The sequence below is a fragment of the Micromonospora sp. NPDC049903 genome, assembly GCF_044460945.1.
GTDB lineage: Bacteria > Actinomycetota > Actinomycetes > Mycobacteriales > Micromonosporaceae > Micromonospora.
Genome location: NZ_JBITKL010000039.1, coordinates 1 through 40,872 on the forward strand (window position 1 = coordinate 1; position 40,872 = coordinate 40,872).

Annotated in this window: 33 protein-coding genes, 1 tRNA gene, 1 rRNA gene, 2 pseudogenes and 1 riboswitch; of the genes and pseudogenes, 33 read left to right on the top strand and 4 right to left on the bottom strand. The window is 73.0% G+C overall.

Annotated features, from left to right (window positions below):
• The 3 genes and pseudogenes from rrf to ACIBO1_RS30510 all read left to right on the top strand — a co-directional run.
• Positions 1 to 94: ribosomal RNA gene (gene rrf / locus ACIBO1_RS30500) — 5S ribosomal RNA — on the top strand; the annotation flags it as partial.
• Between the two features lie 1,851 nt (positions 95 to 1,945).
• Positions 1,946 to 2,806: pseudogene (locus ACIBO1_RS30505) on the top strand (tetratricopeptide repeat protein); the annotation flags it as partial.
• 230 nt (positions 2,807 to 3,036) lie between these two features.
• Positions 3,037 to 4,056 (top strand): HAD-IIA family hydrolase, encoded by a 1,020-nt coding sequence (locus ACIBO1_RS30510; RefSeq protein ID WP_396752506.1) that lies wholly within the window; start codon positions 3,037 to 3,039, stop codon positions 4,054 to 4,056.
• Positions 4,057 to 4,099: 43 nt separating this feature from the next.
• Here ACIBO1_RS30510 and ACIBO1_RS30515 read toward each other — a convergent pair whose 3' ends face one another.
• Positions 4,100 to 4,438 (bottom strand): SCP2 sterol-binding domain-containing protein, encoded by a 339-nt coding sequence (locus ACIBO1_RS30515; protein WP_396752508.1) that lies wholly within the window; start codon positions 4,436 to 4,438, stop codon positions 4,100 to 4,102.
• A 113-nt stretch (positions 4,439 to 4,551) separates the two neighbouring features.
• Here ACIBO1_RS30515 and ACIBO1_RS30520 point away from each other — a divergent pair, with 113 nt between their 5' ends.
• The 13 genes from ACIBO1_RS30520 (at position 4,552) to ACIBO1_RS30580 (ending at position 20,121) form a co-directional block, all read left to right on the top strand.
• Positions 4,552 to 5,190, top strand: coding sequence for a hypothetical protein (locus ACIBO1_RS30520; RefSeq protein ID WP_396752510.1), 639 nt, complete (start codon positions 4,552 to 4,554; stop codon positions 5,188 to 5,190).
• A gap of 103 nt (positions 5,191 to 5,293) precedes the next feature.
• Positions 5,294 to 5,518: a hypothetical protein gene (locus ACIBO1_RS30525; protein ID WP_396752512.1), complete on the top strand. Its 225-nt coding sequence runs from the start codon at positions 5,294 to 5,296 to the stop codon at positions 5,516 to 5,518.
• A 15-nt stretch (positions 5,519 to 5,533) separates the two neighbouring features.
• Positions 5,534 to 6,394, top strand: a complete 861-nt coding sequence (locus tag ACIBO1_RS30530) for a TlyA family RNA methyltransferase (protein ID WP_396752514.1) — start codon at positions 5,534 to 5,536, stop codon at positions 6,392 to 6,394.
• A gap of 82 nt (positions 6,395 to 6,476) precedes the next feature.
• Positions 6,477 to 7,361 carry an NAD kinase gene (locus ACIBO1_RS30535; protein WP_350700385.1) on the top strand — a complete coding sequence of 295 codons (885 nt, stop codon included), beginning with the start codon at positions 6,477 to 6,479 and terminating at the stop codon, positions 7,359 to 7,361.
• Positions 7,362 to 7,418: 57 nt separating this feature from the next.
• A complete protein-coding gene (gene recN, locus ACIBO1_RS30540) occupies positions 7,419 to 9,176 on the top strand; it encodes a DNA repair protein RecN (RefSeq protein WP_350700386.1) in 1,758 nt (585 codons plus the stop codon).
• Between the two features lie 119 nt (positions 9,177 to 9,295).
• Positions 9,296 to 10,474, top strand: a complete 1,179-nt coding sequence (gene steA, locus ACIBO1_RS30545) for a putative cytokinetic ring protein SteA (protein WP_131054654.1) — start codon at positions 9,296 to 9,298, stop codon at positions 10,472 to 10,474.
• Positions 10,475 to 10,501: 27 nt separating this feature from the next.
• Complete coding sequence (locus tag ACIBO1_RS30550) at positions 10,502 to 11,443, top strand: copper transporter (protein ID WP_396752516.1); 942 nt, start codon at positions 10,502 to 10,504, stop codon at positions 11,441 to 11,443.
• A 90-nt stretch (positions 11,444 to 11,533) separates the two neighbouring features.
• Positions 11,534 to 12,400: a hypothetical protein gene (locus tag ACIBO1_RS30555; RefSeq protein WP_396752566.1), complete on the top strand. Its 867-nt coding sequence runs from the start codon at positions 11,534 to 11,536 to the stop codon at positions 12,398 to 12,400.
• A 1-nt stretch (position 12,401) separates the two neighbouring features.
• Positions 12,402 to 14,054 carry a murein biosynthesis integral membrane protein MurJ gene (gene murJ / locus ACIBO1_RS30560; protein ID WP_396752568.1) on the top strand — a complete coding sequence of 551 codons (1,653 nt, stop codon included), beginning with the start codon at positions 12,402 to 12,404 and terminating at the stop codon, positions 14,052 to 14,054.
• 108 nt (positions 14,055 to 14,162) lie between these two features.
• Positions 14,163 to 15,326: a glycosyltransferase family 4 protein gene (locus ACIBO1_RS30565; RefSeq protein WP_396752518.1), complete on the top strand. Its 1,164-nt coding sequence runs from the start codon at positions 14,163 to 14,165 to the stop codon at positions 15,324 to 15,326.
• Positions 15,326 to 17,635 (top strand): hypothetical protein, encoded by a 2,310-nt coding sequence (locus ACIBO1_RS30570; protein ID WP_396752520.1) that lies wholly within the window; start codon positions 15,326 to 15,328, stop codon positions 17,633 to 17,635. The genes ACIBO1_RS30565 and ACIBO1_RS30570 overlap by 1 nt, the downstream gene beginning before the upstream one ends.
• Before the next feature lie 138 nt (positions 17,636 to 17,773).
• Positions 17,774 to 19,507 carry a CTP synthase gene (locus tag ACIBO1_RS30575; protein ID WP_396752522.1) on the top strand — a complete coding sequence of 578 codons (1,734 nt, stop codon included), beginning with the start codon at positions 17,774 to 17,776 and terminating at the stop codon, positions 19,505 to 19,507.
• A complete protein-coding gene (locus ACIBO1_RS30580) occupies positions 19,504 to 20,121 on the top strand; it encodes an NUDIX domain-containing protein (protein WP_396752524.1) in 618 nt (205 codons plus the stop codon). The genes ACIBO1_RS30575 and ACIBO1_RS30580 overlap by 4 nt, the downstream gene beginning before the upstream one ends.
• Positions 20,122 to 20,181: 60 nt before the next feature.
• Here ACIBO1_RS30580 and ACIBO1_RS30585 read toward each other — a convergent pair whose 3' ends face one another.
• Complete coding sequence (locus tag ACIBO1_RS30585; RefSeq protein ID WP_396752526.1) at positions 20,182 to 20,511, bottom strand: TM2 domain-containing protein; 330 nt, start codon at positions 20,509 to 20,511, stop codon at positions 20,182 to 20,184.
• 218 nt (positions 20,512 to 20,729) lie between these two features.
• On the opposite strand from ACIBO1_RS30585, the gene ald reads away from it, so the two are divergent.
• From ald to ACIBO1_RS30630, 9 genes are all read left to right on the top strand, one after another.
• Entirely contained in the window at positions 20,730 to 21,848 is a 1,119-nt protein-coding gene (gene ald, locus ACIBO1_RS30590; RefSeq protein WP_396752528.1) for an alanine dehydrogenase, read from the top strand.
• Positions 21,849 to 21,850: 2 nt separating this feature from the next.
• Positions 21,851 to 22,840, top strand: a complete 990-nt coding sequence (locus ACIBO1_RS30595; RefSeq protein ID WP_396752570.1) for a tyrosine recombinase — start codon at positions 21,851 to 21,853, stop codon at positions 22,838 to 22,840.
• Positions 22,841 to 23,091: 251 nt separating this feature from the next.
• Positions 23,092 to 24,015: a ParA family protein gene (locus ACIBO1_RS30600; RefSeq protein ID WP_117230487.1), complete on the top strand. Its 924-nt coding sequence runs from the start codon at positions 23,092 to 23,094 to the stop codon at positions 24,013 to 24,015.
• A gap of 44 nt (positions 24,016 to 24,059) precedes the next feature.
• Complete coding sequence (locus tag ACIBO1_RS30605) at positions 24,060 to 25,196, top strand: segregation and condensation protein A (RefSeq protein WP_396752530.1); 1,137 nt, start codon at positions 24,060 to 24,062, stop codon at positions 25,194 to 25,196.
• Positions 25,193 to 26,104 (top strand): SMC-Scp complex subunit ScpB, encoded by a 912-nt coding sequence (gene scpB / locus ACIBO1_RS30610; protein WP_396752532.1) that lies wholly within the window; start codon positions 25,193 to 25,195, stop codon positions 26,102 to 26,104. Before ACIBO1_RS30605 ends, scpB begins: the two co-directional genes overlap by 4 nt.
• Positions 26,091 to 26,861: a pseudouridine synthase gene (locus ACIBO1_RS30615; RefSeq protein WP_396752534.1), complete on the top strand. Its 771-nt coding sequence runs from the start codon at positions 26,091 to 26,093 to the stop codon at positions 26,859 to 26,861. The genes scpB and ACIBO1_RS30615 overlap by 14 nt, the downstream gene beginning before the upstream one ends.
• A 157-nt stretch (positions 26,862 to 27,018) precedes the next feature.
• A complete protein-coding gene (gene cmk / locus ACIBO1_RS30620) occupies positions 27,019 to 27,699 on the top strand; it encodes a (d)CMP kinase (protein WP_350700408.1) in 681 nt (226 codons plus the stop codon).
• Between the two features lie 91 nt (positions 27,700 to 27,790).
• The gene (der, locus tag ACIBO1_RS30625) at positions 27,791 to 29,200 is read left to right on the top strand and encodes a ribosome biogenesis GTPase Der (RefSeq protein WP_396752537.1); all 1,410 of its coding nucleotides are present in this window, start codon (positions 27,791 to 27,793) and stop codon (positions 29,198 to 29,200) included.
• A gap of 134 nt (positions 29,201 to 29,334) precedes the next feature.
• A tRNA-Pro gene (locus ACIBO1_RS30630) sits at positions 29,335 to 29,408 on the top strand.
• 83 nt (positions 29,409 to 29,491) lie between these two features.
• On the opposite strand, the pseudogene ACIBO1_RS30635 reads toward ACIBO1_RS30630, so the two are convergent.
• Positions 29,492 to 29,798 (bottom strand): annotated as a pseudogene (locus ACIBO1_RS30635) (tyrosine-type recombinase/integrase); the annotation flags it as partial.
• Between the two features lie 589 nt (positions 29,799 to 30,387).
• A riboswitch (cobalamin riboswitch) is annotated at positions 30,388 to 30,561 on the top strand.
• A 30-nt stretch (positions 30,562 to 30,591) separates the two neighbouring features.
• On the opposite strand from ACIBO1_RS30635, the gene ACIBO1_RS30640 reads away from it, so the two are divergent.
• The 8 genes from ACIBO1_RS30640 to ACIBO1_RS30675 all read left to right on the top strand — a co-directional run bounded on the left by ACIBO1_RS30640 (position 30,592) and on the right by ACIBO1_RS30675 (position 38,429).
• Positions 30,592 to 31,575: an ABC transporter substrate-binding protein gene (locus ACIBO1_RS30640; protein WP_396752548.1), complete on the top strand. Its 984-nt coding sequence runs from the start codon at positions 30,592 to 30,594 to the stop codon at positions 31,573 to 31,575.
• Positions 31,576 to 31,643: 68 nt separating this feature from the next.
• Positions 31,644 to 32,636, top strand: a complete 993-nt coding sequence (locus ACIBO1_RS30645) for an iron chelate uptake ABC transporter family permease subunit (RefSeq protein WP_396752550.1) — start codon at positions 31,644 to 31,646, stop codon at positions 32,634 to 32,636.
• Positions 32,636 to 33,397, top strand: coding sequence for an ABC transporter ATP-binding protein (locus ACIBO1_RS30650; RefSeq protein WP_396752552.1), 762 nt, complete (start codon positions 32,636 to 32,638; stop codon positions 33,395 to 33,397). The genes ACIBO1_RS30645 and ACIBO1_RS30650 overlap by 1 nt, the downstream gene beginning before the upstream one ends.
• The gene (locus ACIBO1_RS30655; RefSeq protein WP_396752554.1) at positions 33,394 to 34,092 is read left to right on the top strand and encodes a CbiX/SirB N-terminal domain-containing protein; all 699 of its coding nucleotides are present in this window, start codon (positions 33,394 to 33,396) and stop codon (positions 34,090 to 34,092) included. Before ACIBO1_RS30650 ends, ACIBO1_RS30655 begins: the two co-directional genes overlap by 4 nt.
• A 93-nt stretch (positions 34,093 to 34,185) precedes the next feature.
• On the top strand, positions 34,186 to 34,926 hold the full coding sequence (locus tag ACIBO1_RS30660; RefSeq protein ID WP_396752556.1) for a ThuA domain-containing protein: 741 nt from the start codon (positions 34,186 to 34,188) through the stop codon (positions 34,924 to 34,926).
• Entirely contained in the window at positions 34,866 to 35,966 is a 1,101-nt protein-coding gene (locus ACIBO1_RS30665) for a Gfo/Idh/MocA family protein (RefSeq protein ID WP_396752558.1), read from the top strand. The genes ACIBO1_RS30660 and ACIBO1_RS30665 overlap by 61 nt, the downstream gene beginning before the upstream one ends.
• Before the next feature lie 166 nt (positions 35,967 to 36,132).
• Positions 36,133 to 37,155 (top strand): lysostaphin resistance A-like protein, encoded by a 1,023-nt coding sequence (locus ACIBO1_RS30670; protein ID WP_396752560.1) that lies wholly within the window; start codon positions 36,133 to 36,135, stop codon positions 37,153 to 37,155.
• A gap of 137 nt (positions 37,156 to 37,292) precedes the next feature.
• Positions 37,293 to 38,429: a glutamate--cysteine ligase gene (locus tag ACIBO1_RS30675; protein WP_396752562.1), complete on the top strand. Its 1,137-nt coding sequence runs from the start codon at positions 37,293 to 37,295 to the stop codon at positions 38,427 to 38,429.
• 18 nt (positions 38,430 to 38,447) lie between these two features.
• On the opposite strand, the gene ACIBO1_RS30680 is transcribed toward ACIBO1_RS30675, so the two are convergent.
• On the bottom strand, positions 38,448 to 40,232 hold the full coding sequence (locus tag ACIBO1_RS30680) for an N-acetylglutaminylglutamine amidotransferase (protein WP_396752564.1): 1,785 nt from the start codon (positions 40,230 to 40,232) through the stop codon (positions 38,448 to 38,450).
• Positions 40,233 to 40,872 lie beyond the last annotated feature (640 nt).

Genomic DNA, 40,872 nt, shown 5'->3' on the forward strand with positions numbered 1-40,872 from the left:
AACGCCCGGTCACATTCCGAACCCGGAAGCTAAGCCCTCCAGCGCCGATGGTACTGCACCCGGGAGGGTGTGGGAGAGTAGGACACCGCCGGACACACGTTACAGTCGAGGGCCTCCCGGAATCGGGACGGCCCTCGACTGCGTTGCGTCGTGGAACGACGTATTCAGGAAGGATGTACCAGTGAGTTCTGGACCTCAGGGCGGAGACCGTCCCCGGGGCTACGAGGGCCGGCCCGGCGACCGTGACGGCGACAACCGCCGTGGCGACCGTCCGTCGCACCGCGACGAGCGCGGTCGGGAGCGTGACTCCCGCGACGGTGGACGTGGCGCCGGCGGTTACGGTGCTGACCGTTCCCGGTCCGGTGGCTTCCGTCGGGACGGCGACCGTCGTGAGGGCGGTTACCGAGGCGGCGACCGGGGTACCGGCGGCGGTTTCGGTGGCGACCGGCGTGGCTCCGGTGGCGACCGGGACGGCTTCCGTGGCGAACGCGGCTCCGGCGGCTTCCGTGGGGAGCGGCGTGAGGGCGGGTTCGGCGAGCGTCGCCAGGGCGACGACCGGCCGGGCTACCGCCGCGACAACGACCAGCGTGGCACGGGCGCCCGAGGTGATCGGCCCACCGGTGGCTTCCGCGACAGCGACCGTAGCTCCGGCGGCTACCGGGGGGACCGTCGTGAAGGCGGGTTCCGTGGCGGTGACCGTCGCGAGGGCGGCTTCCGGCCGGACCGTCGTGACGGTGGTGACCGTCGTGAGGGTGGCTTCCGCAGCGACCGCCGGGACGGCGACATCCGGGACAGCGGCTTCCGCGGCGACCGTCGTGACGGTGGCGGTGACCGTCGTGAGGGTGGCTTCCGTGGCGGTGACCGTCGTGAAGGCGGCTTCCGCGGCAACGACCGTCGCGAGGGCGGTTTCCGGCCGGAGCGTCGTGACGGTGGTGACCGTCGTGAGGGTGGCTTCCGTGACGGCGAGCGTCGCGAGGGCGGTTTCCGGGGCGGTGACCGTCGTGAGGGTGGTTTCCGCAGCGACCGCCGGGACGGCGACAGCCGTGAGGGCGGGTTCCGTGGTGACCGCCGGGACAGCGGATTCCGGGGCGAGCGCCGCGACGGTGAGCGTCGCGAGGGCGCTTTCAGCCGGGGTTCCGAGGACCGGGGTGGTTTCCGCAGCGACCGTCGCGACGGTGACCGCCGTGAGGGCGGGTTCCGTGGTGAGCGTCGCGAGGGTGGCTTCCGGGACAGCGGTTCGCGGGACCGGGACGGCGCCTCGCGCGGTCCGGCACGTGACTACGGCTCCGGTGACCGTCGTGAGGGCGGGTACCGGGCGGATCGACGGGACGAGGGCTCTCGCCGGGGTGGCGACGACCGCCGTCAGGGCGACGGCGGTGGCTATCGGCGTACCGAGGGCGGCTTCGGCGGCGGTGCACGCCGGGAGAGCGGCGCACGCGACGGTGACCGTCGTGAGGGCGGTTTCCGTGGCAACGATCGCCGCGAGGGTGGCTTCCGGCCGGACCGCCGGGACGGTGACCGTCGCGAGGGCGGCTTCCGGAGCGGTGACCGCTCGGAAGGTGGTTCCCGTGGCGGTGAGCGTCGTGAGGGCGGCTTCCGGGGCGGCGACCGTCGCGAAGGTGGCTTCCAGGGCGAGCGTCGTGAGGGTGGTTTCCGCTCCGGTGACCGCCGCGAAGGTGGTTTCCGGGGCAACGACCGCCGTGAAGGCGGCTCGGGCTTCCGGGACGGCGAGCGCCGCGACGGCGGGTTCCGCCGTGGGGCGGACGAGCGCGGCGACGAGCGCCGGGACCGTGGCTTCCGTGACGACCGGGATCGGCGTGACGGGTCCGACCAGTCCGAGGGGCGTACGCCGGCGCCGGTGCTGCCGGACGAGATCGTCGCGACCGACCTGGACAAGGACGTACGCGCCGAGCTGCTGTCGCTGTCGAAGGGGGTCGCGGACACCGTGGCCCGGCACCTCGTGGCGACCGGGCAACTGATCGACGAGGACCCCGCGGAGGCGCTGGCCCACGCGATGGCCGCCCGTCGGCTGGCGTCCCGGATCGCGGCTGTTCGCGAGGCGGTCGGTCTGGCCGCGTACCACTCGGGCGAATGGCAGACGGCGATCGCGGAACTGCGGACGTACCACCGGATGAGTGGTGTGCAGAGTCACCTCGCGGTCCTCGCGGACTGTGAGCGGGCGCTGGGCCGGCCCGAACGGGCCATCGACCTGTTCCGTGGTGCCGAGCAGGAGAAGCTGGAGGCCGCTGTCGCCATCGAGCTGCTGATCGTGGCCGCCGGTGCGCGAGGCGACCTCGGGCAGCGGGACGCGGCAGTGGCCATGCTCCAGGTGCCCGAACTCACCACCGACACGGCCCAGCCGTGGACGGCCCGGCTGCGGTACGCGTACGCGGACGCGCTGCTGGCGGTGGACCGTCGGGCCGAGGCCCGGGAGTGGTTCTCCCGTGCGGCCGAGGTCGACGCCGAGGCGGAGACCGACGCGGCGGAGCGGCTGCTCGAACTCGACGGCGTGGTCATCGAGGGCGACGACGAGGACGAGGCCACCGAGGAACTGGTCGCCGGTCCCGGTGCTCCGGGTGCGGTACCGGCCCGGCCGGACAGCGAGCTGACCGAGGACGAGAGCCCCGAAGAGGTCGAGGCGGCCGAGGGCGAGGTCAGCGGCGATCGTGCCGAGGACTACGCGATCGAGGACGAGGACGCGGACGACGACGGTGCCGAGATCACCGGTGGCGTCGGCGCCGGGGACTCCTCTGGTGCCGCCGACGCCCTGACCGGGGACGAGACCTCGGCCGAGGGGCCGGCGGATCGAGTCGCCGACCAGGCGGTGGGGGACGAGACCGTGGCGGACCGGGTCGGGACGGACCGGACGGCGGACGACGAGGTCGGGGACGACCGGGTCGCGGCCGTCGAGGCGAAGTCGCGCGGTGACGAGGTCGTCGACGCGGACGTCGTGGAGGCGTCCGGTGCTTCGGCGGCGAGCGGTGTCGGTGAGTCGTCTGTGACGGACGGCGAGCGGTCCGAGGAGACCGAGCGGCGATGAGTGGTGACGGGGAGCGGCTGGTCGACGGGTACACCCTGGTCGTCTTCGACCTGGACGGGGTGATCTATCTGATCGACCGGCCGATCCCCGGCGCGGTTGAGGCGGTCGCCCGGCTGCACGGCGAGGGCCGGGCGGTGGCGTACGCGACGAACAACGCGTCGCGCCGACCGGCCGACGTGGCCGACCTGCTCACCGGGATGGGCGTACCGGCCCGGCCGGAGGAGGTGCTGACCAGCGCGGCCGCCGCCGCCCAGCTGTTGGGGGAGCGGTTGCCGGCCGGTGCGCCGGTGCTGGTGGTGGGTGCCGAGGCGCTGCGGGCGGAGATCCGCGAGGTGGGTCTGACCCCGGTCTCCGGTGCCGACGACGCGCCGGTCGCGGTGATCCAGGGGTACGGCCCGCAGGTCGGCTGGACCGACCTGGCCGAGGCGGCGGTGGCGGTACGTGGCGGGGCCGCGTGGATCGCCACCAACACCGACCGGACGCTGCCCAGTGGACGGGGACCGCTGCCGGGCAACGGTTCGTTGGTCGCCGCGCTGGCGACCGCGTTGAACCGACAGCCCGACGAGGTGGTGGGCAAACCGTCGCCGGAGTTGTTCGCCACCGCCGCGCGGCGGGCGGGCGAGGGCCGCTCCCTGGTGGTCGGTGACCGGCTGGACACCGACATCGAGGGCGCCAACCGGGCGGGACTGGACAGCCTGCTGGTGCTCACCGGCGTCAGCGACGTACCCGAGTTGCTCGCCGCACCGCCGGACCGCCGACCCACGGCGGTGGCCTGGGACCTGGCGGGGCTCTTCGAGCCGACCGCGATGGTGCGGGTACCGGCGGCCGGTGCGGAGCACGGTGGTTGGCGCGTCACGACCGGGCCGGACGACTGGGAGCTGACGGGCGCGGGTCGACCGCTGGACGCGCTCGCGGCGCTCTGCGCTGTGGCGTGGGAGCGTCGGCCGGAGGGTGTGCCGCGCGCGGGTTCGCCGGAGGCGGCGACGGCGCTGGAGGCACTCGGCCTGACCGGCTGAGCGACGTACCGCACCACATCCCGGCGCGGCGCGTGCGGCCTCGTCAGAGCAGCTTGCGCAGTTTCATCAGGTCGAACGGGTTGGCCTTGATCGAGACGCGTCGGCTGGCCACCGCGCGGGTCACGTCGAGGTCGCCGTGTACCAGGGCGATCAGGTCGTCGCTGGTGGTGGTCATGGCGATCTTCGCCTTGGGGTCGTCGCCGTCGGTCAGCCCGATCAGCCGTCCACCGGTGAGCCGACCGTGGAAGGCGGTCTCCAGGTCGCTGATCCGGCAGGCCAGGGTGCGGTCCAGGTCGACGTGCTCGCGGACGGTCTCCGCGTTGCGGTCCAGCCGCGCGGCCAGATCCTGCAACGCCTGCCGACACTCGTCCACGGTGGCCACCGTCGCCTCCTCGTCTCACACCACGTCGTACTCCGGGCACCGTACCGCACGGGACGCCGACCGCGGCCCGGTAGCGTGACACCTGCCGGAACCGCGGGTGAAAGGACTCAGGCATGCAGGACGCGTGGCGCGCCTACCTCGAACTGGCCATGGGCCTGACGGAGGCGCCCCGGAAGAAGGCGCAGGACGCGGTACGCCGGTTGGCCGGCTCGACCGGTGCGACCGCCGCGCAGCTCCAGACGCTGGCCGAGGAGTTGCGCTCGACCGGCGCGGAGAATCGGGAGGCGCTGACCAAGCTGGTGCGGTTCGAGGTCGAACGCGCGCTCGGCGCGGTGGGGCTGGCCACCGCCGACGAGGTGGAGGAGCTGGAGCGGCGGGTACGCGAGCTGGAACGTCGGCTTCGCGCGATGGCCGACACCGCCGTACGCTCCCCGGTCTCCGGCGGCCCGGAGGCCGGCACGCCCGCCGACGTGGCGGCCGAGGCCGCCGAGACCGCGGCGGCGGCCCCACCGACCGGCGCGGCGGCCGGACCGGCTGCGGCGAAGAAGGCGGTCGCCAAGAAGGCCGTGGCGAAGAAGGCCGGTGCGCTGCCGTTCCCGGAGGACGAGCCGGTGGCGAAGAAGGCGGTGGCGAAGGTCGCGAAGAAGGCGGTGGCGAAGAAGACGCCGGGCTCGGTGGCGCGTCCCGCCGACGGCGACGCGCCGGCCCGACCGGCGAAGGCCACCCGCCCTCGTCCGGACACCGCGCCGTGACCGGGGTTCGCTCGCGTCGCCCCGGGCCGCCTCAGGCGGCCGAAGGGCGGCGAGACGTCTGGTCGGCTGCGGTGACCCGCGCGACGCGGGCCGGAGCGCGGCGGTGAGCGTCTCGCCGCGGCCCGGGCCGCGGCCGGGGCCCCGTCCGGGTCCGCCGCCGCAGTCGTGGTCCGGTGACGGCGCCGACGCCGTGGGACACCCGGCGGTGGACGCCGTCGTGCAGGCGATGGCGAACGCCGCGAACCTCGCCCCGGCCGACCAGATCGCCCAGTACGAGGCCGCGTACCAGACGTTGCGGGAAACGCTCGCCACCATCGACCAGGCCTGAGGAGGCCGTCCACCCATGGCACGTCGTAACCGGTTGGACGCCGAACTCGTCCGCCGTGGTCTGGCCCGCTCGCGGGAGCAGGCCGCCGATCTGGTGGAGGCCGGTCGGGTACAGCTTCGCGGGGTGGTGGCCCGCAAGGCCGCCGCGATGGTCGACCCCGCCGACCCGCTTCTGGTCACCGGCGCCGATCCCGCCTCCGAGTACGTGTCCCGGGGCGGACACAAACTGGCCGGCGCGCTCGCCGCGTTCACCGCCGGCGGGCTGACCGTGACCGGCCGGCGGTGCCTGGACGCCGGGGCGTCCACCGGCGGCTTCACCGACGTGCTGTTGCGGGCGGGGGCGGCCGAGGTGGTCGCGGTCGACGTCGGCTACGGCCAGCTCGCCTGGTCGTTGCGGACCGACGAGCGGGTCCGGGTCCTGGAACGGACGAACGTCCGGACGCTGACCGCCGAGGCGATCGGTGGGCAGGTCGACCTGACCGTGGCCGACCTGTCGTTCATCTCGCTGCGGTTGGTGCTGCCGGCGCTGACCGCCTGCACGGCCGCCGACGGCGACCTGGCCCTGATGGTCAAGCCGCAGTTCGAGGTCGGCCGGGAGCGGGTGGGCGCCGGTGGTGTGGTGCGGGACCCGGCGCTGCGCGCCGAGGCGGTGCTCGACGTCGCCGCGTCCGCCGCGACGCTGGGACTGGGGCTGGCGGAGTTGGCGGCCAGCCCGCTGCCCGGGCCGAGCGGCAACGTCGAGTTCTTCGTATGGTTACGCCGGGACGCGCCACCGGCCGATCCGGAACGGGTACGGGCCGTGGTGGCGGCCGGGCCCGGTGCGCCGGCCGCCGCCGGTGACGCGCGTGACGAGGTGACGAAGGAGGTGGCCGGGTGAACGAGGGCAACTCCGCCACGGCGGGGGTGCGTCCGCCGGGTGGGTCGACGCGACGGCCGACCCACGGTGGGCGGGACTTCCGGTGACCCGTACCGCACTGTTGGTGACCCACACGGGTCGCCGGCGCAGCACGGAACACGCGCGTACGGTCGCCGCCGACCTGATCGCCGCCGGTTTCGAGGTGCGGGTGGTGGCCGAGGAGGCCGAAGACCTCGACCTGCCGGGCGCGGTGCCGGTGACCGGGCCGGAGGCGGCCGAGGGCGCCGAGATCGTCTTCGCACTCGGTGGGGACGGCACGTTCCTGCGCGCCGCCGAACTGGCCCGGCCGGCGAAGGTGCCGCTGCTCGGCATCAACCTGGGCAAGGTCGGTTTCCTGGCGGAGGCGGAGATCGACGACCTGGACCTCGCGGTACGCGACGTGGTGGGCCGCAACTACAGCGTCGACGAACGGTTGACCCTGGACGTCACCGCCGAGTTCGACGGTGGGCCGACGATCGAGTCGTGGGCGCTCAACGAGATCAGCGTCGAGAAGGGCGAGCGGGCCCAGATGCTGGAGCTGCTGGTCGACGTGGACGGTCGGCCACTGTCCCGGTACGGGTGCGACGGGGTGGTCTGCGCCACGCCGACCGGCTCGACGGCGTACGCCTTCTCCGGCGGCGGGCCGGTGGTCTGGCCCGAGGTGGAGGCGCTGCTGCTGGTGCCGATCAGCGCGCACGCCCTGTTCAGCCGCCCGTTGGTGACCGCGCCCACCTCCACCTTCTCGATCACCGTGGACCCGTTCACCACGCTGGCGGTGCTCTGCTGCGACGGGCGGCGGGTCTACGACCTGCCGCCGGGCGCCCGGGTCACGGTGCGTCGCGGTGCCCTGCCGGTGCGGATCGTACGGCTGCGGGACCGGTCGTTCACCGACCGCCTGGTGGCCAAGTTCGACCTGCCGGTGCACGGTTGGCGGGGCAATCGCCGCTGACCCGGGTCGCCGCGCCGGCTGGTCAAGTGTCGGGCCACGCGTCTACTGTCGGGTGCTGTGCTGGAGGAGCTACGCATCACCGGACTGGGCGTCATCGAGGACACCACGCTGCCGCTTGCCGGTGGCATGAACGTCATCACCGGCGAGACCGGTGCCGGCAAGACGATGGTGGTCACCGGCCTGGGCCTGCTCTTCGGGGGCCGGGCCGACGCCGGGCGGGTGCGTGCCCAGCCCGGTCGAGCCGTCGTCGAGGGGCGCCTGCGTCTCACCGGTCGGGTCGCCGAATCGGTGCACGCCCGGATCACCGACGCCGGTGGCGAGCCCGACGACGACGGCGCGATGCTGCTGAGCCGTACGGTCACCGTGGAGGGTCGCTCCCGGGCGCACCTGGGCGGGCGGAGCATGCCGGTGTCGACGCTCGGCGAGGTGGGCGAGCAGGTGGTGGCCGTGCACGGCCAGTCCGACCAGTTGCGCCTGCTGCGTCCCGCCGAGCAGCGGGCCGCGTTGGACCGCTTCGCCGGGCCGGAGCACGAGAAGCTGCTGGAGGCCACGCGCGAGGCGTACACGCAGTGGCGTCGGGTGGTCGACGACCTGGCGGACCGGCGGCGCAACGCGCGGGAACGCCACCAGGAGGCGGATCTGCTGCGCCTGGGGCTCGACGAGATCACCCGGGTCGACCCGCAGGCCGGTGAGGACGACGAGCTCAAGACCGAGGCGCAGCGGCTGGAGCACGCCGAGGGGTTGCGGACCGCGGCGCAGGTGGCCCACCAGTGCGTGGCCGGCGGGTTGGAGGCCACCGACGACACCACGGACGCCTCGGCCTTGCTCGGCACCGCCCGGCGGACGTTGGAGGCGCAGGCCGGCACCGATCCGGCCCTGGGTGAGTTGGCGGCCCGGTTGGAGGAGGCGGCGACCCTGGTCGCCGACGTGTCGGTGGAGTTGTCGACGTACCTCACCGGGCTGGACGCCGACCCGGCCCGGTTGCAGAGCATCTATGAGCGCCGGGCCGCGCTGCGGGCGCTGACCCGCAAGTACGCCGACGACGTCGACGGGGTGATCGCCTGGGCGGAGCGGGCCCGGACCCGACTGTCCGACCTGGACATCTCCGACGAGGTCCTCGAGGAACTGGATCGGGAGGCGTCCCGGCTGGCCGGTGAGGTGGCCGAGTTGGCCGGCCGGTTGTCGGCGTCCCGCCAGGAGGCGGCGGTGCGCTTCGCCGAGCAGGTGACCGTCGAGCTGGCCGGGCTGGCCATGCCGCACGCCCGCGTCGAGGTGGCGGTGCTGCCCCGACCGGCCGGACGGGCCGAGCCCACGTTGCCGGTCAACGGGGTGGAGGTCGGTGTCGGGCCGGACGGCGGTGACGAGGTCGAGCTGCGGCTGCTGGCCCATCCCGGTGCGCCGTCGTTGCCGTTGCAGCGGGGCGCGTCCGGCGGTGAGCTGTCCCGGGTGATGCTCGCCATCGAGGTCGTCTTCGCCGGCTCGGGTGGCCCGCCCACGCTGGTCTTCGACGAGGTCGACGCGGGGGTCGGCGGTCAGGCGGCGGTGGAGATCGGGCGTCGGCTGGCCCGGCTGGCCCGCAGCCACCAGGTGCTGGTGGTGACGCACCTGCCGCAGGTGGCCGCGTTCGCCGACCGGCATCTGGTGGTGGCGAAGGACACCGGCGGCGCGGTGACCACCAGCGGGGTGCGCGTGGTGGAGGACACCGAGCGGGCCCGGGAGCTGGCCCGGATGCTGGCGGGTTTGCCGGACTCGGATCTGGGTATCGCCCACGCGGAGGAGTTGTTGGCCGTCGCGGCCAGAGAACGGCGGTCGTGACGACCGTCATTGTGAGCGGAGGCACACCGGCCTTCGCCCATCTGTGCTTCCCTGGGTAGGCGGCCCTGCTCAGGCATGTCGCGACAGATTCGCCTGCCTCACATGCCAGGATGGTCACGATGCGTCTACCCACGTTGCGCCGGACCCGGAACGCGGAACCGGGACGAATCCTCGGCACCGCTCGCCTCGATCGCCGGACGAAACGCCTGGTCGGTCGGCTCCGCCCCGGTGACATCGCGGTGATCGACCATGTCGATCTGGACCGGGTCGCCGCCGACTCGCTGGTCGCCGTGGGCGTCGGCGCGGTCCTCAACGCCAAGCCGTCGGTCTCCGGCCGCTATCCCAACCTCGGTCCCGAGGTGCTCGTCGCGGCGGGCATCCCGCTCCTGGACGATCTCGGTGAGGGCGTCTTCGAACGGATCCGCGAGGGCGACACCGTGCGGATCGAGGGCAACACCGTCTATCTCGGCGACGAGCCGCTGGCGCACGGCAGCCTGCAGGACGCCGAGAGCGTGGCCAAGGCGATGAGCGACGCCCGGGAGGGCCTGTCGGTGCAGTTGGAGGCGTTCGCCGCCAACACCATGGACTACCTCAAGCAGGAACGTGACCTGCTGCTCGACGGTGTCGGCGTACCGGACATCGCCACCGAGATCCAGGGCCGGCACTGCCTGATCGTGGTGCGGGGCTACGACTACAAGGCCGACCTGGACGTGCTGCGCCCGTACATCCGGGAGTTCAAGCCGGTGCTGATCGGCGTCGACGGCGGGGCGGACGCGCTGGTCGAGGCGGGCTACACGCCGGACATGATCATCGGCGACATGGACTCGGTCACCGACGACGTGCTGCGCTGTGGCGCCGAGGTGATCGTGCACGCGTACCCGGACGGCCGGGCTCCCGGTCTGCCCCGGGTCAACGGCCTGGGAGTGCCGGCGGTGACCTTCCCCGCCGCCGCCACCAGCGAGGACCTCGCCATGCTGCTGGCCGACGAGAAGGGCGCCTCGCTGATCGTCGCGGTGGGCACCCACGCCACCCTGGTCGAGTTCCTGGACAAGGGGCGCGGCGGCATGGCGTCGACGTTCCTCACCCGGCTCAAGGTCGGTGGCAAGCTGGTCGACGCCAAGGGTGTGAGCCGGCTCTACCGGCAGAGCATCTCGGGTTCCTCGCTGTTGCTGCTGGTGCTGTCGGCGGTGGCGGCGATGGCCTCGGCGGTGGCGGTGTCCACCGTCGGCAAGGCGTATTTGGGCGTGGTCTCCGAATGGTGGGACAATTTTGTGTTCCAGCTCGGCCAGCTCTTCTAGCTCCCGACCGATCAAGAGGCTGTAAGCGTGATCAACTTCCGGTACCACGTGGTGTCCCTGACCGCGGTCTTCCTCGCGTTGGCGATCGGCCTGGTCGTCGGCACAGCCGCCCTCAACGGCCCGGTCGCGGATTCGCTCAAGGAGACCGTCAACTCGCTGCGCAAGGACAACCAGCAGATGCGCCAGACGGTCCAGAACATGCAGCGGGAGCTGGAGCTGGAGGAGGAGTTCGCGGCCGAGATGGCCCAGGTGATGCTGCCGGGCAAGCTGACCGGCAAGCGGGTGCTGGTGCTCAGCCTGCCCACCGGCCGGGACCACACCGAGGGCGTGGTGAACATGCTGGAGCTGGCGAACGCCGATGTCATCGGGCGGATCGACCTGCAGGACAAGTTCATCAACCCGGAGAACAACAACAACCTGCTGGAGCTGGCGGTCACCGCGGCCCGGCCCACCAGCGCGCCGACCAGTGGACTGCCCGGCAACGGGCACGGCGTGGAGACCTCCAGCGCCCTGCTGGCCACCGTGCTGCTGGACCAGCCGGCCGGCGCCGAGCCGGTCACCGAGGCCGACCGGCGGGCGGTGGTGACCGCGTACGGCAACGCGAACTACCTGACCGCCGCCGACCGGATCACCAACTCCGCCGAGGCGGTCGTGGTGGTCAGCGGCCAGCCGTACGTGGACAAGGACTCCGCCAAGAAGGACGAGTCGGTGGTGAAGATCGCCGAGCAGTTCGACCGCACCGGCGGCATCGTGGTCGCCGGCAACGGCTTCACCGGCGGCAACCTGGTCTCCTTCGTCCGGGGCGACGCGGTGCTGGCGCAGACCATCTCCACCGTCGACAACGCCAACACCGTCCAGGGACAGCTGGTCACCTCGCTGGCCGTCGTGCAGCAGCTCACCGAGCGCAAGGCCGGCCAGTACGGCGTGGGCGACAACGTCGACGGGCTGCTGCCTAAACTGCCCCAGTGAGTCGACGGAACACCCCGGGTGTCCGATTCGACGATGTCCGCCCGCCGACCGGCGGCGCAGACGGCGTGAACGAGCGAGGTGAGCTGGGGCGTGGGCGTGCTCGGTCGACTGTTGGCGGCGGGGGTCGGTGTGGCTGCCACCCGGTACGCGCTGCGTGAGATCCGTACCTCCCCGGCGGGGCCGACCCTGGCGCGGACCAACTTCCGCGGCCGTACGGTGACGCTGACGGCCGGGCCGGCCCTCGCGGCGGGTGCCTCCGGCGCGGCGGCCTGCGGTGCGCCCAGCGTGCCGGCGGGCGCGGCGGCGCTGGTGGCCGGGCTCGGGGCCGGTGCCGTCGGGCTCTACGACGACGTGGTCGGTGCCCGGCCCGAGCAGAAGGCGGACAAGGGTTTCGCGGGACACCTCGCCGCCCTGCGGCAGGGGCGGGTCAGCGCCGGCCTGGTCAAGGTCGTCGGGGTGGGTGCGGCCGGTCTGGGCGCCGCCGCGCTGCTCGCCGCCGACCCCCGGGTGGCCGGGCACCGTGGCCGGCGTCGCCAGGGTGGGCTGGGCCGGACCGTGGACGTGCTGCTCGGCGCCGGTGTGGTGGCCGGCACCGCCAACCTGCTCAACCTGCTCGACCTGCGCCCCGGGCGGGCACTGAAGTCGGGCCTGCTGCTCGGCACGCCGCTGGTCAGTGGCGCGACCGGTGGGATCGCCGCCGGTGCGGTGGGTGCCGCCGCCGGACTGCTCCCCGCCGACCTCGACGAGGACGTGATGGTCGGCGACAGTGGCGCGAACGCCCTCGGCGCCGTGCTCGGCGTGGCGCTGGCCGCCCGCACCGGCCCAATCGGCCGGGCCGGGATCCTGGCGGTGCTGGCCGGACTGACGGCGGCCAGCGAGAAGGTCAGCTTCACCGCCGTCATCGCGCGTACCCCGGGCCTGCGTGAACTCGACGCGCTGGGCCGTCGCGACGACTGACGTGACCAGACCGGCACCCCTCGCCGGCGCCGGCCGGGTGGCCGGGGCAGCCGCGCTGATCGCCGTACTCACCGTGGTCAGTCGGCTGGCCGGGTTCGGCCGTACCGCCGTCTTCACCTGGGTGGTGCAGGACAGCGACCTGGGCGCGATGTACGTGATCGCGAACACCGTCCCCAACATCATCTTCGAGATCGTGGCTGGTGGGGCGCTGGCCAGCCTGGTCGTACCGCTGCTCGCCGGTGCGGTCGCGGCGGGGGACCGGCGGGCCGTGGCGGCGACCACGAGCGCGTTGCTCACCTGGACGGTGACGCTGCTGGTGCCGTTGGCGGTGCTGGTGGCCCTGGGCGCCGAGCAGATCGTGTCGGTGTTCCACAGCCGCAGCCCGGAGGAGTTGGCGGCCGGGGCCCGGATGTTGCGGGTCTTCGCGCCGCAGGTGCCGCTGTACGGCATCGGCATCGTGCTCACCGGCGTGCTCCAGGCGCACCGCCGCTTCGCCTGGCCGGTGATCGCGCCGCTGCTGTCCAGCCTGACGGTGATCGTGGCGTACCTCGTCTTCGCCGCCGTGGCCGGTACCGGGGCGAGCGTGGCGCAGGCGGGCCGGGCCGCCGAGCTGATCCTGTCCGGCGGCACCACGCTCGGTGTGGTGGTGCTGTCGCTGTCGCTGCTGATCCCGTTGCGGCGGCTGCGCCTGCGGCTGCGTCCCGGGTACGGCTTCCCGGCCGACGCGCGGGCGCGGGTGGGTGGTCTGGTCACCGCCGGCGTGGTCACCGTCACCGCCCAGCAGGTGGCCACGCTGGTGATCCTCTATCAGATCTCCGGCGGCCGGACCGAGGCTCCGCAGGTGTTCAACCTGGCGCAGACGTTCTACCTGCTGCCCTGGGCGGTGTTGGCGGTGCCGCTGGCCACGGCCGCGTACCCGACGTTGGCCGAGACGGCGGCCGGCGGCGACGAGGACGGTTACCGCGACACCCTGTCCGGGACGGTGCGTGCGGTGCTGCTCTCCAGTTGCCTCGGCGCGGCGGCGCTGGTCGGGGTGGCCGGTCCGATCGGCCGGTTCTTCCCGTTGGACGCCTCGGCCACCGCCACGGCGGTGGCCGGGTTCGCGCCGGGACTGCTCGGGTACGGGCTGTTCGCGGTCCTGTCCCGGGCCCTGTACGCACGCGGCGCGACCCGGGAGGCCACCGTCGCCATCAGTGCCGGTTGGCTGGCGGTCACGCTCGGTACGCTGCCGTTGGCGGCACTGCTCCCGACGGCCGACCGGGTGCTCGCCGTCGCCCTGGCCAACTCGGCCGGCATGTTGCTGCTGGGTGGGCTGCTGCTGGTGGCCGTGCGGCGCGCGGCCGGTCCGGCGGCGCTGGCCGGCACCGTACGCGCCGGTGCCGCCGGGGTGTCGGCGGGTGTGACGGCGGCCCTCGCGGCGCTGGTGCTGCTCGGCTGGCTGGGCGGGACCCCGACGCGGTCGGCGGCACTCGTGCAGGGCATGCTGTCCGGAGTCCTGGTCGTCGTCGTCTTCCTCGGCGTGGTCTGGTTGGTCGACCGGCGGGACCTGCGGCCACTGCTGACCGGATTGCGTCGACGCCTCCGCCGGACCCGGAGCAGGGGCGGGCGAGCGGACGGAAAGGCAAGCGGCGCGAACGGAGGGCTTGACCGGTGAGCGCGAGGAGTGAGCTTGCGAGCCCCGCAGTCGCGAACGGAAGGCTGGTCCGGTGAGCGCGAGGAGTGAGCTTGCGAGCCCCGCAGTCGCGAACGGAGGGCGTAACCGGTGAGCGCGAGGGGTGCGGATGCCCGGTGGGGCACGGTGGTGCTGGTGCTCGCCTCCAGCACCGGTGGGGTCGGGCAGCATGTCCGGGCCGTGGCCCGTGGGCTGACGGCGGCCGGTGAGTCGGTGCTGGTCTGCGGGCCGGCGGCGACCCAGGACCAGTTCGACTTCGTCGGGGCCGGGGCCCGGTTCGCGCCGGTGGAGATCCCGGCCAGCCCGACGCCGGGTGACGTCCGCGCGATCACCGCGTTGCGTCGGGCGCTGGCCGGCGAGCAGGTCGCCGTGGTGCACGCGCACGGGCTGCGCGCCGGGTTGGTCGCGGTGATCGCCCGCCCGGCCGCCCCGCTGGTGGTCACCTGGCACAACGCGGTGCTCGCCGGTGGGCTGCGGGGCAGTCTGTCCCGGTGGGCCGAGAAGATGGTGGCCCGGGGGGCCCGGGTGACGCTCGGTGCCTCCGCCGACCTGGTGGCCCGGGCCGTCGGGCTCGGCGCTGGGGATGCCCGGCTCGCCCCGGTGGCCGCTCCCGAGCTGCCCGCGCCGCGCCGGGGTCGGGCCGCCGTCCGGGCCGAGTTCGGCGTGTCGGCCGACCAGCCGTTGATCCTCTCGGTCGGTCGGCTGCACCCGCAGAAGCGGTACGACGTGCTGGTGGACGCCGCCGCCCGGTGGCGGGAGCGGGTTCCGCCGCCGGTCGTGGTGATCGCCGGGAGTGGTCCGGCGTACCTGCCGTTGGCCGCCCGGATCAGTGCCGCGCGGGCGCCGGTGACGTTGCTCGGGCACCGCACCGACGTGGGCGACCTGCTGGCCGGGGCGGACCTGGCGGTGGTGACCAGCGACTGGGAGGCCCGTCAACTGTTCGCGCAGGAGGCGCTGCGGGCCGGCGTGCCGCTGGTGGCGACCGCGGTGGGTGGCCTGCCGGATCTGGTCGGGGACGCTGCGGTGCTGGTGCCGCCGGGCGATGTCGACGCGGTCGACGCGGCGGTCGGTGACCTGCTCGACGATGCGCCGCGCCGGGCCGAGCTGGGCAGTCAGGGCGTCGTGCGGGCCGAGACGTGGCCCACCGAGGCGCAGACCGTGGCCCAGTTGGTCGCGCTCTACGCCGAGCTGAGACCGGGCCGGGCCGGGCCGGCGACGCCCGACGCCGACACGCCGTCGACGGGACGCCGGTGATGCTGCGCCGAATCGCACCGATCCTGCTGACCCTGGTCGTGGTGGCGCTCGGCGTGACCGTGTTGGCGGCCCGTCCGGAGAGCCCGTCGCCCCGGCAGAGCGCCGACTACGTGGTGCTGGTCGGGGTGGCCGGGCTGCGGTGGGAGGACGTGGACGCGCAGCGCACGCCGACGCTGTGGCGGATGGCGCAGGACGGCTCGATCGGTTCGTTGTCGGTGCGGTCGGTGTACCGGCCCACCTGCCCGGTGGACGGGTGGCTGACGCTCGGCGCGGGCGGCTTCGCCGCCTGGGGCGGGGGCCCGACCGACGGCCTGTGTCCGCCTGTGGACGTGACGGTGGACCAGCCCGACGGCATCGGCGCGAACCTGCCGCAGCAGGAGAGCGTGGTGCTGCGTAACCAGGAGCGGCTGCCGTGGGGCACGGTGCCCGGCGCGCTGTCGGAGTCGGTGCGCTGCTCGGTGGCGGTCGGCCCGGGTGCGGCGGTGGCCGCCGCGCGGCCGTTCGGCCGGGTCGACCGGTACGCGCCGACGCTGCCGGAGGATCCGGCCGAGTTGCTCGGTTCCTGCGTGCTCAGCATCGTCGACCTCGGCACCGTCGAAGGCGAGGACGAGGCGTCCCGGTCGGCGGCGGCCCGTGCGGCCGACGCGCAGTTGGCCCGGGTGCTGGCCGGCCGGCCGCCGCGGTCCCTGGTGATCGTGGCCGGGGTCTCCGACACCGAGCGGCCCTCCCGGCTGCACGTGGCCGTCGCCGACGGTCCCGGCTGGGAGGAGGGCTGGCTGACCTCGCCCAGCACCGGCCGGCAGGGCTACCTGCAACTGATCGACCTGGCGCCGACCGCGCTGGCGGCCCTGGGCCGACCGATGCCGGACCGGCCGTTCCTCGGTCGGCCCGCCGAGTCGGTCGGTGGCCGTCCGGCCGATCTGGCGGCGGCGATCGCCGAGCCCTCCGACGCGGACCGGGAGGCCGCCGCGCAGCGGCAGGTGGCGGGTGGGTTCTTCACGGTGCTGGCCGCCGTGCAGGTGGCGCTCGCCCTGGCGGTGTTGCCGCTGCTGCGTCGGGCCCGTCGGCACGCCGGGCCGTACGGGCCGAAGCCGGTGTCCCGGCGGGTGGTGGCGGTGGTGGAGCTGTTGCTGGTGGCGGCGGCGTTGGCCATCCCAGCGGCGCTGCTCGCCGAGGCGGTGCCGTGGTGGCGCAACGTGTACCCGGCGGCCTCGTTCGCCGGGCTGGCCGTGGTGCTGCTGGCGGCGGCGACGTTGTTGGTGCGGCTGACGCCGGGGTACGGCACCACGTTGGGGCCGCTCGGCGCGGTGGCCGGGCTCACCACGCTGGCCGTCGGCCTGGACGTGGTCACCGGGGCCCGGCTCCAGCTCAACGGCGTGATCGGGTACTCCGCGCTGGAGGGCGGCCGGTACGCCGGGCTGGGCACCGTGGGACTCGGGGTGTTCGTGGCCGGCGCGCTGCTGACCGGTGGCTGGCTCGCCCAGCAGGTACGCCGGGCGTGGCGCCCGATGGTGATGGTGGTGGTGGGCGGCGCCGCCGTGGTGGTGGTCGGCAGCGCGTACCTGGGTGCCGACTCGATCGGTGCGATCGCGTTGACCGCCGGGGTGAGCGTCGCGGCGGCGATCAGCGCGGGCGGCTGGCTGACGCTGACCCGGTTGGCCTGGGCGACGATGGCCGGGCTGGCGGTGATGGTCGGGTTCGCGGTGGTGGACCTGGGCCGTCCACCGGCCGATCGCGGCAGCCTGGGCCGGTTCCTCGCGGCGCTCGGCGACGGCACCGGCGGGCTGACCGTCCAGCGGTCCAGCGCCTCGAACATCGACACCCTGCTGAACAGCCCGCTGACCGTGCTGGCACTGGCCGGCGCGTTGCTGGTCTGGTTCGCGCTGCTCCAGCCGTGGGGCGGGCTGATGCGCCTGTTCGGCATCTATCCAGCGATCCGGGCGGCGATGGCGGGCACCGGCGTGGCGGTCGGCATCGGCGGGGTGCTGAGCGCGGCGGCGCTGGACGTGGCCGGGGCCGCGGCGGCCGTGGTGGTGCCCATGGCGGCGCTGTCCGCGTTGCGGGTGCTCGACCACGCGGCGGACCGTACGCGGCCGGCCACCGACCGGCCGTCCGACGTCATCCGGTCCGACGACCGCGTGGGCGACGTGGGCACCGCAGGCGACGCGGTCACCCCGGGCGATGCGGCGGCCTCGGGCGATGCGGGCGCCACGCGTGCTCCCGCCGAGGACACCGCCGGGGCCGGTACCGAGGGTGAACGCGGGCGTGGCCGGGCGGTACGGTCGTCGACCGAGGTCGCGACCGGGTGACCCCGGGGGCCGTACCTCGGGTGCGGCCCGGGAGTGCCTCAGGCGAGGTGTTACCGTGGAATCCCGTGGATCGCGTGATCACTTCGCTGATCGGCTCGGCGGTCTGCACGACCGCGACGGACGACACGGGAGCAGGCCTTGGCCCCTTCAGCACGGACGACCAGGCACATTTTCGTCACCGGGGGCGTCGCCTCCTCGCTGGGTAAGGGGCTGACCGCCTCCAGCCTCGGCAATCTGCTCACCGCGCGGGGACTGCGCGTGGTGATGCAGAAGCTCGACCCGTACCTGAACGTCGACCCCGGCACCATGAACCCGTTCCAGCACGGCGAGGTGTTCGTGACCGAGGACGGCGCCGAGACCGACCTGGACGTCGGCCACTACGAGCGCTTCCTGGACCGGGCCCTGTCCGGCAAGGCGAACGTCACCACCGGCCAGATCTACTCGGACGTGATCGCCAAGGAGCGGCGCGGGGAGTACCTGGGCGACACCGTCCAGGTGATCCCGCACATCACCAACGAGATCAAGTCGCGGATCCTGGCGATGGCCGACCCGGACGACGACGGCCGTACCCCGGACGTGGTGATCACCGAGGTGGGCGGCACGGTCGGCGACATCGAGTCACTGCCGTTCCTGGAGGCGATCCGGCAGGTCCGTCACGACCTGGGCCGGGACAACTGCTTCTATCTGCACGTCTCGCTGGTGCCGTACCTGGCGCCCTCAGGCGAGCTGAAGACCAAGCCGACCCAGCACTCGGTGGCGCAACTGCGCAACATCGGTATCCAGCCCGACGCCATCGTCTGCCGCTCGGACCGGGAGATCCCGGACAAGCTCAAGCACAAGCTGTCGCTCTACTGCGACGTCGACGCCGAGGCGGTCATCGCCGCCCCGGACGCGCCCAGCATCTACGACATCCCCAAGGTGCTGCACCGGGAGGGACTCGACGCGTACGTGGTGCGCCGGCTCGGGCTCTCCTTCCGGGACGTGGACTGGGAGGGCTGGGACGACCTGCTGGAGCGGGTGCACCAGCCCCGACGCACGGTCACCGTGGCGCTCGTCGGCAAGTACGTCGACCTGCCGGACGCGTACCTGTCGGTCAGCGAGGCGATCCGGGCGGCCGGCTTCGGCAACCGGGCCCGGGTGCAGTTGCGCTGGGTGCCCAGCGACGACTGCGTCACCCCGGCGGGCGCGGCGGCGGCCCTGGCCGGCGTCGACGGCATCGTCATCCCCGGCGGGTTCGGCGTCCGGGGGATCGAGGGCAAGATCGGCACCGCCCGGTACGCGCGGGAGAACGGCGTCCCGCTGCTCGGGCTCTGCCTCGGCCTGCAGTGCATGACCATCGAGGTGGCCCGGCACCTGGCCGGGCTGGACGGCGCCAACTCCGTGGAGTTCGACTCCGAGGCCGTGCACCCGGTCATCGCCACCATGGCCGACCAGGAGGACATCGTGGCCGGCAAGGGCGACCTGGGCGGCACCATGCGGCTCGGCGCGTACCCGGCGGCGCTCGCCGAGGGCTCGATCGTCGCCGAGGCGTACGGCAGCACCGAGGTCAGCGAGCGGCACCGGCACCGGTACGAGGTGAACAACGCCTACCGGGACCAGCTCGCCAAGGCCGGACTGCGGATCTCGGGCACCTCGCCGGACGGGCGGCTGGTCGAGTTCGTCGAGCTGGACCGCGAGCTGCACCCGTTCTTCGTGGCCACCCAGGCCCACCCGGAGCTGAAGAGCCGCCCCACCCGGCCGCACCCGCTGTTCGCCGCGTTCGTCCAGGCGGCGGTGGCGTACTCGCAGGCCGACCAGCTTCCGGTCGACCTGGACGGTGCCGAGCGGGCCGCGCGCAACGGCACCGCCCCGACGGTGCCCTCGGCGTCGTGAGCGACCCCGGCAGGGCGGTCGAGCACCGTTACGAGGTGCTCTCCCGCGAGGTGCAGTACCGCGGTCGCATCTTCGACGTGGTCACCGAGCAGGTGAGCATGCCCGGCGGCGGGACGGCCCCGCGTGACCTGGTCCGGCACGTCGGTGCGGTGGCCGTGGTGGCGCTGGACGCCGCCGGCCAGGTGGTGCTGATCCGGCAGTACCGCCAGCCGGTCGGTCGGCGGCTGTGGGAGCTGCCGGCCGGGCTGACCGACGTCACCGGCGAGGACCCGGCGGTGACCGCGGCGCGGGAGCTGGCCGAGGAGGTCGACCTGACCGCCGGCCGGCTCGACGTGCTGGTCGACGTGCACAGCTCGCCCGGGTTCACCGACGAACTGGTCCGGGTCTTCCTGGCCCGGGACCTCGGCGAGGTGCCGGTGGAGCAGCGACACGACCGGCACGACGAGGAGGCCGACCTGCAGATCGTCCGGATCGACCTGGACGAGGCGGTCGGCATGGTGCTGGCCGGAGAGATCACCAACGGGCCGTGCGTGGCCGGGCTGCTGGCCGCCGCCCGCGCCCGCGACGCCGGCTGGTCGGTGTTGCGCCGGGCGGACACCCCGCTGCCGGGCTGACCGGGACCACGACGACAGGGGCCGCGCGGATCACCGCGCGGCCCCTGTTCGCATGCCGGATCAGTCGCGCAGCGGGCGACCCTGTCCGTCGACGCCACCGTTGACCAGGATCAGGATGCCGTCGATCAGACCCCAGAGGCTGCCGATACCGCAGGTCACCAGCGTGACGATGAGCTGGATGACACCGGTCTTGGTGTCACCCATGTAGAACCGGCCGACGCCGAAGCCGCCCAGCAGGATCTGCAGGACACCGGCGATGACCTTGCTCTTGTCGGAAACGCCCTGGGGGTACCCGGGCTGATAGGGGGGAGTAGTCATGAGGCGACACGATAGTGATCCACACCGACGCTGTCCGCACCGGTAGGCACCTCGTGGGACGATCACGACCAATACTGTCCTGTCGGCTGAGGAGGAACCAGCCGGTGGGCTGCCCGTACACCTGACACATCGTCAGGGTTCGCGGCCACCGGATGTCATGGTGCAGGCTCCCTCGACGGACGGGTACGCCTAAACTGCCGCCCACGGGACCGGTCGACCGTAGCGGCAAAGGGGCCGCCGCGGCACCGCCCAGTCGGGGGAGAGCGGTCCCCGGAGAGAGGGTCTGCATCGTGAAGGTCGGCATCCCACGCGAGGTCAAGAACCACGAGTACCGGGTGGCGATCACGCCCGCGGGCGTCAACGAGTTCACCCGCGGCGGCCACCAGGTCTTCGTCGAGGCCGGTGCCGGGGTCGGATCCAGCATCACCGACGAGGAGTTCACCGCCGCCGGAGCCAAGATCCTGGACACCGCTGACGAGGTGTGGGACGCCGCGGACCTGGTGCTCAAGGTGAAGGAGCCGGTCGCCGAGGAGTACCACCGGATGCGCGAGGGGCAGGTCCTCTTCACCTACCTGCACCTGGCCGCCTCGCGGGACTGCACCCAGGCGCTGCTCGACTGCAAGGTCACCGGCATCGCGTACGAGACGGTCGAGCTGCCGGACCGCTCCCTGCCGCTGCTCGCCCCGATGTCCGAGGTGGCCGGCCGGCTCGCCCCGCAGGTCGGCGCGTTCTATCTGATGCGGACCGGCGGGGGTCGGGGCGTGCTGCCCGGCGGCGTCTCCGGCGTGTACGCGGCGAAGACCGTGGTCATCGGTGCCGGGGTCTCCGGCATGAACGCCGCCGCGATCGCGCTGGGCCTGCAGTCCGAGGTGCTGCTGCTGGACAAGAACGTCGGCCGGTTGCGGCAGGCCGACGCCATCTACCGTGGACACCTGCAGACCGTCGCCTCCAACGCGTACGAGATCGAACGGGCCGTGCTCGACGCGGACCTGGTCATCGGCGCAGTGCTGGTGCCCGGCGCCAAGGCGCCGAAGCTGATCTCCAACGAGCTGGTCTCCCGGATGAAGCCCGGCAGCGTGCTGGTGGACATCGCCATCGACCAGGGCGGCTGCTTCGAGGACTCGCGGCCGACCACGCACGCCGAACCGGTCTACCGGGTGCACGAATCGATCTTCTACTGCGTGGCGAACATGCCCGGCGCGGTGCCGAACACCAGCACCTACGCGCTGACCAACGTCACCCTGCCGTACGCCCTCGAACTGGCCAACCACGGCTGGCGGGAGGCGTCGCGTCGCGACCCGGCGCTGGCCCTGGGCCTGAACACCCACGCCGGTCAGGTCGTCTACGGCCCGGTGGCCGAGGCGCACGGCCTGCCCACCCTCGCGCTCACCGAGGCACTAGGGGGGTAACGCTGAGCACGGCGACCGACGAACGGGCCGGCCCCGAGCCGGCGCCGGCCCTGCGTCGTGCGCTGCGCGGCTACCTCGACCACCTCACCGTCGAACGAGGACTGGCCGCGAACACCCTCGCCTCGTACCGCCGCGACCTGGACCGTTACCTGGACTCGCTGGCTGCCGCCGGGGTGGACGACCTCGCCGGGGTCTCGGCCGCCGAGATCGAACGGCACCTGGCCCGGCTGCGCACCGGCGACGACGGCCGCCCACCGCTGGCGGTTTCGTCGGCCGCCCGCGCCGCCAGCGCCGTGCGCGGCCTGCACCGCTTCGCGCTGCGCGAGGGCCTGGCCGGGGCCGACCCGAGCCGGGACGTACGCCCACCCACCCCACCGCGCCGACTGCCCCGCGCCCTGCCGGTCGACGCGGTGGTCCGGCTGCTGGAGACCGCCGGCCCGGTGGACGCGGCGGGGGAGCAGGCACCGCTGGCGCTGCGCGACCGGGCGCTGCTGGAGTTCCTGTACGGCACCGGCGCCCGCATCTCCGAGGCGATCGGCGCGGCCGTGGACGACGTGGACCTCGACGACGGGGTGGTGCTGCTGCACGGCAAGGGCGGACGCAGCCGACTGGTGCCGGTCGGCGGGCACGCGCTACGGGCGCTCGGCGCCTACCTGGTCCGTGCCCGGCCCGGACTGGTCACCTCCGGCCGGGGCACCCCGAAGGTGTTCCTGAACGCCCGGGGCGGCCCGCTGACCCGGCAGGGTGCCTGGACCGTGCTGCGCCGGGCCGCCGCCCGGGCCGGGCTGCCAGTGGACGGGCCGGAGGCGGTCTCCCCGCACACCCTGCGACACTCGTACGCGACCCACCTGCTCGACGGCGGTGCCGACGTGCGCGTGGTGCAGGAACTGCTCGGTCACGCCTCGGTCACCACCACCCAGGTCTACACGCTGGTGACCGTGGACCGGCTGCGCGAGGTCTACGCCACCGCACACCCGCGCGCTCGGCACTGACGTCGAGGCGCGCAACGCTGGTCGACGTGGGCCGGAACGGCACCGGCCTGGCTGGTCGACGTGGGTCGGGACGGCGCTGGTCGGTACCACCGTCCGACACGCCGAGCGGGTAGTGAACGCCCTGCTGGTCGGTGGCGTACAGTCGGGATCGGCGCGGCCTGGCGGCGGGATGACCGGGGTGCGCAGCGGCGCCGCGAAGGACGTCGGGCGGCTCCGACGCCAGATGGTCGTCGGGAGGGGGCAACGAGGACATGGCTGGCAACGGTGACCGTGCCGAGACCTGGACGTCGGAGCTCCGCGAACAGCAGAACGCGCTCGGCTCGGACCTGGGTCCGGCCGACCCGGCCGCCTACACGATGCGCAAGCCCATCCCCGAGCCGATGCCCACCGACCGGCACGGCCCGGCGCGGATCATCGCGATGGCAAACCAGAAGGGTGGCGTCGGCAAGACCACGACCACCATCAACCTCGGCGCCGCGCTCGCCGAGTACGGCCGCAAGGTGCTCCTGGTCGACTTCGACCCGCAGGGCGCCCTCTCGGTCGGGCTGGGCGTCAACCCGCACAACCTCGACCTGTCGGTCTACAACCTGCTCATGCAGGACGACGTCACTGCCGAGGACGTCCTGATCAAGACCGACGTGGCCGGGCTGCACCTGCTGCCCGCCAACATCGACCTCTCCGCCGCCGAGATACAGCTCGTCAACGAGGTCGCCCGCGAGATGGCCCTGGCCCGGGTGCTCAGGAGCGTCCGCAAGGAGTACGACTACATCCTGATCGACTGCCAGCCGTCACTCGGCCTGCTGGCGATCAACGCGCTGACCGTGGCGCACGGCGTACTCATCCCGCTGGAATGCGAGTTCTTCAGCCTGCGCGGTGTCGCCCTGCTGCTGGACACCATCGACAAGGTGCGCGAGCGGCTCAACTTCGACCTGGAACTCGAAGGCATCCTCGCCACCATGTACGACAGCCGCACCACGCACTGCCGCCAGGTGCTCCAGCGGGTGGTGGAGGCGTTCGGCGACAAGGTCTACCAGACGGTCATCACCAAGACGGTGAAGTTCCCCGAGTCGACGGTCGCGGGTGCTCCGATCACCACGCTCGACCCGGCCTCGTCGGGGGCCCGCAACTACCGTCAGTTGGCCCGCGAGGTGATCGCCGCGCAGGCGGAGCGGTAGGCCGGTAACCATCGGTGTCCAGGCCGTGGACTACGGTCGTCGGCGTGAGCGCGCCGCCCGCCGACCCGACCGCCGCACCGGAGCATCCGCCCGCGGCTGACCTCGGCGCGCCGGATGCGTCCCCTGTCCCGGACCCGGTCGTGTCGGACCCGGTCGCGTCGGAGTCGGCGGTGTCGGAGCCGGTCGTGTCGGACTTGGCTGTCGTGTCGGACGACGCTGCGGACACCGGCAAGTTCACGGTCCGGCTGGACAACTTCACCGGCCCGTTCGACCTGCTGCTGCAACTGATCGGCAAGCACAAGCTCGACGTCACCGAGGTCGCGCTGCACCAGGTGACCGACGAGTTCATCGCGTACATCCGGGCCATGGGTGACGACTGGGACCTGGACGAGGCGAGCGAGTTCCTGCTGATCGCCGCCACCCTGCTCGACCTCAAGGCGGCCCGGCTGCTGCCCTCGGCCGAGGTGGAGAACGAAGAGGACCTGGCCCTGCTGGAGGCGCGGGACCTGCTCTTCGCCCGACTGTTGCAGTACAAGGCGTACAAGGAGGCGGCGGCGCACATCGCGGTGCTGGAGGAGGTCGGCGGACGCCGCTACCCGCGCGCGGTCACCCTGGAGGCCCGGTACGCCGAGGCCCTGCCCGACCTGGTGCTCGGCATCGGCCCGCAGCGACTGCTCAAGCTCGCCGTCAAGGCGATGACCCCGAAGCCGATACCCGAGGTCTCCATCGCCCACGTGCACATGGTGCGGGTCAGCGTCCGGGAACACGCCGCGATCATCAGCGAGCGGCTGCGCCGCGTCGGCACCGCCACCTTCTCGCTGCTCTGCGCCGACTGCGAGGCCACCCTCGAGGTGGTCGCCCGGTTCCTGGCGCTGCTGGAGCTGTACCGGCAGGGCGTGGTCGCCTTCGTGCAGGAACAGGCGCTGGAGGAACTGACCGTACGCTGGACCGGCCCCGACGACGGCAGCCCGACCCTGACCATCGACGAGTACGCCGGCACCCCCGACGAGGCCGCCCCCGCCGGGACACCGACCGGGCCCGGCACGCCGACGCCCGCGTCTGGTGAGCCGTCCGCTGGGTCGGGTGAGCCGTGGGCTGCGCCGGATCGGCCAGCGGACGGGTCGGCTGGGTCGGGCGCGCCGGTGGACGAGGCGGTAACGACGGAGGAGCGCGCCGGATGAGCAACGAGGAACGCCGGGACTCGCTGGCCGACCAGGCCGCCGCCTGGATCCCGCCCTGGCAGCGCCCTGCCCCCGAATCCACGGCCCCGGATCCGGCCACCCCCGATCCCGCCACCCCTGATCCGACTACCCCTGATCCGGCCACCCTCGACCACGCTGCTGCGGATCGTGGCGCTCCGGATCACGCCGAGCCCACTGGCGAACTCGCCGCGCCCGAATCCACCGAACCCCGGGTTGCTGAGGATCTTGGTGCGGAAGTGTCCCTGGAGGGGCCGTCGCGTACCACGATCGCGGAGGAGGGGGCGGGACGGAGGCCGCGGAGCGGGCGGACGCGGGTGGTGCCGGAGCCGCCGCCGGTGCTCGACGACGCCGAACTGCGCGGGGCGCTGGAGGCGATCCTGCTGGTGGTGGACGAACCGGTCAGCGAGCTGACGCTGGCCCAGATCCTCGAACAGCCCGCCGAGCGGGTCGGCCCGATGCTTGACGAGATCGCCGCGAGCTACACCGCCGCCGGGCACGGGTTCGAGCTGCGCCGGGCGGCCGGCGGGTGGCGGCTCTACACCCGGCCGGAATACGCCACCTACGTGGAACGGTTCGTGCTCGACGGGCAGTCGGTCCGGCTGACCCAGGCCGCGCTGGAGACCCTCGCGGTGGTGGCGTACCGGCAGCCGGTGACCCGGTCACGGATATCGGCCATCCGGGGCGTCAACTGCGACGGGGTGATCCGTACCCTGGTGACCCGTGGGCTGATCGAGGAGTGCGGCATCGAGTCGGACAGCGGGGCCTATCTGTACCGGACGAGCACGATGTTCCTGGAGAAGCTCGGCCTGAACAGCCTCGACGACCTGCCGCCCCTGGCCCCCTTCCTCCCCGACGACGTAGAAGAGCTTGCTGATGCCGCGCGATGACCGCACCCCCCGCCCCGACGCCCCCGTCTACACCGGTCCGGAACGCCTGCAGAAGGTGCTCGCCGCGGCGGGGGTCGGTTCCCGGCGCGCCTGCGAAGACCTGATCTTCCGTCGGCGGGTGACGGTCGACGGGCGGGTGGCCCAACTCGGCGACAAGGTCGACCCGACCAAGGCCGTCATCCACGTCGACGGCGAGCGGCTGGTGGCCGACACCCGGCTGGTGTACCTGGCGTTGAACAAGCCCCGCGGCGTGGTCTCCACGATGGCCGACGAGAAGGGGCGCACCGCGCTCGCCGACTTCGTCGGCAACCGGGTCGAGCAGCGCGTCTATCACGTCGGGCGGCTCGATGCGGACAGCGAGGGCCTGTTGCTGCTCACCAACGACGGGACCCTGGCCCACCGGCTGATGCACCCTTCCTACGGGGTGGCCAAGACGTACCTGTGCGAGGTGACCGGGCCGATCCCGCGCAACCTCGGCAAGCGCCTGGCCGCCGGTATCGAGCTGGAGGACGGCCCGGTCACCGTGGACTCGTTCCGGGTGGTGGGCAGTCTGGGACGTACCGCCCAGGTGGAGCTGACCCTGCACGAAGGCCGCAAACACATCGTGCGGCGCCTGCTCGACGAGGTCGGACACCCGGTCAGCCGGCTGGTGCGTACCTCCATCGGGCCGATCCGGCTCGGCGACCTGCGTCCCGGGCGCACGCGACGCCTGACCAACGCGGAGGTCGCCGCCCTGTTCAAGGGTGTGGGTGACTGACCCCGCGCTCGCGGGTACCGCTGACGGTAGGCTCCTGGCGGCCCGGCAGGGCCGGCGGGCCGTGCGCCGCGGCGCCGGGCATGATGGAAGCTGTGTGGGCAACCGCTCGCGTCCGCCGATGCGGCGGATCGCGGGGTACGGGCTGAGGAGGACGACGGTGGAGGAAAACGTACCGACCGGGCGCTGTGTGGTCGCTGTGGACGGGCCGTCCGGTTCGGGTAAGTCCACCGTCTCCCGGCGGCTGGCGGCGAGCCTCACCGCCCGCTACCTCGACACCGGCGCGATGTACCGGGCGATCACCTGGGCCGTGCTGCGCTCCGGCGTCGACCTGACCGACGCCGAGGCGGTCGGCAAGGTCGCCGCCGAGGTCGACCTGCGGATCGGCACCGACCCCACCGGCTACGGCGTGACCGCCGACGGCGTCGGCGTCGAGGCCGAGATCCGGGGTCCCGAGGTGACCGCCGCCGTGTCCGCCGTGGCCTCGGTGCCGGCGGTCCGGGCGCTGCTGGTGGCCCGGCAGCGCGAGATGATCGCCAAGGCGGGCCGGATCGTGGTCGAGGGCCGTGACATCGGTTCCGTGGTCGCCCCCGACGCCGACCTCAAGGTCTACCTCACCGCCTCGGCGGCGGCCCGTGCCGCGCGTCGCAGTGCCGAGGACGCCTCCGACGTGGCGGCGACCGCCGCCGACCTGGCCCGGCGGGACAAAATCGACTCGACCCGCAAGGCCGACCCGCTCGCCCAGGCCCCCGACGCCGTGGTGCTGGACACCACCGAGCTGGGCATCGACGAGGTCGTGGCGAAGCTGCGGGCGCTGCTCGCCGAGCGGAACGTGGCGTGACCGGGCGCGACGACCTGCCGGCTCTGCCGGCGACCGGACGATCCGGCACGGTGGCGTGGGCGTTTCCCGCCACCGGCCAACGAAACGAGGCATGGGCGTGACTGACAACGACGGTTGGGTGGAGCTGCGGGAGACGGACCTCGACCTTGAGGAACCGACCGGACCGCAGCCGGTGGTGGCCGTGGTGGGCCGCCCCAACGTCGGCAAGTCCACCCTGGTCAACCGGATCATCGGTCGCCGCCAGGCGGTCGTCGAGGACGTACCCGGCGTGACCCGCGACCGGGTCCCGTACGACGCGCAGTGGTCCGGTCGAACCTTCACCGTGGTGGACACCGGCGGCTGGGAACCGGACGCGAAGGACCGGGCGGCGGCCATCGCCGCGCAGGCCGAGACGGCCGTGTTCACCGCCGACGTGGTGGTCTTCGTGGTCGACGCGACGGTGGGCTCCACCGACGTCGACGAGGCGGCGGTGAAGATGCTGCGGCGCAGCGCCAAGCCGGTCATCCTGGTGGCCAACAAGGCCGACAACAGCAACATCGAGCTGGAGGCCACCTCGCTGTGGTCGCTCGGCCTCGGCGAGCCGCACCCGGTCTCGGCCCTGCACGGCCGAGGCTCCGGTGACCTGCTCGACGCCATCATGGACGCACTGCCCGAAGCGCCGAAGATCGTGGAGAACCGCCCGCGCGGCCCGCGCCGGGTCGCCCTGGTCGGTCGGCCCAACGTCGGCAAGTCCAGCCTGCTGAACCGCTTCTCCGGCGAGGAACGCGCGGTGGTCGACGCCGTCGCCGGCACCACCGTCGACCCGGTCGACAGCCTGGTCACCATCGGTGGCGACACCTGGCACCTGGTGGACACCGCCGGCCTGCGCAAGCGGGTCGGCAAGGCCAGCGGCACCGAGTACTACGCCAGCCTGCGGACCGCCTCGGCGATCGAGGCGGCCGAGGTGGCGGTGGTGCTGCTCGACTCCAGCGAGCCGATCAGTGAGCAGGACCAGCGCATCCTGACCATGGTCACCGAGGCCGGTCGGGCACTCGTGATCGCCTTCAACAAGTGGGACCTGGTCGACGCCGACCGTCGGTACTACCTGGACAAGGAGATCGACCGGGAACTGCGCCGCATCCCGTGGGCGATCCGGTTGAACCTGTCCGCGATGACCGGACGGGCCGTCGACAAGCTCGCCGCGTCCCTGCACCGGGCGCTGGCGAGCTGGGAGACCCGGATCCCCACCGCGCAGCTCAACGCGTGGCTCACCGCCCTGGTGCAGGCCACCCCGCACCCGGTACGCGGGGGACGGGCCCCTCGCATCCTGTTCGCCACCCAGGCCGGGGTCGCCCCGCCGCGCTTCGTCCTCTTCACCACCGGCCCGCTGGACGCCGGCTACCAGCGCTTCGTGGAACGCAAGCTCCGCGAGGAGTTCGGCTTCGAGGGCAGCCCCATCGAGATCTCGGTACGCCCCCGCAAGAAGCTCGGCCCCGGCGGCCGAGGCAAGGCCCACGGCTGACCCACACCCCACCCTCCTAGGACGCTCTAGGGGCGGTGGGGGTGGTCGCGGCAGTGGGGAGGGGGCTGTGCGGCGCAGGAGGGAAGCTGCGCTAAGCTGTACCGGCTGTCGCGGGCAGGACGACGCGGGAGCATCGGGACGTGGCGCAGTTTGGTAGCGCACTTGACTGGGGGTCAAGGGGTCGTCGGTTCGAATCCGGCCGTCCCGACACTTGCTAAGAAACCCGTTGACCAGGGCTTACGCGCTGGTCAACGGGTTTCAATGCATCCTGCGCCGGTGGGCATTGCTGATCTAGACGACGCGTAGCGGGGGACCACCTGGGGACCGGCCGGTTTTCAGATGGGCACTGAGCGCCGTTCCCGCGTCGATGTACGACTGCCGGTCGGGGTGTAGGTCCTCGGGTCCGGTGCCGGTGCGGATCTGGCTGCGATCCTCGTCGTAGGTGACATCGCGGGCCCAGATGTAGGTGCCGCTGGGTGGTGGTCAGCGACCCGTGCCCGGCGATCTTCCGCTGGACGTGCACCGGCACGCCTGCATCGGCCATCCACGTCAGGCCGGTGTGCCGCAGGTCGTGTCGGGGCACGTGCTCGAATCCCACCTCGGGGGCCAGCATGCTTCGGCGCATGTTCGCACCTTGGCCGCAAGATTGTGCTCGATCCGGGATCGAGTGGTATCCAAGCGCCGCGATAGCCACTCGATCCCGGATCGAGCGATGCTGTGCTCGGAAGAGCGCGCCCGCTTCGCGGCAAAGCCGTGAGCGGCTGGTCATGTTCCGGAGGCCATGTCGGCGGCGAGGACGGGGCTCGGCGTCCGGATCCCTGCGACGTGGGCGAGGTGTGAGTCGGCGGGTGGGCAGCGTGCCGGTCCATCCGCCCATCATGGACGTTGCGCAGGATCGGCCCGGCGTGTGCTCGTCGACGGCTCGGGCCACCGCTGGTGGCAGTGGGACGAGGACGACCTCGCCGCCTTTGCCGCGTACGGGTAGGCCCCGGTGGCCGTGTTCCTCGTCGAGGTCGGACTGCGGAGAGAATCTCGATCCACACGCCAGGCCGACTGTGCGGCAGCGCCGAAATCGACGTACGCCCTCGGCCGTCACCTGACGGGCTCTGCCGGGGCACTGGTGGGCACGCTGGGCCGATGTGGGCTCCCGCCATGATCTAGGCCACTGACGGTGCTGCCTGCTTTGGTTAGGGTGGCCTCGCCGTGGTGTTCGGGAAACCGGTGTGAAACCGGTGCGGCCCTCGCCACTGTGATCGGGATGCTGGAGGCCACCGCAAGGTCACTGGGCGTACGCCTGGGAAGGCCGGCCACCGGCGCACCACCCGTCAGCCAGGAGACCGGCCACGGCACCTGTACGACCCGTCCACGAGGTGCTGGAAGGTGGTCCCGCTATGCGGTTCCCTGCATCCTGGCGCGTTGCCGCGCCGCTCTCCGTCGTACTCGTCCTGGTCGGTGGCTGCGCCACGACCGGTGACAGTGATCCGGCTGCCACGGCCCCCGCCGCCGGACCTGTCTCGGTCACCAACTGCGGCGTACCGGTCACGATCCCGAGCCCTCCGGCGCGGGCGGTCACGATGAACCAGCCCGCCACCGAGATCATGCTGGCGCTTGGCCTGGAGGATCGGATGGCCGGCACCGCCTACCTCGACGACCAGGTGCTGCCCGAGTACGCCGCCGCATACGCGAAGGTGCCGGTACTGGCCAAGGAGTACCCGTCGAAGGAGAAGTTGCTCGAACTGGAGCCCGACTTCGTCTACGGCTCCTTCGCGAGCGCGTTCGGCGACGAGGGGGCCGGTGACCGTGCCGAGTGGCAGAAGCTCGGCGTGGGCACGTACATCTCCACTGCCGGATGTCCGAAGGAGACGCGACCGGCGAAGCTGGCGATCGACGACGTGTTCACCGAGATCCGGGAGATCGCCGCGATCTTCGGCGTCGCGGAACGGGCCGAGACGCTGATCGCCGACCAGAGGCAGCGCATCGCGAACGTGTCGGCGGACGCGAAGGGCACCCGGGTGCTGTGGTGGGACGGCGGCACCGACGCGCCCAGTGCCGGCGCCTGCTGTGGCGGCCCGGCCATGGTCATGTCTGCGGCCGGGGTCACCAACGTCTTCGACGACCTGACCGGCAGTTGGGCCGACACCAACTGGGAGGCCGTCATCGAGCGCGACCCGGACGTCATCGTGCTCGTCGACGCGAGCTGGGACACCGCCGCCGACAAGCAGGCGTTCCTCGAGAAGCACCCGGCGCTCAGGGACCTGCCCGCCGTCAAGGGCAAGCGGTACGTCACCCTGGCCTTCTCCTCCACCTCGGCCGGTGTGCGGAACGTGCTCGCCGTGGAGGCACTGGCCCGGGGCGTCGGCGGGGCGAGCAGCTGACCACCGTCACCACCCGGCCGGCGCAGATCCCGGCGAAGCCGGTCCGAGCGGTGCGCATGGTGGCCGTGGTGGTCGTACTCGCGGGTGGCCTGGTGTTGTCGGTGGCGGCGGCCGTGACGGTGGGGCCGGCAGATCTGTCGCTGGGCACCGTGTGGCTGGTGATCACCAATCATCTCGGCCTGACGAGCGCCGACGTGCCGCTGCTGCGCGACCACATCGTGTGGGAACTGCGGCTGCCGAGGGTGCTGGGCGCCGCCGTGGTCGGGGCCGGCCTCGCCGCCTGCGGGGCCGTCATGCAGACCGTCACCCGCAATCCGCTCGCCGACCCGTACCTGTTGGGTGTCTCCTCGGGGGCGTCGCTGGGTGCCGTGGCCGTTCTGGTCCTGGGGCTCGGCGCGGGTGCCGCGGCGCTCACCGGGGGCGCGTTCGTGGGGGCGCTCGCCGCGTTCGCCGTCGTGGTCGCCGCCGCCGGCCGGCGCGCTGTCCTGCGACCGACCCGGGTGGTGCTGGCCGGCGTCGCCGTCGCGCAGCTCTGCGCCGCGTTGACGACGTTCGTGATCATCTGGGCAGCCCAACCGCACGCGACCCAGAGCATCACCTTCTGGCTGTCCGGCTCGCTCGCCCGCGTCGACTGGACCGCACTGGCATGGGCGACGCCGCTGCTCGCGGCGGGGTTCGCCGTGATCCTCCGGTTTGCCCGCGCGCTCAACGCGTTCGCGTTCGGTGAGGAGGCCGCCGCCGCCCTCGGCGTGGACGTCCGGCGTGTCCGATGGCTGCTGCTGGTCACCACGGCCCTGCTGACCGCCGTGCTGGTCTCGATAAGCGGCGCGATCGGGTTCGTCGGCCTGATCCTGCCGCACGCCGTGCGGCGGTTCACCGGACCCGACCACCGCAGGCTGCTGCCGGTCGTCGTCCTCGCCGGAGCGATCTTCCTGATCTGGGTGGACACCGCGGCCAGGACCCTGTTCGACCCCCGCGAGCTACCGGTGGGCGTGCTGACCGCCCTGCTCGGGGTGCCCGCGTTCGTGCTACTGCTGCGCCGAGGGGACCGGAACACCTGATGTTGGAGATCCGTGACGTCTCGTGGTCGGTGCCGGCCGCGCGACTCCTCGACGGCGTGACCTGCTCGGCGCCGCGCGGCACCCTGGTCGGACTGCTCGGCCCCAACGGGTCCGGCAAGACCACCCTGCTGCGGGTCGTCGCCGGGTTGATCGCCCCCCGGTCCGGGACCGTGACCGTCGCGGGCGACGACGTGGCTGGGCTGCCGCGTGCCACCGCGGCACGGCGGATGGCCCTGCTCGCCCAGTACGCCGAGACCGACCTCGACCTGACCGCGCTCGACGTGGTGTTGCTCGGCCGTACCCCGCACCGCCGTTCCCGCTGGTCGGACACCGACACCGACCGGGCCGCCGCCGCCGACGCGCTGGACCGCGTCGACATGACCGGGTACGCCCACCGCCGCTGGCAGACGCTCTCCGGCGGGGAACGTCAACGGGTCCAGCTCGCCCGGGCCCTGGCCCAGGAGCCGCAACTGCTGCTGCTCGACGAGCCCACCAACCACCTCGACATCGGCCACCAGCTCCAGCTGCTGGGCCTGGTCCGTCGCAGCGCCGTCACCACTCTCGCCGCACTGCACGACCTCAACCTGGCCGCGATGTTCTGTGACCTCGTGGTGGTGCTGCACCACGGCCGGGTCGTCGCCACCGGACCGCCTGCCGACGTGCTGACGTGCGCGCTGCTCGCCGACGTGTACGCCGTGGACGCCGACGTCACGGTGCACGATGGACGTCCGGTCATCACCTACCGGGCACCGGCGGCATGACCGTCCTGCTCGTCTCGCGTGGGGCGACCCACCACGGCGGCCACGACGCGATCCACCGTCTCGCCGCGGCGGTCGCCGAGGCCACGGGCGTACCGGTGCGGGCCTGTTTCCTCGACGGCGCCGAGCCGTCCCTGCACGCCGCACTCGACGCGGTCCCGGAGCATGGCGAAGTCCTGCTCGTGGCCGTGCACCTACCGCCCGACCGGTACCTCGACACCTGGCTGCGCCGCGCGGTCACCCACTGGCGCACCACCCGGGACCGGCAGGTACGCGTCCTGCTCGCCCCGCCGCTGGCGCAACAGCCGGCGCTGGTCACGGCAGTCAGCGACGCTGTCACCGGTGACCACACCACGCTCGACGGCAACCCCGGACCGTTCCGCAGCCCGGCCTGGTCGCAGATCACCCGACACCGTCGCCACGTGCTGGTGTGCCGTGGGCCGCGCTGCACCGCGTACGGCGCCAGTCAGGTCGTCGCTGCCCTCGGCGACCGCCTGAAAGCGAACGGCCTCGGCGACGACGACGTCCTGGTCACCGCGACCGGCTGCCTGTTCCCCTGCAACCTCGGCCCGCTCGTCGTCGTGTATCCCGACGACACCTGGTACGAACACGTCGACGCGGACATGGCCGTCCTCATCGCCGACGTGCACCTGCGCGACGGCACGCCGGTCGACGGCAGACGCCCACGCGACCCGTGACCGCGAAGCCCGGTACGGTTATCGATGGTCGTCATGGTGCGGGCGTCGGTCGGGCGAAGTGGTCCGGGGCGACGGGTCGGGGGAGGAGCGGGTGTGGTGCGGCGCAGAGCCCTCGTGGTCCGGGGCGGGTGGGAGGGGCACCGGCCGGTCGAGGCGACGGAGTTGTTCATCCCGTTCCTCGAACGCAGCGGATACGCGGTACGCGTGGAGGAGTCGACGGAGGTCTACGCCGACGCCGCCGAACTGGCCGCCACCGACCTGATCGTGCAGTGCATGACGATGTCGCAGATCACCGGGGAGCAGGTGGCGGGCCTGGCGGCGGCGGTCGTCAACGGTACGGGTTTCACCGGCTGGCACGGCGGCATCGTCGACTCGTTCCGGGCCTCCTCGGACTACCTGCACCTGGTAGGCGGCCAGTTCACCGTCCATCCCGGCATCGAGCCGTGTGACCGTAGCGGCGGAGAGCAGGACAACTTCCTGCCGCACTCGGTCACGATCACCGACCTCGGCCGGGAGCATCCGATCACCGCCGGGATCGAGGACTTCGACCTGGTCACCGAGCAGTACTGGGTACTGCATGACGACCTGATCGACGTCCTGGCCACCACCACCCACCCGACTCGGGCGTGGCACCCGTGGCACCGGCCGGTCACCTCGCCGGCGATCTGGACCCGCACCTGGGGAGCCGGACGCATCGTCGTGACGACTCCGGGACACAGCCTCGACGTGCTGGAGCACCCGAGCGTCCGTACCGTCATCGAGAGGGGAATGCTGTGGGCGACCCGCACGGCGTCGGCATCGTCGGTCTCGGGGTCATCTCCCGCGCGTACCTGAGCACGCTCGCCCAGCATCCCCGGGTCCGCGTCGTCGCGGTGGCCGACCTGGACGCGGCCCGGGCCGCCGCTGCCGCCGCGACGATTCCCGGCGCCGAGGCGGTGAGTGTCGAGCGGCTGCTCCACCACCCCGAGGTGGCGACGGTGCTGAACCTGACGATCCCGGCGGCACACGCCGAGATCTCGGACGCGGCGATCGACGCCGGCAGGAACGTCTACGTCGAGAAGCCGCTCACCGTCACGTTTCCGGAGGCCCGGTCGCTCATGGACCGGGCGGCGGCGGCCGACGTCCGCGTGGGTTGCGCGCCGGACACCGTGCTGGGCACCGGTACGCAGACGGCCCGGGCGGCGATCGACGGTGGCCTGATCGGCCGCCCGCTCTCCGCGTCGGCCGTCATGGTCACCCCGGGCCACGAGCGGTGGCACCCCGACCCCGATTTCTACTACGCCCCGGGCGGAGGCCCGTTGCTGGACATGGGGCCGTACTACGTTTCGGCGCTGGTCCACCTGCTCGGGCCGGTGCAGGCGGTGATCGGGGCGGCGAGTCGGCTGCGGGATGCCCGGATCATCGGCTCGGGCCCCCGACTCGGGCAGCGGATCCCGGTCGAGGTGCCGACCCACGTGAGCGGGGTGCTGGAACACGCGGACGGTGCCCTGTCCACCCTCACCACCAGTTTCGACGGTGTCGCGACGACGGCCGCGCCGATCGAGGTGCAGGGGGAGAGCGGCACCCTCGCCGTGCCCGATCCGAACAATTTCGACGGCGAGGTCCGGCATCTCGCGCTCGGCGGCCCCGGGTGGCGTGTTCTCGAACCGGGGGCCGGTTACGTCGCAGCCTCCCGAGGGGTCGGCCTGATCGACCTCGTCGGGGCCGACGAGGCGCGTCCGCCCCGGGCCAGTGGTGAGGTGGCGCTGCACGTCCTGGACGTCATGACGGCCCTGCTCCGGTCGGCCGCCGAGGGCCGGCGAGTCGAGCTGACGACGACGGTGGAACGCCCCGCACCCGTCCCGTTGACCCCGGCGCAGGAGTGGTCCCGGTAGCCGAACCTCGTGGAGCACGTGCTGACCGCCTGAGCGGGGCCGTACCCGTAGCCCGTGTCGGTGGCACGACGGACCCGGCATGGCCGCGAATTCCTACGAAAGTCGCAGTCGGGGTTCATGCAGACGACAGACGATCCGGAGGGCGCGTCCGGACAGGCTGTAGCGCATGACGATCACGCTTCCCGAGTCGGAGAGTCCCTCTCCGGCGTTCGCTCCGGTCCCGTATCACCGGCTCGCCCGTACCGACCGGCACCGCTGGTGGCGGCCCCTGCTCGGCACCGTGCTGATCCTGGTGGGGTTGCCGGTGGTGCTGATGGGCGGGTTCGGGGCCGCGAGCGCCGTGGTGTGGCTGCTGGACGGGCCGGAGGACTTCCTGGACGGCGGTCCGGAGGTCGAGTTGGCCCTGACCATGGTCACGCTGGGGCTGCTGATTCCGCTGACGTTGCTGGCCGCCCGCTGGGTGCAGCGTCGCCCGGCCGGGACGGTGTCGTCGGTGGTGGGCCGGTTGCGGTGGCGATGGTTGGGAACTTGTCTCCTGGTCGCCGTGCCGGCGTTGGCGCTTCATCTCGGGGTGCTGAGTCTGCTGCCCGGTGACGGCCCGCAGAGCAACGGGGTCGGGTGGGAGCGGGTCGCGGCCGGCCTGGCCGTGGTGGTGCTGCTGGTGCCGTTGCAGGCGGCCGGTGAGGAGTACCTGTTCCGGGGCTGGCTGATCCAGGCGTTCGGGTCCTGGATCCGGTCGCCCTGGCCGGGGATCGCGGTGTCGTCGGTGCTGTTCGGGCTGGCACACGGGTGGGGGACCGGCTGGGGCATGGCCGACCTGGTGTTCTTCGGCGCGGTGACGGCGGTCGTGACGATCCGGACCGGTGGGCTGGAGGCCGCCATCGCGTTGCACGTGGTGAACAACGTGGCGGGGATCGGGTCGGCGGTCGTCACCGGCATGCTGGAGGCGCAGCAGGTCGACGTGTCGGCAAGGGCCGCGATGATCAGCATGTGCGTGACCGGGCTGTACGGCGGCGTGGTGCTGTGGCTGGCCCGTCGCCGGCGCGTGGAGAACGGCACCGGCGGCGCTACGGTCGGCAACGACGACGCGCTCGACCTGGTCAGCATCCCGCTCTGGATCTTCGGTGCCTACCTCGCGGTGGTCGCGGTCGCGCCGAGTGTCGCGCCGGTGCCGTGTTGCGCGGCCTGACCCGCGTCCGGTCGAGGGCTGTGCCAGGGGTGTCGGGGTGGCGCAGGGTGGCGGGACGTCGTTTGCCGGTGTCGTGCCCGGGAAAGCGGGGTCTCCGGCGGCGAGCATCGCCGCCACTGGCGGATGGGACGTCGAGGATGGGTGACCACGGGGTGTCGGCGCCGGAGTTCGAGGTGGCCCCGCCCCTGACGGTGGGGGTCGAGGAGGAGTTCCTGCTGCTGGACCCGGCGACCGGGGAGAGCCTGCCGGTGGCCGAGCAGGTGCGGGCCGCGTTGCCCGCTGACGCCCGTCGGCAGAGCCGGCAGGAGTTCCGGCACAGCATGGTGGAGATGGTCACCCCGGTCTGCACCGAGCTGACCGAGCTGCGGGAGCACCTGCTGACGCTGCGCCGCGCCGCCGCCGACGCCGCCCGCGCGGCCGGAGCAAGCCTGGTCGCCCTCGGTGCCACCCCGGTGCGGGAGGAGCACCGGTCGGTACCGGAGGAACCGCGCTACCACGCGATGTCTCGCCGGTTCGGCCCGGTCGCGCACGATCCCGCCGTCTGCGGCTGTCACGTACACGTGGGGCTGCCCGACCGGGAACTGGCCGTCCAGGTCGGCAACCACCTACGGGTGTGGCTTCCGGTCGTCCACGCCATCACGGTCAATTCACCCCTGCACGACGGGTACGACACCGGGCACGCGAGCTGGCGTTCCATGCAGTTGGAACGCTGGCCGAGCCTCGGTCCCACCCCCTACTTCGCCTCCGCCGCCGAGTACGACGCCACCGTCGCCGACCTCGTGGAAGCCGGGATCATGCTCGACCCCGCGATGGTCTACTGGTACGCCCGTCCGTCGGCGAACTACCCGACGATCGAGATCCGGGTCGGTGACGTCTGTCCGAGCGTGGACGACACCGTGCTGCACGCGGCGCTGGTCCGTGCCCTGGTCGCCACCATGGTCGACGACATCCGCAGCGGCACTCCCGCACCTCGCCTGCGTAGCTGCCTGGTCGCCGCCGCCCACTGGCGGGCCGCCCACCACGGTCTCGACGGTGACCTCATCGACCTGCGCACCACCCGGCCCCGGCCCGCCTGGGACCTGGTCGACGACCTGCTGACCACGGTCAGCCCGGCGTTGGCCGGCCACGGCGACCTCGACTACGTGCGCCGACAGCTCGACCGTCTGCGTCGCACCGGCACGGGCGCCGCCCGGCAGCGGCACCTGCTCGGTGACACCGGCGGCGACATCCTCGCGTTGCTGCACCACCTCGCCGCCCAGACCACCACCGGCTGACGGGCTCCGGGGCGCCGGTCAGCGAAGCTCGTGGGTCTGCAGCCAGAGTTCGAGCAGACCGAGCTGCCAGAGTTTGTTGCTGCCGGCCGCCGCCTGCGCCGCGTCGGGATCGTCGAGCAGGTGCGCGACGTACTCCGGCCGGAACAGGCCCCGCTGCCGGGCGGCCGGGTCCCGCAGGGCGTCCACGACCATGCCCCGCACCGCGCCGTCCACGTTGCGCAGCGCGGGGACCGGGAAGTAGCCCTTGGGCCGGTCGATCACGTCGGCGGGCAGCACCTCCCGGGCGACCTCCTTGAGCACGCCCTTGCCGCCCTGGGCCACCTTGTGCTCCGGCGGGCAGGCCGACGCCAGCGCCACCAGGTCCTGGTCCAGGAACGGGGTGCGGACCTCCAGTCCCCACGCCATGCTCATGCTGTCGACCCGCTTGACCGGGTCGTCGGGCAGCATCCGGTGGGTGTCCAACCGCAGGACGGCGTCCAGCGCGGTCTGCGCACCGGGCGCGGCCAGCTCGGCGAGGAGCAGCTCCCGACTGGCGTCGTGGTCGCAGGCGTACGCGGGGGAGACCACCTGACACAGTTCGGCGTGGTCGCGGTCGAAGAACGCCGACGCGAACGTCTCCACGGCCCCGTCGCGCGGCACCTCGGCGAGCGGCTGGTGGTAGCCGTACCCGGCGAACACCTCGTCGGCGCCCTGCCCCGACTGGGCCACCTTGACGTGCCGGGCCACCTGCTCGGACAGCAGGTGGAAGGCGACCACGTCGTGGCTGCCCATCGGCTCGGTCATCGCGGCGACGGTGGCGCGTACCGCCGGGACCAGGTCGTCGTCGGCGAGCCGGATCCGCTGGTGGTCGGTGTCGAAGGTGCGGGCGACCAGGTCGGAGAAGCCGAACTCGTCGCCGGACTCGCCGCCACGGCTGTCGAACCCGATGCTGAAGGTCCGCAACTGCTCCTGCCCGGCCTCGGCGAGCAGCGCGACGATGAGGCTGGAGTCCAGGCCGCCGGAGAGCAGCACCCCGACCGGTACGTCGGCCACCAGCCGTCGACGTACGGCGGTGCGCAGCGCCCCCCCGAGGGCCGCCTGCCAGTCCCGGGCGTCCATGCCGGCGTGGGCAGGGTCGCGGGCGTACTCGGGCTGCCAGTAGACGCGTTCGCGGCTGCGCCCGTCCGCCTCGATGACCCGCAGCGTCGCCGGTGGCAGTTTGCGGACGCCGCGCAGCACCGTGCGGGGTGCCGGGACGATGGAGTGCCAGGAGAGGTAGTGGTGCAGGGCCACCGGGTCGATGGCGGTGTCGACGTCGCCGCCGCGCAGCAGCGCGGGAAGGGTCGAGGCGAACCGTAGCCGTCCCGGCGTCTCGCTGAGATAGAGCGGCTTGATGCCGAGGCGGTCGCGGGCCAGGACCAGCCGTCGACGCGTCCGGTCGACCAGGCCGATGGCGAACATGCCGACCAGGTGGTCGACGAACGCCTCACCCCAGTGCGCGTACGCGACGAGGATGACCTCGGTGTCGCTTGTGGAGTGGAAGTGGTGCCCGGCGGCGCGGAGCTCTTCGCGCAGCTCAGGATAGTTGTAGACGCAGCCGTTGAAGACCAGGGCCAGCCCGAGGTCCTCGCGGACCATCGGTTGGGCACCGGCGTCGGAGAGGTCGATGATGGTGAGCCGTCGGTGCCCGAGGGCCACCCAGTCGTCGCTCCACAGCCCGTCGCCGTCCGGCCCTCGGGACCGCATCGCCGCACTCATCCGGGCCACCGCGTCGGAGTCCGGCGGCGCGCCGTCGAATCGTGTCTCTCCGCCGATGCCGCACACGTCAGTGGGTCCTGGTTCCTGCGGGAGCGGTCGGCACCGGGACGACTCCTGTCTTCGGTGGCAGGTCGTGGCGGTCCGCCGCGAGATGCCGCCGAGTCGCGTGGGCGGCCCGCATACCCGCTGGTCAGCGGCCGAAACCGCCACCATGCGACCCCGCCCGCTGTCGTGGCCGTGCCCGCTGTCGTGGCCGTGCCCGCTGTCGTGGCCGCGTCCGCTGTCGTGGCCGCGCCCGCACCGAGCGGTCGTGCCTGTCGTCGTCTGGCCGTGCCCGCTTGTCGTGTGGCCGTGCCCACCACCGTGCTGCCGTGCCTGCTGTGTGCGGCCGGGGCCGCGTCGTGTGGCTGTGCCCGCCACCGGGAGTCGTGCCAACGCAACCTGCTGCCGAGCCTCGGCGAAGCGTTGCGGCTTGCTGGGGAAGGTGGGGAGATCTGTTGTCGCTGGAACGACAACAAATCTCCCCACCCCCACCCGTTGGGCGACGCAACGACCCGCCGTGCGCGGTCGGGGGGGGGGGGGGGGGGGGGGGGGGGGGGGGGGGCGGGGGCGGGGGGGGGGGGCCCCCGGGGGGGCCCCCCCCCGCCCCGCGGGGGGGGGGGGCAAGGCCAGCGGGGGGGCCAGCCGAGGGTACCCCAGGAGGGAG

Coding starts and splice junctions, on each gene's coding strand:
- ACIBO1_RS30510 (WP_396752506.1), top strand. CDS start 3,037: ATGAGTGGTGACGGGGAGCGGCTGGTCGACGGGTACACCCTGGTCGTC.
- ACIBO1_RS30520 (WP_396752510.1), top strand. CDS start 4,552: ATGCAGGACGCGTGGCGCGCCTACCTCGAACTGGCCATGGGCCTGACG.
- ACIBO1_RS30530 (WP_396752514.1), top strand. CDS start 5,534: ATGGCACGTCGTAACCGGTTGGACGCCGAACTCGTCCGCCGTGGTCTG.
- steA (WP_131054654.1), top strand. CDS start 9,296: ATGCGTCTACCCACGTTGCGCCGGACCCGGAACGCGGAACCGGGACGA.
- ACIBO1_RS30570 (WP_396752520.1), top strand. CDS start 15,326: ATGCTGCGCCGAATCGCACCGATCCTGCTGACCCTGGTCGTGGTGGCG.
- ACIBO1_RS30600 (WP_117230487.1), top strand. CDS start 23,092: ATGGCTGGCAACGGTGACCGTGCCGAGACCTGGACGTCGGAGCTCCGC.
- scpB (WP_396752532.1), top strand. CDS start 25,193: ATGAGCAACGAGGAACGCCGGGACTCGCTGGCCGACCAGGCCGCCGCC.
- ACIBO1_RS30615 (WP_396752534.1), top strand. CDS start 26,091: ATGCCGCGCGATGACCGCACCCCCCGCCCCGACGCCCCCGTCTACACC.
- der (WP_396752537.1), top strand. CDS start 27,791: ATGGGCGTGACTGACAACGACGGTTGGGTGGAGCTGCGGGAGACGGAC.
- ACIBO1_RS30640 (WP_396752548.1), top strand. CDS start 30,592: ATGCGGTTCCCTGCATCCTGGCGCGTTGCCGCGCCGCTCTCCGTCGTA.
- ACIBO1_RS30650 (WP_396752552.1), top strand. CDS start 32,636: ATGTTGGAGATCCGTGACGTCTCGTGGTCGGTGCCGGCCGCGCGACTC.
- ACIBO1_RS30655 (WP_396752554.1), top strand. CDS start 33,394: ATGACCGTCCTGCTCGTCTCGCGTGGGGCGACCCACCACGGCGGCCAC.
- ACIBO1_RS30670 (WP_396752560.1), top strand. CDS start 36,133: ATGACGATCACGCTTCCCGAGTCGGAGAGTCCCTCTCCGGCGTTCGCT.
- ACIBO1_RS30675 (WP_396752562.1), top strand. CDS start 37,293: ATGGGTGACCACGGGGTGTCGGCGCCGGAGTTCGAGGTGGCCCCGCCC.